Origin of the sequence: uncultured Flavobacterium sp., from assembly GCF_963975515.1 — a bacterium.
Lineage (GTDB): Bacteria > Bacteroidota > Bacteroidia > Flavobacteriales > Flavobacteriaceae > Flavobacterium.
This window is the reverse complement of record NZ_CAXBGY010000001.1, coordinates 461,372-519,042: the sequence shown is the minus strand read 5'-3', so window position 1 is coordinate 519,042 and position 57,671 is coordinate 461,372. Positions and strand designations below refer to the sequence as shown.

The window sequence follows — 57,671 nt, the reverse complement described above, 5'->3', positions numbered from 1 at the left end:
CTCAACTATTCGAATCGGTAAAAATGAAATTGAAAAATTGGAAAGTTTCAGATGCTACTATTAATAGTATTATTTCTTCAGGGAAAACACAAGATAGATTTCCTATTTATGCTGATGTTTCAGGCTATATTATTAAGAAAAATGTGGAGTTAGGTGATTATCTTCAAAAAGGACAAACATTATATGATGTTGCTGATTTGTCAACCGTTTGGGTACTTTTTGAAATTTACGAATCGGATATGAGTTGGGTTAAAAAAGGAGATAAAATCAATTATACAGTGGCATCTTTTCCAGGAGAAACATTTTCAGGAACAATTGCATTTATTGACCCATTTATAAACCCAATGACTCGAATTGCTAAAGCAAGAGTTGAAGTAGCTAATTCTGGATTAAAATTCAAACCAGAAATGTTTACAACAGGTACTTTAAAAACTAAAATTACAAGTAATAAATCAACATTAAGTGTTCCTAAATCGGCTGTGATGTGGACAGGAAAACGTTCCATTGTTTATATTAAAAATGAAACCGATAAGGGAATAACATTTAAACTACGTGAAGTTACATTAGGACCACTTTTGGGGAATGATTACATAATTGAAGAAGGTTTAGAAGTTGGTGAAGAAATAGTAGCAAATGGTACTTTTAATGTAGACGCTGCAGCACAATTAGCAGGAAAACCAAGCATGATGAATTTGGAAGGTGGAAAAGTAAATACAGGTCACAATCATGGAGATTCTTCTATGCCAATGAATGAAGATAAAAAAGTAGTATTAAAAGCAGAAAAAACAACGATAAGTGCTGAAGCTAAAAAGAGTTTACAACCAATATATAAAGATTATTTTGAATTTAAAGATGCCTTAACAAAAGATGATTTTAATTCGGCTAAAAAAGCTTTGTTAGCATTTGAAAAATCTTTCAATAAAATAAATATGAGTGTGTTTAAAGGAGAATCTCATAAAGCATGGATGAATTATCAAACAGAACTGAAAAAGCAGACACTTCATGCTACACATATTAAAAATATTAAAGAATTAAGAATGACTTTTGAACCAATATCAAATGTAATGATAGCCATGACAAAAGCTTTTAATCCTTTAAATGAGAGTGCATACGTACAGTTTTGTCCTATGGCTAATAGCGATAAAGGTGCCAATTGGTTAAGTAAAGAAAATAAAGTAGTTAACCCCTATTTTGGTGCATCGATGCTAAAATGTGGAGAAGTAAAAGAAACAATTAAATAAATTAATAATTAATAAATTTTAAAATCATGAAAAAAGTAATCGGAATTTTAGCAGTAGCTTTATTAAGCGTAACTATCTCTTGTAAAGACAACAAAGAAGCAGAACAAAAAGAAGAAATGCATAATGAAATGAGTGACCACGAAACGGTGTATGCTTGTCCAATGCATCCAGAAATTACAGGAAAAGAAGGTGATAAATGTTCAAAATGTGGAATGGATTTAGAAGCGGTTGAAGCACATGACCATTCAGAAATGAATCATCAAGACGGACATGACCATGGTAATAGCGAAAGTACAGAAAGAGAAATCACTCAAAACAACACAAAAAATAGTGCTACTTCAGCTATACTTGATGCTTATTTTGAAATCAAAAATGGATTAGTAGCAGACAGTAAAGAAAAAGCTGCAAAAGGTGGGAATTCTCTTTTAGCTGCTATTTCTAAATTTGATATGTCAAAATTATCAGATGAAACACATAAAGAGTATATGGAAATTGCAGAAAGTGCAAAAGAACATGCAGAGCATATTGTAAAAAGCCCTATGGATCATCAAAGAGAACACTTCGAAGCATTAAGCATAGACATTACTGACTTGGTTGCAATTCTTGGAACAGATAAAGTAGTGTACCAAGATTACTGTCCAATGGCAAATAACAATAAAGGAGCAAATTGGTTAAGTGAAGTCAAAGAAATTAAAAACCCATATTTTGGTTCAAAAATGCTAAAATGTGGAAGTATAAAAAAGCAGATTAATTAAATGAAATTTTCTAAAATCATATTATTGATTTTACTGATTGTGTTTGTGGGAATTCAATTCTTTCCCACAAAACGCAATCAAAGCGAAAGTGTACCCAATACAGATTTTATGGTTGTAAATAATGTACCACAAAATATTTACAATTCATTGCAAACGTCTTGTTACGATTGCCACAGCAATAACACATCATATCCTTGGTACAATAAAGTACAACCAGTTGCATGGATTTTAGAAAATCATATTGAAGAAGGTAAATCAGAATTAAACTTTAGCGAATGGGAAAGCTATTCTGACCGAAGAAAAAGAAGCAAATTAAAATCAATCATTAGTCAAATTGAGGACGATAAAATGCCTCTTACCTCATATACATTAATCCATAGAGACGCTGTTCTTTCAAAAGAACAAAAAACAGAAATCATAGATTGGATAACCAAAATACAAGTGGAAAATGAATAAACTTAACCAAATAATAAATCAATACAAAACCGATACCGAAAGTGTTTACAATACTTGGTTTATAGAGAATGACCAACGATTAAAAGCATTTAGAACAATACGTCGTGGTGTTATTCAAGTTGTGGAAGATATTAAAAACAAGACATTCCCAAACGATTTTAAAGGCAGTAGTTTAGAATTTGTATTGAGTTGTATTGCAGAGCAAAAACAAATATTTGTAGGTGTAGCTCATCCGTTCTATTGGAAACCAAAATTGCGTATCCCAGATATTTATGAAAACCTAAATAATAAAATCGCTTTTGGTCAATTTTTAGAAAACTGTATTAATGCAAAATCAGAAGAACAAGTTATAAAAGAAATAGTAAAGCTAGATGAACTCAAAATAAAAGGACTTGGTCCAGCTGTTGCTAGCATTTTATACTTTTTGCATCCAACTTGGTTTCCTCCTTTTAACACAGCAATTCTCAATGGATTTAACTTTTTATTCAAAGACAAAAAAAAATTAGGTAGTTGGTCAGAATACCTAAAAATAAGAGAAACAGTAGTTGAAACAAATAATAAACATAAAGCTGATTTGTCTAATGATTTAGGAGCAATTGCAGGATTATGTTTTGAAATTGGCACTCAAAAAATGCTAATTGGTAACGATGAATATTTAAGTGAAGCAGAACGCACAAAATTTGAAAAGAATATTTTAAAACGTCAAAAAGAAATTCAGGAAGAAAAATTAGCAGAAAATCTTCATGATGAAATGCAATACCATCTACTAAAAATAGGAGTTTCATTAGGTTATGATGTAACTCCAGCAAGTAACGATAAAAGTAAATCATTTGGCGGACAAAGTTTCTCGTTTATTTCACTTTCCAAATTTCCAGAACTTCCTTGCGATAAAGAAACACATAATACGATTAAACTAATTGATGTCCTTTGGTTTAGAAAAGGAACTAATACTATTATTGGAGCATTTGAAGTAGAAAAAAGCACGAGTATTTATTCAGGAATTTTAAGATTGTCTGATTTATATTTCAGTATCTCAAATGGTAAAGAAGTATTTTATATAATTATCCCAAACAGTCGCGAAAAAGATGTTATACAGCAATTAAATCGACCTGTAATCAAAAATTCAAAAATGCTAATCAAATACATTTTGTTTTCAGAATTAAGAGAAAATTGCGATGCCATTTGCAAGTTTGGCACTGACCTTTCCATAATGGATAAAATTGCAAAATCAATTTAAAAATAAAAAAAGCATGAAATTATACATCAAAAATATGGTCTGTAGTCGCTGTTTAAAAGTGATCAAACAGGAACTTGAAGAACTAGAAATAAAAGTCACATCCATTGAACTTGGTGAATTAGTTGTTGATGATACAAATAGTAATCATGAAGAAATTATCTTTCAAATTGAAAAAGTATTGCATTCCAATAATTTTGAAATAATTCATAGTTCAGATGAAATTCTTGTCGAAAAAATCAAACATTTTCTATTTAATAAAATAGAAGAACTTCCCTTAGACTCTACAATTAATTTATCACAAGCTTTAAGTGCAGAACTAAACCATGAATATAAATCATTAAGTAAACTATTCTCGCACACAGAACAAATTACAATTGAAAAATATTTTATTAAATTAAAAATTGAAAAAGTAAAAGAGTTAATTCAATTGAAACAATATACATTTTCTGAAATAGGTTATTTATTAGATTATAACAATGTAAACCATTTATCTAGACAATTTAAAGAAATTGTTGGTGAGAGCATGACAGAATATAAAAATTCAGAAGAATCAAAACGCAGCCACTATGACGAAATTATGTAGTTATTAACGAAAATTGTGAAGATGATTTAAACCTACATAATATACCTTTAGTATTATTAAATATCATCACATGAAAACAATGAAAAATAATCACTGGATATGGATGGTTATAGGTTGTGTTTTACCTTTACTATTCATCTTTTTAGCACCTGCTTTTGGTATAGAAGGCAGTTCATCTCTCTTCCTATTCATTCTTTTTATGTTTGCCTGTCATCTATTTATGCCTCATGGTTCCCACGGACATGGAGGACATAATCATGGGGAACAAAATCAAGATAATACTCAAAGCAATAAAGAAGAACATCATAACCATTAATAACCATTAAATGAAAAAGAAGTATCAAATAAACGGAATTAGCTGTGGTGGATGCATCGCAAGTGTTAAGAAAACCTTGGAAGAGCATCCTAATATTGAGAAAGCCCAAATTTTCCTAGATCCTAAAGGAGCAGCAATCATAACAATGAGTGAAAGTCTTACGGTTGATGAATTACAAAAACAACTCAATACGCTAAAAGGATATACAATTACTGAATTTAAACAAACAACTTAAAAACAATTATTATGCATTTAAACGAAGCACATTATGGCGGTATGCACCTTATTTGGTGGATTATATGGATGGTATTTCTTATATGGATTTTTGCAACACCTTGGAGTATTCCTGGGCAGAGAGCAAAAAAAGATTCACCACTGGATATTTTAAAAAAACGCTTTGCTAAAGGTGAAATATCAAAAGAAGAATATGAAGAATCTAAAAAGTTATTAAAATCAGAAAACTAATTTAAAACCAAAATACTATGTTTCAAATAAACGTAAAAAAACTCGGTTTTGCCTTCGGTTTAACAGGCGCTTTAATTTATTTAGGGTGCATGATTGTAATGATTACAGCAGGAAAAGAAGGCAGTATTACATTTTTCAACAGCTTATTACACGGATTAGATACTACAACTATTATTCGAATGGATGTTCCTCTTACAGAAGCATTACTTGGTATTGTTCAAACATTTATTTTAGGTTGGCTTATTGGAGCTTGTATTGGAGTATTTTATAATGTTCAAATTAAAGTTAAAAAATAATTCATTATTAAAACAGGTTTCCTATCTGATTTAAAATATAAAAAGAGGAAGCTCATACAAATATTTTAAATAATTAAACATGAAAAATATAGCAGTTATAGGATACGGAGTAATTGGGAAAAGAGTGGCTGATGCCATAAATAAACAAGACGACATGAAGCTTTCAGGAGTTTGTGATATCATTAGCGATTGGCGTATTCAAAATGCAGTAAGAAAAGAATATGATATATATGCAGCAACTCCAGAAGCAGCAGATAACATGAAAGCAGAAGGAATTACTGTAAAAGGAGATATGCAATTGCTTTTAGAAAAGTCAGATCTCGTTGTAGATTGTACACCAAAAAAAATCGCAGCTCAAAATGTAATAAAATACAAAGCACAAAACATAAAATTTATTTTACAAGGTGGAGAAAAGCATGAAACTACTGGTCATTCCTTTAGTGCCGAAAATAATTATCAATCAGCATTAAATTTAGAGGCAACAAGAGTTGTTTCCTGCAATACTACTTCCATTTTAAGAACATTAACAACCTTAAAAAAAGCAGGTTTATTAGAGTATGCAAGAGGTACATTATTAAGAAGAGCTACAGACCCATGGGAAAGTCATTTAGGAGGTATAATGAATACAATGGTACCCGAAAGAGAAATTCCAAGTCACCAAGGTCCTGATGCAAAAAGTGTAGACCCAGATTTAGATGTGATTACTTCTGCTGTAAAAGTTCCAGAAACTTTAAGCCACATGCACTATTGGAATGTAAAGTTAAAAAAACATACTTCTAAAGAAGAAGTGCTAAAAGCTTTTAAGACATCCAGTCGTATTAAACTAATCCAATATGACCAAGGTTTAGTATCAAATAACACCATTAAAGAAATGTTCTTGGATATAGGAAGACCATGGGGAGATATGTATGAAGTGGCTCTTTGGGAAGATATGCTAAAGGTACAAGGAGACGAACTTTTTTATGCCTATGTAGTCGATAACCAAGCTATTGTTATTCCTGAAACTATCGATGCAATTCGTGCACTTACGGGAATTGAAACGGATGCATTAAAATCCATTACTAAAACCAATATAAGTTTGGGAATAATTTAAACGCTATTGAGATGAAAACAAATGAAAATATAGCAGAAATTTTAGAAGAAAAAGCATCTTTTTATTTAGACCATGTTTGCGAAAAGATAACCAAGGATGAAATACAAACACCTTCTAAAACAAGTCTTGATAAAATATTTATTCAAAGTAATAGAAATCCTCAAGTACTTCGCAGTCTTTCGCAATTATATAATCATGGAAATTTAGGCAAAACAGGTTATTTAAGTATTCTACCAGTGGATCAAGGTATTGAGCATAGTGCAGCTTTTTCATTTTATAAAAATCCAGATTATTTTGATCCAGAAAACATTATAAAACTAGCTATTGAAGCGGGTTGTAATGGTGTGGCTTCAACATTTGGGGTTTTGGGTCTAAACGCTCGAAAATATGCACATAAAATTCCTTTTATTGTAAAAATAAACCACAATGAATTACTGACTTATCCTAACAAATATGACCAAACACTATTTGGAAAGGTCAAATCAGCTTGGGATATGGGTGCAGTTGCAGTTGGTGCAACTATCTATTTTGGTTCAGAAGAAAGCAACAGACAACTCAAAGAAATAGCCGAAGCTTTTGAAGAAGCACATAATTTAGGAATGGCAACTATCTTATGGTGCTATCTGCGTAATGATGCCTTTAAAACAGATAAAGAAGATTATCATGCATCAGCTGATTTAACTGGGCAAGCAAACCATTTGGGAGTAACCATTCAGGCTGATATTATCAAACAAAAGTTACCAATAAATAATTTTGGATTTAAAAATATCGGTTTTGGTAAATATGATGATGAAATGTACAAAACACTCACTACAGATCATCCTATAGACCTTTGCAGATTACAAGTTGCCAATTGCTATATGGGCAAAATAGGATTAATTAATTCGGGTGGTGGTTCTAAAGGAAAATCAGATTTAATGGAAGCAGTAACAACCGCAGTAATAAATAAAAGAGCAGGTGGTTCAGGTTTAATATTAGGTAGAAAAGCGTTTCAAAAACCATTCAGTGAAGGAGTAAAAGTATTACAATCCGTCCAGAGTGTATATCTAGATGATAGTATCACAGTTGCATAATAACTTTAAATAGTAATGAATTGCATCAAAAATTAGAATTATCTAAAAATGAAAAAAGAAAATGAAAACAACCATATTTAGTACGCATAAATTTGAAGAACCATATCTTATAAAAGCCAATAATGGAAAGCATGAACTCAAAATGCTTGAGACTCGCTTAACTAAAGAAACGGCTATACTTGCAAAAGGTTCTATAACAGTGAGTATATTTACTGGTGATGATGCTTCAGCAGAGGTACTAAAGCAATTAAGTGTTTTTGGAATTAAAAATATTGCTTTACGTTCAGCTGGTTTTAATCACGTTAATTTAGAACAAGCTGCAAAATTAGGTATCAAAGTTGCTCGCGTTCCGGCATATTCTCCTTATGCTATTGCTGAACATGCCATTGCTCTAATATTAGCTTTAAACAGGAAATTAATTAAAGCTAATAATAGAGTTCACGAACAAAATTTTTCATTAAATGGACTAACAGGTTTTGACCTTAATGGAAAAACGGTTGGTATAATAGGAACTGGTAAAATTGGGGCAGTTATGGTTAAAATCCTTCATGGTTTTGGTTGTAAAATACTGGCTCAGGACATAGTCGAAGATAAGAATTTGATACATTTATATGGAGTTCAATATACAGATTGTGAAACCCTTTGTAAGCAATCTGATATTATTAGTCTGCATTTACCATTAACACCTTCAAGCAAATATTTGATTAACAAACACCATATTTCGCTAATGAAACATGGTGTAATGCTTATAAACACCAGCCGTGGTGGATTAATTGACACAAAAGCAGTTATTGAAGGACTTAAAACAAAAAAAATAGGGCATTTTGGAATAGATGTATATGAAGAGGAAGAAGGATTATTCTTTGAAGACCATTCTGAAGACATTTTACAAGATGATGTAATTGCTCGTTTGATGACCTTCAGCAATGTGTTAATCACAAGTCATCAAGCATTCCTAACAGAAACTGCACTAACCAATATCGCTGAAACCACCATATATAATCTAGACTGTTTTGAAAAGGAAATAAATTCAGGAAATGAAGTAAATATAAATGGTTCAAAATAATAAATAAAATGAAAAATATATTAGTACCCACCAATTTCACCGAAAACTGCCAAAAAGCAGCAGAACTTGCCATTGAACTTGCCAAATTATATAATTCGGAAATTCATTTTTTACACTATATAAAAACACCTGTAGATTGGGTAAAATTAGATAAGCTAAAAGAAGAAAGATATCCTGAAACTTTGAAACAAATAGGAAGTGCTAAAGCAAATCTGAGAGAATTAGAAAGAAATGCAGAAAATCAAGGACTTAAATGTCGAACTTTTCTTCAATATGATGTAGATGATAAAAGTATTTTAGACCATTCTGGTCATTTTCAACACGATTTTATAATAACAGGAAGTAGTGGAACAAAGGGAGTAATTAGAGAAATATCAGGTAGTAATGTTGAAGATATTGTACGTAAAGCTAAAGTTCCAGTAATAGTCGTTAAAGATGAAGAAATAAAATTTCCATTTAAAAGTATTGTTTTTGTTTCAAATTTTGAAGAAGATTTAACTAATGCCTTTCAACAAGTAATTTCAATAGCTAAAAAATGCAGTGCAAAAATTCATTTATTACAAATAAATACAAAAACAGATTTTAACAGTATTGAAAGTAGTTTAACAAATATCGATTTACTATTGAAAAAAATTCCAGATTTTGAAAATTATTCAAAAGCAGTTTATAATGAAGATTCTGTAGAAATTGGTATTAATAAATTTAGCGAGCAGCAACCAGTAGATTTAATCGCGATGGTAACACATGGTAACACCGGTTTTTTAAGTTTATTCACTAAAAGCATAGCTGAAGGTGTAACAAATCATTCAAGTTTACCAGTAATGACTATCCATATTTAAGTAATTATGATATCAAATAGTTTAAATAAAGTTAGTGAAAAACCTTTTTTTAAATTGCTTTTTGGAAAAACGGCACTACCAATTATTATCATTCTTGGTATTGCATTAATATATATTATGCTTATGACAAGGATAGATCACAGTGCATTACCTTTTCATGTAGTAGTTGCAGTAGCAGCATTAATAAAAACCGTCGTAATTACTCTAACTACGTTAAAGAAACTTTCAAAACTTATAAAAATTTGCCATTCATTAGAGCGTTTACTGTGGGTTTTTGGACTAATTATTGTAATAATTGTTTTCTCATTCGCTACAGATTACACTTGCTTATATCAATTCGACCATGCTGCATTTGAAGGCATACCTGACTTTTCAAATACATACCTATATAATCTATACCATTTCTTTTATTTCAGCGTAATCACATTTTCAACAGTAGGTTTTGGTGATATTACTCCAGTATCAGATGTTGCTAAATTTGTTATCATGCTTGAAATATTTTTAAGTTTTTTTATTATAGTTTTTGCATTAACAAATATCAAAAAAATACATCTAAATGAATAATATAAACATCATAAAAGCAAACGGAGATAAAGCTCTTTTTCAAGTTGAAAAACTTATCAATTCCTTAAGACGTTCTCAAGCTAACGAAACACTTATTCAACAAATTGTAGAGCAAGTTGAAGCTGTACTTTATGATGGTATGACAACCAAACAAATTTACAAGATGGCTTTTAAAATGCTTAAAGGCAAATCTTCTGTGAGTGCCTCTCGTTATAAACTTAAAAAAGCACTTATGGAATTAGGTCCTACTGGTTTTCCTTTTGAAAAATTAGTTGGTAAACTAATGGAACATGAAGGTTTTGCTACAGAGGTTGGGGTAATTGTTCAAGGAAATTGTGTGCAGCATGAGATAGATGTCATAGCCCAAAAAGAGAACAACCATTATATGATTGAATGCAAATACCATAGTGACCAAGGTAGATTTTGTAATGTAAAAATTCCTTTATACATCCATTCGAGATTTTTAGATGTAGAAAAACAATGGGAACGTCAAAAAGGTCATGAAGCAAAACTTCATAAAGGAGGAGTTTATACCAATACTCGATTTACTACAGATGCCATACAATATGGCAAATGTGTTGGTTTACTAATGACAAGTTGGGATTACCCGTATGGTAATGGTTTAAAAGACAGAATAGACACCTCTGGTTTGCATCCACTAACCGCTTTAACATCCATAACAAAAAGCGAAAAAACAAAATTATTAGACAAAGGAATAGTGCTTTGTAAAGAAATTCACGAAAACCCAACTATTTTAGACCAAATCGGAATCCCAAAATCAAGGCATAAAAACATTTTAGACGATTCAAATGATCTATGTAGTAACCATTAAATACTATTGAAGAAATATAATGTTGAAACAAATTTAATAGCATGAACAGTATAACAAATAATGCAATACAGACCAATTGGTATGTCATCACAGGTGGTCCAAGCACAGGTAAAACTACAATAATTGATTTACTTCAAAAGCAAGGATACAATACTACTATAGAGCATGCCAGACATTACATTGATACAATGCATGATGAAGGACAGTCAGTTGAAGAAATTAGGAGTAATAAAAGAAAATTTCAATTAGGTGTTTTAGACATGCAAATTAAACAAGAAGCCTCACTTAAACATGAAGACATGGTCTTTTTAGATAGAGCAATTCCAGATGCACAAGCATATTATCAATTTTTGAAATTAGATTATGATGAGAAATTAATAAATGCAATAAAAGAAGTTTCGTATAAAAAAATCTTCATTTTAGACAGATTACCTTTTACAAAAGACTATGCAAGAACAGAAAATGAAGAAGACCAAAAAAACATTCATCAGTTAATAATTGACGTGTATAAAAATCTAGGTTTTCCAATTGTTTTTGTTCCTGTTTTACCTCCTTTAGAAAGGGTAGAATATCTATTAAATAATTTATAAAACAAATCAATAACAATGGCAAAAAGCAACAATAAACAAACCTCTTTTATTAAAGCAAAAGTATCACTTTTAGTACTGTTTATAATTGGTGTATGTTCAAATGTACAATCACAGGACACTATGTTTATTGATCAAATTGAAGGTAGAACAATTACAAGAGAAAACTTCAATGAAAAAGGTGACTTACTAAATAAGCAAATCTTTGAAGCGGGAAAAATCATCAATAAAAATGGTAATTATGAAATAAAAGTCACAACAGAATTATTTGATAAAAATAAAATAGCAACAGATAAATATGAAACAAGCTACAAATGCAAACCAGACAAGTTTAGTGTTGTAGTATTTGTTTTTCCTTTTGCAAATCCAAAATCTAAAGACACTGAAATAAGTTCTAAATCTGTAAATTTTAAAGATTTATATAATTTAAAAAAGCTAAATAATGTTGAAATAGATTTAAGTTTTGATTCTGGCTTGATGAACTTTTTTGGTTCAAAGAGTACCATAAAAATTTACGACAGAAAAAAAGAAGTAAATGGCAATAATTTAAGCATAAAGTCAAAAATTAATATTAAAGCTTACACTTTGGGTATAAGAGTAAAACAATTGAATTATACATTAACTGAAAAGTTAAATTCAGATGGTTTGCTCTCCTATCAAAAATTTGTCGAAAAGGATGGCAGCTACTTCACAATGGACTATAAATAAAAAAAAAAATGAGAAATTACGATACTCTTTCAGAAGCAATAAACGATTTAATAAGTAAAGGATATACCTATGACTTCAATTTGGATCCTGATTGCATAAAATGTGCTTCACTTAAAATTAAAATACATCCAGAAGATTTTGAAGTGGATGAGTTTTTTCGATTTGAGGGAATGAGCAGTACAGATGATAACAGTATATTATATGCAATATCATCTAAAGAAGGAATAAAAGGTTTATTGGTTGATGCTTACGGTGTATATAGCGAAAACTTAAATGAAAAAATGATACAAAAACTTACTATAAAATATCCAAATAACTAAAGAATTTATTAACATGGAAAATAACAAACAACACCAAAAAATGGACCATTCTAAAATGAATCATAAAACAGAAGACCACTCCAAAATGGATCATTCAAAAATGGAACACGACCATGGTAGCGTTCCTATGGGAATGGCTGGTCATGACCACCACCAAATGATGATAAATGATTTTAAAAAACGCTTTTGGGTAACTTTATTCTTAACCATTCTAATATTATTTTTGTCTCCAATGATACAAGATTTTTTTGGGTATGAATTTTTATTACCCGGTAATCCTTATGTATTATTTGGTTTAGGAACAATCGTATATTTTTATGGTGGTTGGCCTTTTCTAAAAGGATTTTGGTCAGAAATAAAAAGCGGTGCTCCAGGTATGATGACACTAATATCAATGGCTATTAGTGTTGCTTATTTTTATAGCTCGGCAACCGTATTTGGACTTAAAGGAGTTGACTTCTTTTGGGAGTTGGCTACTCTTATAGCCATCATGCTAATTGGACATTGGATAGAAATGAAAAGTGTTTTAGGTGCATCTAAAGCATTGCAGCTTTTGGTAAGCATGATGCCTGCAGAAGCACATAAAGTTATTGGAGATAAAATTGAAGATATAGCTCTTGATAAATTATTAAAAGATGATATAATACTTATAAAACCAGGTGAAAAAGTTCCAGCTGATGGAATAATCACTGAAGGCACAAGTTACTTAAATGAATCAATGCTAACTGGAGAATCAAAACCAGTTAAAAAAGAAGTAAATGATAAAGTCATTGGTGGTTCTGTAAACGGAAATAGTACTATAAATGTTAAAGTAGAACATACTGGTAAAGACAGCTATCTTAATAAAGTGATTAAGATGGTAGAAGACGCTCAAAAGACCAAATCAAAAATGCAAAATTTGTCCGATAGAGCAGCAAAATGGCTTACTTATATCGCTTTAGCTATTGGTTTTGGAACTTTAGCTACATGGTTGCTTTTAGGATTTCCTTTTGTTTTTGCTTTAGAAAGAATGGTAACGGTAATGGTAATTGCTTGTCCACACGCACTTGGTCTTGCCATACCATTAGTTGTAGCTATTTCAACAGCAGTTTCTGCTCAAAATGGTTTATTAATTAGAAATAGAACCGCATTTGAAGAATCTCGTAAAATCTCGGCATTATTATTTGATAAAACAGGAACATTAACCAAAGGAGATTTTGGTGTTACAAGAATTGAAACGGTAGATAAAAATTTCACTACAGAGGAAGTTTTAAGACTAGCTAGTGCTTTAGAACAAAGTTCAGAACATCCAATTGCAGTTGGAATTATTAAAAAAGTAAAAGAAAACAAAGTAGTAATTCCTAATCTAGAAAAATTTAAAGCAATTACGGGTAAAGGTGTAGAAGCAATAGTTGAAGGAAAAGAAGTAAAAGTAGTAAGTCCTGGATATTTACGTGAAAATAATATTTCAATTCCAGAAGATGCTTACAGTGATGCAGCAGAAACAGTAGTTTTTATTGTAATCGACAATAAGTTAGTAGGTTTTATTGCATTAGCAGATGAAATCAGACCAGAATCAGCAGAAGCAATTAGAATTTTTAAGAAGAATAATATTAAAGTACTAATGGCTACTGGAGATAACGAAATCACAGCAAAAGCAGTAAGTGATAAATTAGGTTTAGATGGCTATTATGCAGAAGTATTACCACATCAAAAAGTTGAAATAATAAAAGACCTTCAAGCCAAAGGTGAGTTTGTAGCAATGACAGGTGATGGTGTTAATGATGCACCTGCCCTAGCACAAGCTAATGTAGGTATTGCAGTAGGTTCAGGAACAGATGTTGCTGCAGAAACCGCAGATATTATTTTAGTTAATAGCAATCCTCAAGATATAGCAAATTTAATCCTTTTTGGTAAAGCCACATACAATAAAATGATTCAAAACCTTATTTGGGCAACAGGATATAATGTTATTGCAATTCCATTAGCAGCTGGGGTTTTATATTCATCTGGTTTTGTTTTAGGACCAGCAATTGGAGCAGTGTTTATGAGTTTAAGCACAATTATCGTGGCAATTAACGCTCAACTTTTAAAAAGAAAAATAAGTAAAAAATAAAATTATATTATTATAACATATTATAGAATTCATACTATGGACAAACTTCCGTTTACTTAATTTAGTTGTTATTTATAGTAACAATGTTATTGAATTATTATATAAATCATTTCTAATCTTAAAATTAAAAAATAATTTTACTATATTTACAACTGTGAAATTTTTAAACTACATATTATCACTGTTTTTAGTAGTACTTTCATGTTTGCCTTGTGCAGATGTGGAAACAACTAGTTTTACGCACACTTCTAGTAAAATAGACACAAACCACGAAAATCATTCACACGATCAGGAAAATGATGCTTGTTCTCCTTTTTGTGTTTGTAACTGTTGCGGACAAAGTGTTTTATCTTATGTTCCTGCAATAGTTTTTAATTTTCAAACTCTAACAGTAGAAATTCAAACGCTAAACTCCATTTACAAATCTAATTTGTATTCCAATTTCTTTGGGAGTATTTGGCAACCACCTCAAATAGTATAATGAAGCCCGAGTAATTTCGGGTTAGAATCTTGTGTTTTTATCACAAATTATGGCAGATTTTTAATTTGCTAATTTCTAATTCATTATAATATTTTCAATGTTAGACAAAATCATACAATTCAGTATAAAGAACAAATTCGTTATACTACTATTTACCCTAGTTTTAATTGCCTGGGGAAGTTATTCTATAAAGCAATTACCACTTGATGCATTACCAGATGTTACTAATAATCAAGTGCAAATTATTACAAATGCACCTACTTTAGCCAGTCAAGAAATTGAGCAACTCATCACATATCCATTAGAACAATCGTTAAAAACAATTCCAAAAGTTATAGAACTGCGAAGCATTTCTCGTTTTGGACTATCTGTAGTTACAGTAGTTTTTAAAGACGATGTAGATATTTATTGGGCAAGGAATCAAATTTTTCAACGAATAAGCCAAGCCAAAGAAAATATACCAGCTTATGCAGGTTCTCCTGAAATGGCTCCAATTACAACTGGTTTAGGAGAAATATATCAATATGATGTATATGCTAAAAAAGGATATGAAGAAAAATACGATGCAATCAAATTAAGAACCATCCAAGATTGGATTATCATTCCACAATTACAAGGGATTGAAGGTGTTGCAGAAGTTGCTACTTGGGGTGGTAAATTAAAACAATATGAAATAGCCGTTAAACCAAATACTTTAAAGAGTTTAGATGTAACCATAACTGAAATTTTTGAAGCTTTAGAAAAAAACAACCAAAATACGGGTGGTGCGTATATAGAAAAAGACCAAATGACCTACTTTATTCGTGGTGTAGGTATGGCTACCGGAAGTAAGGATTTAGAAAATGTTGTTGTAAAAAACAGAAACGGTGCACCTGTTTTAATTCGTGATGTAGCTTCAGTTAATGAAGGATATGCTATGCGATATGGAGCAGCTACAAAAGATGGGAAAGGTGAAATAGTGGCAGGTATGGCATTAATGCTTAAAGGAGAAAATTCTAAAGCAGTTGTCGATAGAGTTAAAGAAAAAATGGCTCAAATCAACAAAACGCTTCCTGAAGGAGTCGTTGCAGAAGCTTTTATCGATCGTGGAAAATTAGTAGAGAGTGCAATTGGTACTGTTACTAAAAATTTATTAGAAGGTGCATTAATCGTAATTTTTGTATTGATTTTATTTCTAGGAAACCTTCGTGCAGGTCTAATCGTAGCTTCGGTAATTCCGTTGTCAATGCTATTTGCTGTTATTCTAATGAATCATTTTGGTGTTAGTGGAAACTTAATGAGTTTAGGTGCTATCGATTTTGGAATTATTGTCGATGGTGCAGTAATTATTGTGGAAGCCACCATGCATCATTTACAAAAACTCAAGAGACAAAAGAATTTAACTCAATTAGAAATGGATAGCGAAGTGTATAAATCTGCTTCCAAAATTCGTAATAGTGCAGCATTTGGAGAAATAATAATTTTAATTGTGTATTTGCCAATATTAGCATTAGTTGGAACCGAAGGTAAAATGTTTAAACCAATGGCAATGACTGTAGGGTTTGCAGTAATTGGAGCTTTCGTACTTTCTTTAACTTATGTACCTATGATGAGTGCAATGTTCTTATCTAAAAACACAGAGCATAAAGAAAACTTTAGCGATAAAATGATGGCATGGTTTGAAAAAATATACACTCCATTTTTAGACAAAGCTTTACAAATCAAAAAAGTAGTTTTAGGAATTGCTGTCGGATTATTTGTAATGGCATTAGTTGTTTTCCAAAATATGGGAGGTGAATTTATACCTACAATCGAAGAAGGAGATTTAGCCATTAATGCAACGATAATGACAGGAAGTTCATTAACGCAGATGATTGAAACAACTACTAAATACGAAAAAATTCTAAAAGCAAAATTTCCAGAAATTAAAACCATTGTTACAAAAATTGGTAGTGGTGAAATTCCAACTGATCCTATGCCTATTGAAAGTGGTGATTTAATTATTGTTTTAAAAGATAAATCAGAATGGACATCAGCAGATAATTGGGAAGATTTAGCCAATCTAATGAAAGAAGAAATGGAAGTTATTCCTGGTGCTAATATTGAAGTTTCGCAACCCATACAAATGCGTTTTAACGAATTAATGACGGGTAGTAGAAGTGATATTGCTATAAAGATTTTTGGGGATGATTTAGAAATACTAGATGTAAAAGCTAAAGAATTAATTTCAAAAGTCAATAAAATTGAAGGTGTAGGTGACTTAAAAGCAGATAAAGTAACAGGTTTACCACAAATTACGATTAAATATGATTATGATAAAATAGCTTTATATGGACTTAATATCACAGATGTAAATAAGATAGTCAGAGCGTCTTTTGCTGGGGAAAGTGCAGGTAAAATTTATGAAGAAAGCAAACGTTTTGATGTTGTAGTTAGAATGAATGCCGAAAACCGTACAGATATTTCAGATGTTGCTAATTTATTTATACCATTACCTAGCGGTCAGCAAGTTCCACTGTATCAAGTAGCTTCTGTGGAATATGAACAAGGACCAGTTCAAGTTTCTCGAGAAAATGGAAAACGTAGAATAACAGTTGGTTTAAATGTTCGTGGTCGTGATGTAAAAAGTGTAGTCGAAGAAATCCAACAAAAATTAGAAAACAATTATAAACTTCCAGCAGGATATTATATAACCTATGGTGGTCAATTTGAAAATTTAGTAGAAGCAAACAAAAGACTTTCTGTTGCTTTACCAATAGCATTAGCATTAATTATGGTATTGTTGTTTTTTACATTCCATAGTATAAAACAAGCCTTATTAATTTTTACAGCTATTCCATTATCAGCAATTGGTGGCGTTTTTGCTTTATGGATGAGAGGAATGCCTTTTAGTATTTCAGCAGGTATTGGTTTCATTGCTTTATTCGGTATTGCAGTACTAAATGGAATTGTACTAATCTCCTATTTCAACCAATTAAAATCAGAAGGAATTACAGACCCATTACAAAGAGTTTTAATCGGAACAAAAACGAGACTTAGACCTGTATTAATGACAGCTGCGGTTGCTTCTTTAGGATTTTTGCCAATGGCTTTATCAACCAGTGGTGGTGCGGAAGTACAAAAACCTCTAGCAACGGTTGTTATTGGTGGCTTATTTTCTGCAACCTTACTAACCTTAATCGTATTACCAATTTTATATTTACTTTTTGAGAAGAGTATTAAAAAAAGAAAAAAAATGCCAAATTCAATCATTACCCTAATCGTATTATTTATAAGTACGCTTTCATTTGCTCAAAACAGCAAACCCATAACTTTAGAACAAGCTATAACAATGGCTAAAAAGAATAATATGGATTTAAAAATTGCCGATAAGGAAATTGAAAAACAAACAGTTCTTAAGAAAACAGCTTTTCAAGCAGATCCTTTGCAAATTGAATACATGGGTGGACAATTCAATAGTGTTGATTATGATAATAATGTAAGCATTCAACAATATTTTCCAATTGGTGGAAGTACAAAAGCAAACAGACAGCTTCAGGAAGAATTAGCAAAACTGGCTGAAAAACGGAAAGCATTATCGGAATATGAAATTGAAAAAGCGGTAACTATTGCTTACTATCAATATTTATATGGTATATCAATCCAAAAGCTAAATGACGAATTGTATGATGTGTATTCAAAATTTCTAAAAAATGCAGAGCTTCGATTTAAAACTGGTGAGAGTGGTAGTATTGAAGCTATTAGTGCTAAAGCTAAAGTAAAGGAGATAGAAACCTTAAAAGCACAAATGCTTCTTGATTTAGTAATCTATCAAAAGCAGTTGCAGTATTTTATTCAGACAAATGAAGATATACTTCCAGAAGCTTCAACTTCTTTAAAATATGCTAGTTCATCGGTTTTAGAAGAATCCAAAGTAGAAACATTAGTAAGTGATTATTATAGCCAACAAGCTATGGTTTATGAAAAAGAAGCAAATACTTTCAAAAAAATGCGAGCACCAAAATTAGGCTTGGGTTACTTTGGTCAAACGTTAAACAAAGAATCTTATTTTCAAGGATTTACGGTTGGTTTGCAAATTCCATTGTTTAGTGGAGCTAATACAGCTCGTGCTAAAGCTTCTGAAATAAGTAAGTCACAATCGCAATTAGAATTCGATAAAACAAAATTGACTCTAAAATTGCAAAAAGAAGAATTAGTAAACCAATTTGCAAAACAACAAAAAGCAATACAATATTTTGAAAACGAAGGTTTAAAATATGCAGAACAGATCATCTCTACAGCACAAAAAAGTTATGCCAATGGCGATATGAGTTACTGGTCTTACATCAGTTTTCTTAATCAAGCCATTGACATTAAAAAGCAAAACATCGAAGCAGTAAACGCTTACAATCAAAGTGCTATTCAAATGCAATTTCCATCTTTCAATAACAATTAATACTCACGATAATGATAAATATATTTTTAAAATCAAATTATAAAATAAGCTCATTTTTTAAAATCTTTCTTCTTTCTTCTTTGCTCTTGATTCTAAATTCATGTGGAGAAAAGAAAACAGAAGAAGCTCACGAAGAAGAAAAATCGGAAACAGAAGTAGCATTGACTAAAACGCAATTTGAAACAGTTGGAATTGAAACAGGTAGTATTGAAATGAAAAACCTAAATACAATCATCAAAGCTAATGGTTACACAACTGTTCCTCCACAAAGTATGGCAAATGTTTCTACATTAATTGGTGGAGTTGTTAAAGAGATATATGTGTTAGAAGGGACTTATGTAGCAAAAGGGAAAACATTGGCTACACTTCAAAACCTTGAAGTTGCTGAAATGCAAGAAGATTACAATTCTGCTGTAGCGAATATTGAATACTTGCAACTGGAATACAACCGTCAAAAAACATTAAGTGAAGAAGATGTAAATCCTCGTAAAGTATTTCAAGAAGTAAAAGCAAAATTGGCAGTGGAAAGAGCAAGAGCACAAGCCGCTAAAAACAAATTACAAGCATTAAATGTAAGTTTATCAGGAAACTCATCTTTAATTCCAATTATTGCTCCAATAAGTGGTTACGTTGGTAAAATAGGCATTACAAAAGGAACTTTTGCAGATACAGGAATAAGTCTTTTTGAAGTAATTGACAACACACAAATGCATCTTGATTTAAATGTTTTTGAAAAAGATTTAGGTAAAATTTCTATTGGTCAAGAAGTTGATTTCGTGTTAACCAATCAATCTAATAAATCTATTAAAGGAAAAATATTTGGTATTAATAAATCCTTTTCAAACGAAAGTAAATCGGTTACAGTACATGCCAAGATTAATGAAAGTGATACAAAAGATTTAATTTCTGGAATGTATGTTGCAGCTAATATTAATATTACTAATCAAACGGTTCAAGCATTGCCTAAAGACGCCATTGTGAGAAACGGAGATAAATATTATATTTATATACAAGAAGAACATGTAGAAGAAACTACAAAAGTTAAGAAAGAAGCACACGTTCATAAAGAAGGAGAATCACATAATCATGATGAAGAAACTGCCGAAAAAGAACACGACGAAGTACACTTTAAAGCAATTGAAGTAGTTCCAGGAACAACCGATTTAGGTTATACGGAAATTAAATTAGTAGAAGAAATTCCAGCCAATGCAAAAATTGTAGTCAAAGGAGCATTCTATTTATTAGCAGCTTCAAAAGGTGGTGGAGAACACGTTCATTAATAATTTAAAACAAAAAATAGAGATGAAAGTAAATACCAATATGCCTACAAAATTGAAACCTTTTTATAATGCTGAACTAGAATTAGCAAAGAATAATTTTAAGGAAAACAATTTACAAAAGTCTTGGTTTCATTTAGAAAGAGCACATATAATCGGACAAAAATATCCGTATGAACATACATTTGTTCATTGGAAAATGTTACAATTTGGAATTAAAATAAAAAGCACTAAAGAAATAGTGGGTCAAATACCAAGATTACTAGTAGGTGGTGTAAAATCATTTGTTGGACACATTCCTGTCGGAAATACAGGTGGTGCAAATGTTCCACCATTAAGAGCAATGGAAATTCCAGAAGACATTCAAAAAATACTAAACGTAAACACATAGATTATTATGACAGATAAAAAATCACAAAAAATAGTAGACGATGCAGAATGCTGTAGAATAGAAGATAAAATCAATAAAGCGGAAGAAAAACATTCAGAAGATGACGGACATGATCATGACCATTCAATAAAAGAAAAATCCACCTTCCAATTATTTTTACCGGCAATAATAAGTTTCGTATTATTATTGTTGGCTATTGGTTTTGATAATTATTTTACCCAATCTTGGTTTACGGATTGGGTTAGAATAATTTGGTATGTTGCAGCCTATATACCAGTCGGACTTCCAGTAGTAAAAGAAGCCATACAAAGCATTCGTAAAAGTGATGTATTCTCTGAATTTTTACTAATGTCTATTGCTACAATTGGGGCTTTTGCTATTGGTGAATATCCTGAAGGTGTAGCGGTAATGTTATTTTATGCCATTGGAGAAATTTTTCAATCATTGGCAGTACAAAGAGCCAAAAGAAATATAAAATCATTATTAGACCAAAGACCTGATGAAGTTACTATTATAGAGAATAATGTAGCTAAAACTATTAAAGCTTCAAAGGCTAAAATCGGAGATATTATCCAACTTAAAGCAGGAGAAAAGTTAGGGTTAGATGGAGAATTACTATCAGATAAAGCTTCCTTCAATACAGCAGCACTTACTGGAGAAAGTAAACCAGATTCAAAACTAAAAGGAGAAACAGTTTTAGCAGGAATGATTAATTTGAATTCGGTTTCGCAAGTTAAAGTAACAACTGCTTATACAGATAGTAAATTATCAAAAATTCTGGAAATGGTGCAAGAAGCAACATCTAAAAAAGCTCCAACCGAATTATTCATTAGAAAATTTGCTAAAATCTACACACCTATTGTGGTATTTTTGGCAATTGCAATATGTTTAGTGCCAATGTTTTTTGTGGAAAATTATGTATTTAACGATTGGTTGTATAGAGCTTTAATCTTTTTGGTAATTTCATGTCCTTGTGCATTAGTTATTAGTATTCCTTTAGGATATTTTGGTGGAATCGGAGCAGCTTCTAAAAACGGAATCCTTTTCAAAGGAAGTAATTTTTTAGATGTAATGGCTTCTATTCAAAACGTAGTGATGGACAAAACAGGAACCATGACAGAAGGTGTTTTTAAAGTTCAAGAAGTAGTTTTTAAATCGGAATTTGACCAAAAAGAAATACTTCAATTAGTAAATGCTATTGAAAGCCAAAGTACACATCCAGTAGCTACAGCTATTCATGATTTTGTTGGAAAAATTGATAGCACAATTGAACTTAAAAATGTGGAAGAAATAGCTGGGCATGGTTTAAAAGCTCGTGCAAATGGTAAAGAACTTTTAGTTGGAAACTTTAAATTAATGGATAAGTTTTCTATTAAATATGATATTGATCCATCAAGTATTGTCTATACTTTAATTGCAGTAGCGTATGATAATAATTTTGTGGGTTATTTAACCATTGCAGATAGTATAAAAGAAGATGCACAACAAACTATCGATAAACTAAAAGCATTAGGAATCAAAACTACTATGTTAAGTGGAGATAAAAATAACGTGGTACAATTTGTGGCTCAAAAATTAGGAATTACAAATGCGTTTGGTGATTTATTACCAGAAGATAAAGTAAATAAAGTAAAAGAAATTATAGCTAAAAACCAAACAGTAGCTTTTGTAGGTGATGGTTTTAATGATGCTCCAGTAGTTGCTTTAAGCAATGTGGGTATAGCAATGGGCGGTTTAGGTAGTGATGCAACAATTGAAACGGCTGATGTAGTAATTCAAGATGATAGACCTTCAAAAATTCCAATGGCAATAAACATTGGTAAACAAACCAAAAAAATTGTTTGGCAAAATATCACTTTAGCGTTTGTTGTAAAAGCAATTGTTCTTGTACTTGGTGCTGGTGGTTTAGCAACTATGTGGGAAGCCGTTTTTGCTGATGTTGGTGTAGCTTTATTAGCTATATTAAATGCTGTTAGAATACAACGAATGAAGTTTTAATAAAAAGAAGGAGTGTTAACACTCCTTCTTTCTAAATATTTAAAACCTAAATTTCTGCCGAAACAAACTTCATTAATAAACTAGGCAAAACAATCAACAACAAAGCTAACGCAATTAAAAATCCTCCAATAACTGCAAGGGCTGGAGATGGAATAAATGATGCTCCAGCATTAGCACAGTCTGATATTGGAATAGCAATGGGAACAGGAACCGATGTTGCCATTGAAAGTGCAAAAAATACTTTGGTAAAAGGAGATTTAAAAGGAATTGTAAAAGCAAAAAATTTAAGTCATGCTGTAATGAAAAATATCAAACAAAACTTATTTTTTGCTTTTATATATAATACTTTGGGAATCCCAATTACTGCTGGTGTTTTATTTCCAGTTTTTGGTTTATTACTTTCTCCAATGATTGCAGCTTTAGCAATGAGCTTTAGTTCTGTATCAGTTATTGCTAATACATTACGATTAAGAACTATAAAAATTTAACTAATAATAACTAATTAAATTTGATATATATATATTATCTGTAAAAAAATAATCTTGAACCTCTATTGTAATTTTGTTTTTAATTTCTAAAGATAAGATTATTAACAACTGAATCTCATTCAAAATATTAATAAAAAAAAACAAAATACCTCTTTTAAATTAACTTACCAATACGTATAAATACCTATTTTTCAATTTCCTATAAAATAAAAAAGATGCCTATGTATCTCTGCTGTTTCTTTATTTTCTTTCTTCATCCCAATTGTCAAGAATATTTAGAATAATGTGTAAGTTGTTAACGCAGGTGAACAACATTTGATACCCTTGCATGATGCTTGGTGAATTTCTATCAATTCCAATCAAATTAAAGGCGTTTTCAATTTCGCTACTTGGTAAATGAGCATCACATAGTCTTAATTCGTAAATACCAACAAGGGGAGCTGTAATTTGTCTTGCAGTATCTTTAGGAATTTTTATGGCTAAGAGATTTTCAATAGTTTTTATTGAACCCCACTTCGTGCCTTTGGGAGGTACTGCAATTTTCTGAAGTGCTTCAACGTCAATATTGTCTGCAATTATTCTTGCAATATCTTTAGCAAGTGAGAATAATCCTTTTTCGTCAACGGCTCTAAATCTGTGTATTGAATTTAATATATCTGTAACAGATTGATGATCTCTAAAAAACTGAGTTTTCAACTGTTTTTTTGATGATTCGTTTATTTCTTCAATAACTCTTTCAAAAAATGCTTCTGGAGCTTTTGTTGATGATGGTTCAGCTTTGACTTGTGAGGCGTGTAACTCTTTTGAAATGCCACCTTCTGGAGCAATATTATAGCCTGACCAGATTTGTTGTTGCCACAAAGGTAATTTCGCAATATCCTTTGCATACACAGTAATTAAACCTAAGTCATTTACACCAAAGTGAATTCCCCATGCAGGAGAACAGGAAATACTTCCAGTATCACGTGTATACCAAATTAAAGAACTGCCACGCATGGATAGAAAGCTTGAAACTAATTCAGGTTTAAACCAAAGCCATTTGCCACCTTTAGTTAGTTCTTTTCCACTTTCCTTATTTCCAGTTGCATCAACAATGTAAAATAGGTCAATATTTTGCTTATGGCCTAACGTTATTGGGCTAGATTTAGAGGGATTAATCCACTCATATTTCCAAAGTTCAGCAATAATTCTATATAATTTTTTTCCTTCAAAGCTTTTTTCGTAGAAGTTAGATTTTACATTATTATCAGCTGGAAAGGACGTCATATCAGGTACATCTTCGTTTTCATCAACGTCAATCCTACCTACGTGTGAAACTGCAATTTTTTCTCCAAAAGAAAAGCCTCCCTCATGTATTTCTGTAACTCTACATTCCCATATATCTTTTGCATCCTCAGAATACATTTCATCTTCACTCCAAGATAGGAGAGATTTATTGTCAAATATTTTATCCCTACTGAAATACGAAGTTATATAAATACCGCAATCTTTTGCATTTAAATAGTCTTTTAGAAATTGATTTTTTATCTCAAGAAGCACCGGACTACCTTCTTTATTTCGTTCAAGTCTTGCCACTTCAACATAGCCTTGTCTTGGGCAAACCCAAATATCTCCTTCTCTTTTCAGTCCTAAATTGATAACCAAATCTTGATGTAAATGCCACTCATTGTTATCAACAGTATTATCAAAGGTTTGGTCAAGTACTAAATATGTTCCGCAAAAAAAATCTGTTTCAAAAATATCTGACTGTGAATATTCACCGAACACAAAGTTTAAACCTTGAGGTCGGCCTCCTCCTAAGTCACTCCAATTTATTTTTTCTGTTTCACCTTTGTTATCAATTGGAATCATTAAAGAACCATGACCAATATATTCTTCTTGATAATCCAAATACCCGTAATCGATATTGTTTTGTATTGATTTTTGAGAACGTAAAGGAACCCAAACTGAATTATCCAATTTTCGTTTCTTTAAATCTTGCATTTCAAACCAGGATTGATTCATTTTCGTTTTGTAAAATTTTAGTGAATATTGCAGATGATAGTAACATGATAACTTCAAAGATATAAAAGATTCTGGTTTTGTGTAAGAAAAAAAGATGCCTAAGCATCTCTATTTCTTTCTTTTCTATCGTTTATACCCATTCCTCTCCTCATAAATCCTACCCCGTAGATGAAAAGCCACAACAAAACCTAAAATTTCATACCATTCCATACATCAAAAATAGAAAAGAATCAAAAAGTTAAGTAGTGCTAAAAGGCTTTAATCCTGAATTGACAAGAGGTTATCCCAATTTGACAAGAAAAAAGAACTTCAAAGGTTATTAAAATTATTCTCGAATTTTATAACATCACTAAACCTGAAGTACAGGAGTTCCGTTCAACACGGACTTCATTGTTCGTGCTACGCACGCAACGAAGCATCCCTTAGCTGTTACCACCAATTTTTTTCTTCTATTTTTTCCAATTTTTCAAAAAGAATTTCTATTTGTTCCTTTTGTAAAAATGGTTCAAAATTATTCAACCATAAATCGTCTTCGAGAATAATATCAACTTTGGATTCTATTAACTTTTTTAGCTCAATATATTTAAAAGTTTTTTCCATTTTTCTTTTAAAATAATTCTCAACTCCAATTCTGTTTTTTTCTAATTCTCCATTGATTAGGTGATAGTTTTCTTCATCTCCTCTGTATGATTCTATAATTAAATTCTCATTTCTTCCTTCAGTCCACGATTTTATCATTTCCTTTTTTATTGGAATTTGAAACTCAGAATTTTCGGGTTTTTCAAAACCTATTTTTGAAACACAAGGATTAAATATTAATCCAGGATAATATTTAATTTCGTCATAGATACCGTTTTCGTGCGTAAAACAATCTCCAATTTCAATTTTGTCCTTATATTTTCGGTATTCGATTTTATTAAATGAGTAATAAGTAGATAATATTTCTTGAGTGAATTTTGGAAATTCGTATAGTAATTTTATGTTTTCATCAATATAATTACTGTCAGTAATAAAATTGAAAATTCTTAAATGATTAGAACTGAAATCAGGACATTTAATAACTCCAATGTGTTCTAAATTTATGTTAGCTTTCTTTGAATAATTATAAGAACCGATTACAGTAGTTTTTCCATCAATTACCAAGAATTTACTGTGTAAAAACCTTTTCGTTGCTTTATCCATAATTTCAATTCCGACGTTTTCAAATTTTTCTTTATAATTCAAAAAAAAATTGTCATTTATTGAGTTGTCATCTACGACTATCTGGATTTGAATCTTTGGATTATTAGTCTTTACGTTTATTAGACAATCCTTAATATCATTGTTGGTAAACCAAGCCATTGCAATTTTTATTGAATGGTTCGATTCATTAATCAATTCGATTATTTTTTTTTCTATTCCTCTGAAATATGCTTTTGTTTCGGACGGCATTTTTTTAAATTGGTGTTAACGGTCTTGTGTATGATTTCGTTGCGTGTTTCATCACTAAAGTTAGTAAATAAATCACAGATAGAAAGTCCGTGAGGACTTTCGTAAGTAGGCTATAACTAGCAATGAATTATACACGTTGTTACCTGTAGTACTTATGCGTGTGATTTCATTTTCCAGTCTATTATATTCCGTTGATTTTTATCTACTGCAACTCCTACTAATATCAATATTTTATTCTTTGAGAAATACTTTTGATAGTATTCCTTTTCTAATATTTGTTCTAAAGCAATTTCCGAATCGTTTTGTTTAAACTCAATAATATGAATGTAATTTTTAGTTTCAATTACTGAATCAATTCTACCTTTATTAGTTTCTACTTCGGAATGAATTTCGAAATCAAGTAAAGTCAATAAAAAATGGATATGGCTATGAAAATATCCTTCAGTTATTTTCATATCGTATGGTAGGGAGGCAAATACTCCTTGTAAGATTTTAAAAAATTCAAACAAGTCATTTTTGGTTATACACTCTTTTAAATTACTTAAAGTTTGAAATTTTACAGGTAGAATTTCCTCTCCATTATTTTCGTCAATTTCTGTTAATCCACCATTTTCAATGAATTTTACTTTTATTTGTTCACGAAGGTCAACTATAGCTCTTTGTTTTCCAAGATGCTCTGCAATCTCACTTTTCTTTATTAAATGTTCGAAATTTGAGCTTATAGTTCCTTGAATAACTGCATTTATTCGTTCAATTTTGTATGGTATTCCAAAAAGTTTTTTCCAAACTATTGTTACTTCGTTTTTATTGTCCTTGGTTTTTAATTCTTCTTCTTGGTTATGGAAATTTACAGTTTCTGGGATTGCATTAATTACATTAATTATATTTCCTCCGAGTTTCAATGAATGGTCAAATAAATCGATGATTTTTTTATCTAATTCGCTGTTGACCATAAGTCCTCCAACAAGGTTGATTATTCCTAATTGGAATTTAGTAGCATATTGTTTGTCGACAGCATTTATATAAATTTTGTCTAAAGACTCAAATAAATCATCATATTGTTCTTTATAAGATTTGTCAAAAATCTTGATTAATTCTTCGTCTTTCATTTATTGCACGATGTTTTTTTCGTATTACAGGTAACTAGTATATAGGTCTAATAAAAGCGGAACTATCACTCCAATTTTAGATGGACAGCTCTGCCAGCGGTCAAACTATATTACTTATCAAATATATTTATTTTTTCTTACAAATCATCCTGAATTGACAAGTTCATAAACAAAAATAGATGCCCAAGCATCTATTTCTTCCTTTTCCACTTATCATTTCGTTTATACCCATTCTTCTCCTCATAAATCCTACCCCTCAAATAAAGACCCAAAAACCAAGCAACAACAAAACCAATTATTTCCCACCATTCCATAACTAAATTTTAAAATTTAGCTCAAAATAATAAGCGAAATTTTATTCTTGTATGCATTTCCAAAGTTTAACTATGCAAAAACGAAACGAACAATAAATTAGTATTAATTATAAAAAAAGATGCTTTACAGCATCTTCATGAGTTATCATTTCTTCTTCGGCACAGGTGGCTTTAATGACGGCGTATTGCCTGGTGTGTCTTTATTATCGCGTTGTCTTCTATCTGGTTGTCCTGTTGAGTCTGCTATTCTTTTAGGTCCTGGTTTAAGTGCCATAATTTTAAGTTTTAATTGGTTATATATTCAAATGTATTAAAAATTTTGTAACTAACACATAATCTGTAAGATATATATTAAACTGTTAAACGAAATTTCGTCTTATCTAAATAATATTTAATTTAAACTCTAACTTCATTTTCTTTAAATAACTCCCTCATATCGCTTTCAAGAAATTTATATACCCAATTTCTAATCACGCAATATTCATCAACTTTCGCAGTGTTTAATCGATCAACCGTTTTTACAGGATATCCATAATCGTTGCGTATTCGCAAAATAAAATCTAGTGTAAATGCCCTAAGACTTTGAAGTCCTATACTCGTAAACGCTTCATCAGACTCGCTACTATCCTTAAAATGAATTTCATATTCACCAGTTTGAGAAGGGCGATATCCAAAAGTACCCCATTTAAGAATATCAGAGTCCTTCATATAAAAGAAATACTCATGTGGAATGGTTGCATAAAAATCAAATTCGTCTTTATAAGTGGGGAAACAATAATCAACAAATTCTTTATAAGCCAGTTCTAAATATCTAAAGAACTCTGAAACATAATGTTTTGCCTGAATTTCACTAAACTGTGCTATTCTAACATAATTCCAATTGTCTTTTCGGTTTTGCTCATAGAACTCTTTAGCTTGATTTATTAATACATCTGGTAACGGTAAATAATGTTCAACAATTTGATCATAGCCTTTTTCAAGCAATATTTGTGTAGCCTTGAATAATTCTTCAAAAGGAGCAACATCTCCCATTCCTTTAATTTTTGGAATATTAATATTTTCTTGTAATGCTTTTTCAATTGTTTCTTCCATTACTGCACGACCCAAATTTTTGTATCTGTAAAATTCAGTCAGTCGAAATCTATTTATCCTATGCTGTAAGTCTCTTAAATCTATTGGATAAATCTCTTTGAATCTTGGCATATAAAATTCTTCAATTTTATTATCAAAATATAACCTTTTATAATAATGATAAAGAATTACAGCAACTTCTTCCATTAATAAAACATCAGAATTGTAAGCCGTAAATCCACCTTTTTTAAGTATTTTCTTCAGCTCTTCGAATATATTTTTCTTAACGATTCTGTCCTGATCTTTGACAAGTAAAGATGTATTGCTACCATGTAAAGTTTTAATTCCTTTTTCCCACCATAAATCGTAACCACTGTTTGAAAAATCTTTGAAATTTGAATAAGAAATCTTTTGAGTTGAATTCGGAGCCATACGAAAAAGTGCATAACCATCATTTTTGATTAAATCATTGGGTAGCATTATTCCAATTTCGCAATCCGTGTTAGGATCAAACTTATGTTTAAACTTTCTAAAATTTTCATCCAGGTAGGAGTTATGACTTATAACGTATTCCAATGATTTATCTTGTTTAAATTTTACTAAGGTTCTCAGATGAGAAGTACTAGCATTTTCGATATAAAAATCCAATGCACTTTTACCGATGTGGTTTTGATAGAAATCAAAAAGTACATTGTAAAATTCGTCATCAGAAAGTTTATCCAGTTTATAAGAATGAAAACAAATTATATAATCACGAATTTTTGAATAGTAGAACGAAACATTATATGAATCGTCCTTATTAGACTTGATAAGAATGTTTTTGGTAAATAAATCTTCAGGAATATTGTTATCAAGGGAGAAATCTAATTTTTCAAGTAAATGGTTCACATCTAAACCTTCGTCTTTATATGCTGCCCACGAATCGTATTTATAATTAAGAATTATTTTGCCAATAGCTGAAAGTATTCTCAAACCGGATATATAACCAATATTTGTTTCATTTAGTGATTGGTTTAAATATTTGTTTATTAGGTTTTTATCACTAATGTTTTCTGGTATATTTTTATTGCAATATACCTCACTGAAAATTTTCAAAAAAAATCCATTTTTTAATTCCTTAAGTAAAGAGTTTGATATGACCCCTTTAAAGCCAAATGCTTTTTGATATAATGGAATTATCTCTGCTAGTTCTTTATCTGAAAAATCCTTTAGTTCAAAACCTGGATTATTATCCAAATCACTTATTGTATCATGGTATTTACTTAACTCTTCATAAAGATGAGTTGGATTATTTTTTATTTTTAAAATTGTGTTCCAAACATTTGATTTGCAGCTAACAATAATTTTTATTTTATCAAGATTTTTAGTAATCAAAGCAATTTCACTTAGTTCAACTGCGATATTAGAATTTGTACTTTCATCTATTGCATCAATAAAAACGAGAACATCTTTGTTAGCAAATCTTCCAATCTCATCCAGTTTTTTTAGAACCACATCCGATTCACTTCTACCAGAGAAAGCAATATTCAAATCTTGTGAAATACATTCTAAAGGAGAGTTTATTATAGCAGCATTATAGAATAAAACAAACTTATCTTCTAAGTTTCGAACAGCTAATGAACAAATAGTATTTGTTTTGCCAACCCCAGCATTACCCACTAGCCCAAATATTGACTCCGGCGAATCTAAAAAGTTATCAAATGCAGCTTGTAATTCATTACGTTGAACATAAAGTTCTTTGACAAATTTGGAGTAGGAGCTATTTATATCTCCTATAATTGAACCCATTCTATCATACACTTGGGATTCGCAAAATACTTTTAAATTTTCTGTTGATAGCGAAATAAAATTCTTTAGGGCTTCATATCTAATCCTAAGATCTTCTTCTGTAGATAAACTATAACCATTTGTCAAAAAAACAGACTGGTCAGAGATGTTTCCTTTTAGTTCTTTTCTAGTAATCGAATCAAAAATCCTAGTTTGTTTTCCATTACTAACGATTGTAAATGGAGCTATATCATCTAACAATAATCTAGCATATGAAATTCCTTGGTCTATATCATTCTGTGTTATTTTAATTGAATCATTTTTTAGTTCAATTACAAATAGATTTTTACCATTCTTTTTACAAAGTATATCTGATCTTCCTGTAACATGCTTTCTCTTTCCAAGTCGTATAATAAAAGTATACTCTAAAAATATCTCTGAAATATCAAATCCTAAATCTTGTAAGTATGGTAATAATATTTTACCTCTAATATCTTCTTCATTCATAAATGTTATTTAACAAGAAAAATGTTTTAATTACTGAAATAGTAACTAGTCAAAGATATTTAAATTTTGAGTATAAGCAAGTTTTAAAAATAATATAAAAAAGACAATCAAGTATATAATTTCTTCCACTTTCTTGTATTTTACCATCCCATTCACCAAAAATAGAACAGAATCAAAAAGTGAAGTAGTGCTAAAAGGCTTTAATCTCGAATTGACAAGTTGTTATCCCAATTTGACAAGTAAAAAAGAACATCAAAAATTATTGAATTACTCGTCAAATTTTGCAACATCATTAAACTGAAGGTATAGCAGTTCCGTTCAACACGAGTTTCATTGTTGGCTCTTCTACGAGCTCAACGAAATTCTAGATGTTAGCAGTAGTTTTTATTGTTCTTTCCACCAATCGAAAGATAATTCGGCTGGCACATCATTTAAATGATCAAGTTTTCGGGCTAATAACCTTCTCAAACTTTGTCCTTCAGCATCTTCAATTGACAATTTGATAATATACGAACTAAAATATTTTTCAAGTTGTTTCTGCAAAATTGTTCTATTAATTTTTTTTGTTTTGTCGGATTCATTGTAAAACAAAAATTTTGTAACGTCATCTTTTTCAGGTTCTGCTGCAGAAATTAACCAATCTTCTTTTGTTCTGGCTTCATGCATAAGCCCACAACGAACTTTTCCATAAAATTCCTTTGCATCAAAAATTGGATGAGAAGTAATAATATTTGTTTCTTTATCTTTCATAAAAAATTGATTTTCAAAGACATCTTCACTTTCTAAAAATTCCACAAAGCATTTATCACTATCATAATATTCGTAGGTTGGTCTTTTCTCACCTTTCTTCGGACGTTTGTGTGTGTGTATTTTTCCTTGTTTAAATGCTGCAAACATTTCAATTAGTGCACATTGTAATGTCAATACAGAGAATCCTTCTCCTTTTCTATTATTTGGTCTTAAAATATCATTTATGGGCACAAAATAAAAATCCTTAATTCTATTTTCAAAAAGTTTTATTATAGTTTTCCAGTCTTCTGAATAACCATATGAACCATTTAATTCTATTCTATGTTTCAACCAAGTTTGTTTGTCCAAAATCTGTCTTCCCATTTTTATCATGAATTTTTTAATATTACTGCTAATGTTTTGCTAATAAAGCGGGTTTGGGTGTAAATTAAGCACATTATTTGGATTTGCCAATCATCCCAAATACAAAACCAACTTTCTGTTAAGCCTAATGTCCAAATCCTTTGTAATAGCTGTGTGTGCCCTGCATCCGCAGGACACACCCCGAAAGCTTTTCAAATAGTTCAAAAATACAAATTTGGATTACAAAAACTAATCTTCGGGGTGTTATTTTTCCAGAGGGTGTGAGTCCCTTAACCGCGAGGGTAACGTCTCGAAGGTTTAGTAAGCTGCAAGGTGGTTTATCGTGAGGTATGCACTGAAGGAAGCAGGACTACAAAATCCGGTACTGACGAACAGAAATGTCATAAGAGGCAATTTAAAGCGGATAAGCGTCCACAGCAACGCAACGTCCAAAGAATACCAAAACTTTAATTTGTAGATGACGCAGGCATTGGAGGAAGGAAAAAGCGGTTACCAGGGGAGGTCTCTTAGATTACGAGTTAATCACAAAGAGAAGTCAGCAGAGGTCATAGTACTTGAAAGCAACGAGGTGCGAATAGATACCGCATAGGACTCACAAACAAGGAAGGACTGAACGTAAAGAGGTTTTCAATAAGTAACGGAATTCGCCACGGCGAATAGCCCTACTTAACGAAAACAGGTTAAAACAAAACTAAAATGATTGAAAAAGTAGTACATCCTTACAACTTCCAAAAAGCACTGGAACACGTCATTGCCAACAAAGGTAGTGCAGGTGTTGATGGCGTTTCTATCAAAGAACTCCGCAAGGTATTCTCAGAAAAGAAAGACCAGCTAATAACGGAAATCAAACAAGGAAACTACCAAGCTCAACCCATTTTAGGAATCGAAATCCCAAAGGGAAACGGAAAAACCCGACTATTGGGTGTTCCCACAACAAGCGAACGAGCACTGCAACAAGCGGTTTCACAGAGCATCGCACCATTATTTGAACCCGAATTCAAACCCAACAGTTTTGGATTTAGACCCAACAAAAATGCCCGACAAGCCGTTGGACAAGCACGGGACTACATCCATTCAGGACTCAACCACATTGTGGATATTGACCTGAAAAACTTCTTTGATGAAGTGAACCATTGTTTAGTTCTGAATTTGGTATTCCGAAAAGTGAAATGCAAAACCACGATGCAACTCATTCGCAAGTGGCTTCGAGCACCGATTAAAATCAACGGAAAACTATGTAAACGAAGAAAAGGCGTACCGCAAGGCTCCCCTTTAAGTCCACTGTTGTCAAACATCCTACTCCATCAATTGGATAAAGAAATGACCCGACGCGGACATAAATTCGTACGTTACGCTGATGATTTTAGTATCTACTGCAAGAGCCACAATCAAGCGAAAGCTACGAGTGTAGTGATTGAAAAGTTCCTTAAGAACAAGCTCAAACTAACCATCAACAAGGAAAAGAGTGGGATTAGAAAACCCTCTAACTTTACGTTACTTGGCTTTGGTTTTGTACCTGTTTACAATAAAGGAAGCAAGAATCAATACCAACTTGTAGTAGCAGAAAAGGCATGGAAAAACCTAAAGATGCGTCTCAAAAGCATCACCCGTAAAACCACCCCAGCCAAATTTGAAGAACGCATCACCAAGATAAAAGAAGTCCAACGAGGATGGTTAAACTATTTTCGTGGAACGAACATCATGGGAAAACTGCGAGACATTGATGGTTGGCTTAGAAATCGACTTCGCTACTGCATTTGGACTGATTGGAAGAAACCTGAAAGAAAGAGGAAAAACCTGATTCGATTAGGTGTAGACCAAGACCACGCCTACATGTGGAGCAGAACTCGAAAAGGCGGTTGGGCAATTGCACAAAGTCCTATTTTAGGCACGACCATTACCTTGAAACGCTTGAAACAAAAAGGATACGAATCCTTAACGGAAATCTACATTCAACTCAACCCATCTCTTTGCGAACCGCCGAGTACGTGACCCGTATGCTCGGTGGTGTGAGAGGTTCTCCCTGTCAGTTTCTGGCAGGGCAGTCTACTCGATTATGTGACGCTTTTAGTTGTCAAATAGGTGATGTTTTTGCATAACTAAGTTCTCTCTTTTTATTGCTTCATCGAACAAGTAACCTGTATAAAAATTTATGCTTTCTAAATTTTCGTCAAGTAAATCTAAGCAATTCTTAACGAATGAATTTGAATTAAAAAAGATCGCACTTATAAGAAAAGTTTCCTTTAGTAAATCTCCAATCTCTATTACTATTCCGTTTTCTAGAGCAACATTTTGGTAATGTTGTATAATGTAAGATATTCTAATTAATGAATGTGGATGAGTCTTTTGGTCCAAATAAAAGTTATCAATATACTTGTCATTTTTATCAAACTCTCTATTGTAGAAAAGTAGAAAAGTAATTAAAATTGATGATAGACCTACGGATAATAAATTTTTTAAATTTTTAGAGTTTTTATTATCATGATTTAGATTTTCAAAATAATCTAATAAATGATATAGAACAAATTGACAACCATTCAAATCAGAATCATATTCCAAAATATGTTGTTCAGGAATAAAAAGTTGTGGATTTTCTGGTATTTCATTTAAAGAGAAATTACCATCTTTTTTTTGAACTAAATGAGCAAATTCGTGGTAATAGGTAAAAAGGATGGAACTTTGAAACATTATGTATTCTAAACTTACATTAAATCTTTTTGATAATTCTATATAATCTGTTAGTCTTTCATTTTCAAAAATTGATTTTTTTAAATTCAATCTATCATTAAGTTTAATGACAAGCTCACTTGATATATACATTATGTACTTACCATCGTTGAGAGTTGCACCAGCGTTTACTAAATTTTCTTTGTCATAAAAGAACAAGTAAGAAGGTTCAATATCAAATTTTGGGCTGTTGATTGCTAAATTTTCATAACAAAACTTGAAGAGATTAAGGTATAACTCTTTATTCACATTTTTCTCTAAATCTAGAATATCAGAAGTTAATACTTTAGTATTTTCAACTATTCTTGTAGAGTTTTCTTGATAAAGATTCATCTTAATTTATGGTTAGTTGTTAAAAATTTCGCATAACTTGTATATGTACGAGACAAACCTTCGTAAATACATCCACATATATCTAGGTTGGCGAAAGTTTGTTTTACAATATTTGTATTTAAAAAAGATGCCTAAGAATCTTTTTTAAATTTAGATAATAAATCATAATTTTTTACAACTGTTTTCTTTAAAAATTCATAGTAGTCTCTTTTCTCCTGATTTAGTTTAACTTCAAGCTTGAGCGATTCTTCTATAATTTTTAATAATTCATCTTTGGTTTTCAAAATAAATAACTCATGAAAATTTACTTCTAATTTCTCCGCTATATAGTAGATTTTATCCCAACCGCTAATATTTTCAAAACGTTCAACTCTACCAATCATTACTGATGTATATCCAAGAGACGATCCTAAATCTTGCTGAGACAATTTCGAAAACAATCGAGCATATCTAAGAACACATCCAATCTGGATATTTAATATTTCTAATTCAATTTTTTTATATTCTCTCATGAAGTAAAATTTGAAAAAAAGAGAGAAATTATTCGATACATATTTGTATCGTATAACTTTTTTATTATATTTGTCAAAATAATTATGTCTTAAAGATGTAATTTTGCGATTCTTCATATGAATACTTGAAGCATTCGCTTTGAATCTCGACTTTGAAAACTGGTAATTTTTGCAACGAGATGATAAGTATGATGCTCACGTCAATACCGGCGTGGGCTCTCTTATTGTTGCAGGGTATACCAGTACCTCAAAGTCAGTAAGTTGAGTTCCACGCTTTTTGTTTTCCCACGTAGGTGGGAATCTTGAAATCCCTATAAATAAGGGAACCTCATCCAAAAGAATCAAGAACTCCTCAAAAAAAATAGCCAGCATTGGCTATTCCTCAGATTCTCAGCACTGCTTTTTTTTCAAAAAGTGTCGCGTAATGATCATATCATTTAATTTTTTTTAGTTAGTTGGAAAGATGTCGCTCAACCTTGCCTACAACAAGTACGGGCGGCATATTTTCCTTAACCTTTAAAACCAATGCCTATGCAATAAAAAAAATGGAATACTCCAAAGTTGAAAACAAAACCAAAAAAATCGGCACCAATCATTCCAATCTGTGGCAAAAAAAAGCGAAGCGTAAAAAATCCGTGGAAATCTGCCAAATCAGCGTCATCTGCGTGCCAAAACCTAGAGCAAAGCGAACAAAACCAATTGCCTATGCAATAAAAAAACATGGTTCGACTTTCGAACTTTTGACTTTTGACTTTCAACTTTCGACTCAAAAAAAAGCCCTCTAGCCTGCGACCAAACATTCTAGAGAGCAAGTACTAACAAAACCAAAGTTTCATTAAAACCATTTCAAAAGTATGAATAAAAATCAACTTTTCAAGTTTGGGGCAGCCACACTTTTGCCCAAACTAGTCGTAATCTTCTCCCTGCTGTTCATAACAGCCAGTTATGCCCAAACCAATACGATAAAAGGAAACGTAACGGATACTAGCGGCAGTTTACCAGGGGTCAACGTAATAATAAAAGGAGGAGAAAAAGGAACCCTAACCGATTTCAACGGTCAGTATCAAATAACAGTAAGATCCACAGACACACTAGTGTTTTCATATATGGGCTACAAAACAAAGGAGGTACCCATTGCCAATCGTACAGTAATAAATGTAGCCTTGCAAGAAGACACCACACAACTCAAAGAAATAGTCCTCAATGCAGGGTATTACTCGGTAAAAGACAAAGAACGCACTGGTAGCATAGCAAGAATCTCCGCAAAAGACATAGAAACACAACCCGTACCAAACGTTTTAGCAACCATGCAAGGACGAATGGCAGGCGTAAACATAGTCCAAGAAACAGGTATTGCCGGTGGTGGATTCAAAATAAATATTAGAGGAGTCAATAGTTTAAGAGAAGATGCTAACAATCCACTCTACATTATAGATGGTGTTCCCTACAGCACAGATGCCATTAGCGATCCACAAACCTCAACCTCAACAATCGGAAACGGCAATCCTCTGGCAAGCATCAACCCAAATGATATCGAAAGCATTGAAGTGCTAAAAGATGCCGATGCCACAGCCATTTATGGTTCCCGAGGGGCTAACGGAGTAGTGTTAATCACCACCAAGAAAGGAAAGTCCGGCAAAACAAGCTTCACAGTCACTACCAGTTCAGCTGTGGGTTCTGTAAGCAAAATGCTGGACTTAATGAATACCGAACAATACCTGCAAATGAGAAAGAAAGCATTTGCCAATGACGGCATAACAAACTTTCCCGCAAATGCCCATGATGTCAACGGCAACTGGGATCAAAACCGCTACACCAATTGGCAAAAAGTCTTAATCGGTGGCACGGCAGAAATCAACACCATACAAGCAACTCTAAGCGGTGGAAACCAACAAACCAGTTTTCTAGTGAGCGGAAATTACAGAACCGAAAGCAGTGTATTTCCCGGAGATTTTTTGTACAAACGAGGAGGAGCGCGTCTAAATATGAATCACCGCTCGGAAGACAATAAATTTACAGTCCAATTTTCAGGCAGCTACACAGCACAAAACAACGATTTGCCTTGGATAGACTATGTAACCTTATCCCGCCAATTAGCACCCAATGCACCGGAACTTTATGATGCAGAAGGAAATTTAAATTGGGAAAATAACACTTGGACAAACCCACTCTCAAACAACGTAAGAAAGTGCCTAACCTTCACAACCGATTTAATCGCAAACACAGTACTTTCGTATAAACTGGCAGATAATTTAGTCCTAAAATCAAGCTTTGGAATCTCCGACCTAAACAACGAGGATAGTCGGGCAACACCTTCTTCCACCTACAATCCTTCATACAATTTAAGCAGTCAATATTCATCCATTTACCTAAACAGTTTGCGAAGACGTTCCTGGATCATGGAACCCCAAGTAACATGGAATAAAGAATTTGAAAAGGCAACACTAGACATCTTGGTGGGAGCAACGTTCCAAAAGCAATCCAGTGCCAAACAACTGGCGTTAGCAACAGGTTTTTCAAGCAACAGCCTCTTATATGATTTGTCGGCCGCTTCACAAGTCTTAATCAGAAACAACGAGCAAATAGAATACAAGTACCAAGCCTTCTTTGGAAGAGCAAATTATACCTACGAAAAAAAATACATACTGAACCTTACAGCCAGAAGAGACGGTTCAAGCCGTTTCAGCACCGGTAATCAGTTTTCTACCTTCGGGGCAATTGGTACTGCTTGGCTTTTCCATAAAGAAGATTTTTTAAAAGGTACAGAAGCGTTTCTTAGTTTTGGAAAACTGAGAGCCAGCTACGGAACAACAGGTAGTGACCAAATTGGAGATTACCAATACCTAAACACCTATTCATCTTCCGGAATTAGTTACGGAGGAAGCATCGGTCTGCAACCTTCTAGATTGTACAATCCCAACTTTGGATGGGAGTCTAATAAAAAAATTGAAGCGGCATTAGAACTGGGTTTTTTAAACGACCGCATACTGCTCACTGCGGCAACGTACAGAAACCGTTCTTCCAATCAATTGGTGGGCTTACCACTACCTGGAACCACAGGTTTCACCTCCATTCAAACCAATTTAAACGCTACGGTGGAGAATCGTGGAATAGAGTTCACCCTAAGAACAGAAAACATCCAAAACGATAATTTTTCATGGATTTCAAATTTCAACATCACCAAAGCAGGCAATAAATTACTCGCATTTCCGGGATTAGAAACCTCAGCATACCGCAATCAATATGTAGTCGGTCAACCAACAACGATTCAAAAATTATTTCAATTTACAGGCGTTGACCCGCAAACAGGACTATATCAGTTCACCGATTTTAATGGGGATGGAATAATTTCATACGAATACGATCGCCAAGTAGTCAAAGATGTCAATCCTGATTTCTATGGTGGACTGCAAAATGTACTAACCTACAAAGGATTCCAACTGGATTTCTTGTTTCAGTTTGTCAAACAGCAGAACTTCAATTTTGCCAATACCCAAAAGTTTGCAGGACACTTCATCAACCAACCAATCGAGTACCTAAACAGTTGGCAAGAACCAGGCGATACAGCTTCATATCAATTATTTGCCACCAACGCAAACCAACAAGCAACCCAGCGAAGTGATTTCTTTGGTTTAAGCAATGCGGCGGTTAGTGATGCCTCATTCATCAGATTAAAAAATATTTCGTTAGCCTATACACTACCAAAAAGTATACTGCCTAACATAGGGTGTCGCTTGGCATTGGAAGGACAAAACCTGCTAACCTTTACCAAATATAAAGGAGCTGATCCTGAATTCACACAAGGAGGCTTACTACCACCTTTAAAGATATATGCATTGAATGTTCAACTTACTTTTTAATGAAAAATACCATGAAAAATCAAATCAAAAAATACACTTTACAGCTAATAATGGTAATACTAGCAGTAACGATACAGGCATGTGACGATTTTGTTACAGTAGACGCACCAAATTCACAATTAACAACACCGGCAGTTTTTGAAGATGCCTTAACAGCAACGGTAGCATTAACAGATATCTATGCAAAAATGCGTGAAAATGGCTTTCTTTCCGGCAGACCCAATGGCTTCACTTGCTTAGCAGGTACATATAGCGATGAGCTGATTTCGTTTGAAATGGGAAACAATACCTCAGAAAGCTTTTTCAACAATGCGTTATTGTCAACCAATGCAAGTATCAATACACTTTGGCGAAACAGTTACAACCAAATCTATGCGGCTAATGCCGTAATAGAAGGGGTCGATAATGCAACGGCTCTGTCAGAAGCGGTAAAAAATCAAATCAAAGGAGAAGCGTTGTTCATTAGAGCCTTGCTACACTTTCAGTTAATGTCCGTTTTTGGCGATGTACCATATATCACAACTACAGACTACAATCAAAACAGTACAGTGGAACGCATGGACACAGAACAGGTATTTCAACAACTAATTTCCGATTTAGAAAATGCAATCACTAGAGTAAATATAACATATCTCGATTCGGGAAGAATCCGTCCCAATAAGGCGGCCATTCAGGCATTATTAGCAAGAGTATATTTATACCATGGCGACTATGCAGAAGCGTCTAATATGGCTTCCGCTGTGCTAAATGAAACTGCATTATACCAATTAGAACAGAACCTAAACGAAGAGTTTTTAAAACAATCCAGTGCAACAATTTGGCAATTATCTCCAGGGGCAACAGGTGCCAACACCTATGAAGGAAATTCTTTTATATTCTTCACGGGGCCACCAAGTAAGTTTGCATTATCAGCAGAGCTAGTGGCTCAATTCGAAAACAATGATTTGCGAAAGCTGCATTGGGTGAAACAAATAACAAATGGCAGCCAGGTTTGGTATCATGCATACAAGTACAAAAAAGATATGGCAACACCTTCCTCTGTGGAAAACTCCATTGTCTTGCGATTGGCAGAGCAGTATTTAATTCGTGCCGAGGCAAGAGCCAAACAAGGAGAGCTCATTGGTGCCAAAGAAGACCTAAATACAATCAGACAGCGAGCAGGACTTCCCAACACGTTTGCTATAACGGCAGAAGAAATCCTAACGGCCATACAGCAAGAACGTAGGTTAGAATTATTCACCGAGTTAGGACATCGCTTTTTAGACTTAAAACGATTAGGGCAACTAGATACAGTTTTAGGAAGTAAACCGGGTTGGTCAAACACAGATCAATTATGGCCATTGCCACAAGCAGAAATGGATGCAAATCCTTTTTTAGTACCTCAAAATCCAGGCTACTAATATGAAAGTACAAGAGATAAAAAAGATAAAACGAACGGGCTACAAGCTTATGCTTATAATGCTCCTAACAGGCTACGCTTACAGTCAAGCACAACACAAAAAGCCAATAACAGAAGCCGATTATAAAACATGGGGAACCATGTTCAAGCACACCGTTTCAGATAAGGGGTCTTGGGCAACAGCCTACATGCATTATGAAGATAGTCCCGACACATTGCACATTGTCCAAACAAATGGGAAGAAAACGTATAAAGTGGCCCATCCAAGAGAAGGACATTTTTTTGGGGAAAACAAATATGCAGTAGTAGATGAAACAAATACCTTATGCTTGTTAGACTTAATAACAGGTTTTCAACAAAGAATTCCAGACGTAAAGGCATTTGCTGTGACAGCCCAACACAACTATTTAATCACACTCGAAAACAAACCCAATCAAAAAGAAATGTGCATCCGAAATGACAAAGGGCAAGTAATAGAAACTGTAAAGGGAATAACAGCCTTTAAAATGAGTCCATCTACTAAGGCAATGGTAGGTATGGGTAGTTCTGAAGGGGAAAGCCAACTCTATTGGATTAATCTGGATAAGACCATAACAAAAACGGTGATAGAAAAAGAACCTTCACAGCAATGGTCAAATGCTACATGGAGTGCAAGCAGTCGTTCATTTGCTTATCTAAAAAAAGAAAAGGACAACGCAGAGGCAAGCATTTGTTTTTATGACGTATCAACTAAACAAAAAAGACAATTCAATAAGGAATCGTTGAACTTTCCTAAAGACTATTCTTTGGAGATAGACAACATAAACCTATCGATTTCACCGGATGACAAACGTGTGGTTCTGGCAGTCCGCAAACAACAAAGCAGCGATCCTTCGTCAAAAATTGTAGAGATATGGTACGGAACGGATGGCATGGTCTATCCCAAAAGAAAAAAAATAGCAGCAATTGAACAAACCATTCGATATGGCGTTTGGTGGCCACAAGAGGATAAATATCAATTCATAACAAGTGATAGTAAGCCTTTTTACCTCCTAAATCCCACTATGGATTATGCAATTAACTACAGTAGTTCAGATAAAGAACCACACTACACCATGAAACCACTAGTGGACTATTATGTAAAAAATCTGGAAACTGGAGAAGAAAAACTAGTAGTTGAAAATCAATCCAGTGCCGAGGGATTCATAAGTTTTTCTCCCAACGGCCACTATATAGCCTATTGCAAGGAAACAAGTTGGCAATTGTTCGATCTAAAAAATCAAAAAAACATACCGCTCCCAAACACCGTTTCAATAAACTGGAATAGTTTGGATTACGGCAAAAAAAGTGCGTACCGTTTTGGAGGTTGGGGAGCAAACCACGATGGCCTATTGCTATATGATCAATACGATGTTTGGAAAATACCGTTCAATGGAACAAAACCTATTCGTTTAACAAACGGTAGAGAAAAAGAAATCACGTTTAGGATAATACATTTTACAAGAAACAACGTAGAAAAGTTTTCAGGAAGCGTAGAAGTCGATACAACAAAAGACATGGTACTTTCAGCTACTGGTGAAAATGCTACGGGCTATTTTATTAGAAAACCAAATGGAACAATCAAACCGATGGTTTACAACGATTACTTAAACAAAGAGATACAAAAAGCTTCGGATGCACCATGCTATGTGTATCAATCCCAACATTTTTCTCAGCCACAAGCATTAAATAAGTATGATGCAAAAACAGAGGAATCAAACAAGGTCTACCAAAGCAACCCACACTACCAGAACTATTTGTGGGGCAAACAGGAACAGATACAGTACAAAAATGCCAAAAGCGAAACACTGAAAGGCATTTTATATTATCCAATTGAGTACGATGTAAACAAAAAATACCCAATGGTGGTTTCTATTTACGAAGAACTCAATTATTTAAAGCACTATTATTTTAGTCCAACGAAGTACAATACATCAGGTTTTAATGTTACAAATTTAACCAATCAAGGCTATTTTGTATTACTACCAGACATTGAGTATGAATTAGGGAGTCCGGGCATATCGGCAACGGATTGTGTAGTAGCAGCAACCAATGAAGTACTTCGCAAAGACATCGTATCACCAGATAAAATAGCTTTAATAGGACATTCCTTTGGAGGGTATGAAACGAATTTCATTAGTACACAAACCGTCCTTTTCAAGACGGCGATATCGGGAGCATCTGTTTTCGACTTACCAAGTTGGTACCTGTCAATAAGCAATAGTACTGGAGATCCCGAAATGTGGCGTTTTGAAAGTCAACAATGGCGAATGGGAAATTCCTTATATAACGACAGAGAAGGGTATGAGCGTAATTCACCCTCAACGTGGGTTGAAAATATAAATACTCCTATACTACTTTGGACAGGAGAAAAAGACCCACAAATAAATCCGAATCAAACCATCGCATTTTATCTTGCACTACGAAGGCTCAATAAAGATGTCATTTTACTCAATTATGCCAATGAATCACATTCATTGCTAAAAAAAGAAAGTCAAGTAGATTTGTACTACCGTTTTAATGATTGGTTAAACTACCATCTAAAAGACCAGTCACCTGCTGAATGGATAATAAAGGGTACTAAATAATAAATGCAGGCTATATAGAATACAGCCTGCATAAATTTAACGCATCCTTACTATGGTCTATGCGTCAATACTTCTCCACAAAAAGAAGCTGGTGTAGGTTTACCAAACAATTGGTCAGACCCACTCATACAAATCACAGATCCTTCATTATTACAATCTGCAATATACTCACACTCTATCGGTGAAACTTGTTTCCAACCTTGAACGGCCAAAGTAGCCGAACTAGAGTTTGAATTACTGGTACTCACAGCACCAGCAGAAGCCAAGGCAAAAGCAAATACAGGTAGTATTGCTTTTAAAAATACATTTTTCATATGTGTTAAATTTTGGTTTATAATAGTGATCTACTCTTTTCTACAGGTTTTCGATCTTATCCCTGTAACCGGCCGGTTAATCTTTAGTAAGTTTGATAATGTTTCCGAATTTCGTTCCCTAAGGAATAAGAAACAATATGGGTTCCTATAAGGGCATAAAAATGGGTATCTGTAACGACAATATCATTTAGTGTAACTCCATCAATGTTTTTAATGTAAAAACTAATCAAATACCTTTGACTACTGATATCATAAACATCGATAACACTAGATTGATCCCAAACTTTTTTCACATCAAATCGTCCAGGCAATGTTGAGTTTACAAATAATAAATTGTTGTGCAAAGCACTGATTCGGTTAACCATCTGTGGTGGTGCCGAAAACTTTTTTTGATTACGATGCTTAACATAGGTCACTTTAATTTTTGCTTGACTCGTGGTATCAATAGTATTGCCTTTATAAAGTAATGTAAGATTCTTATCAGCAACCACATATTGATTTCGGTAATAGTAGAGATAAACAAATTTTTGTTGGGCTGCACTATAGTGCAAGGTACCATCGGTATCAAATAGACCATCGATTTGCTTTTCCAATAAAGCAGGAGCAAACTTTTGTATCGTACCATTTTGCAACGAAAGTATAGCTAACACATTTTCTCCCGAATTATTGATGGTTCGTATAACTAAACGGGTAGAATCGATTACTTCAGCTTTAGTAAAACCATAAGCTTTGTCTGAAAGTAATCGTGCTTGGGTAGTAGCCAAATCTCCTTGAAACAAACACGGCACAGTGCCATCCCACAAATAAAAATACGGAGGATGCACCCGCAATTGTATAGAGCGAAACGGATATAAAGTGTCCGAAATAGCAATGTGATAACTTTGAGTACTCTTTAAATCAGCAGATAATTCAGTAATAAGTGCAGGGGCAGTTCTATTCCCCAAATAAATTTTAGCGGTACTTTTTCCTGCAAAATAATAGCTATTAAAAGCTAAATCTTTCGTAGTAGCAAGCTGTACGGTTTTAGGAATATAGTTTCTAACAAAATTATTATGCTTGTGAATAATATAATCCGAAGTAAGAAACAAAAGCACTACCAGAAAAAAACCAACCAAAACAATAAGTAAGCTTCGAATGACATACGACCTTTTAGTATTTTGCAGCAAAAACAAGGCAAATAAGGATAGTAAAGTAAAAAATAGATTAAAATACAAATGCTCATGCCAGTTCATCTTTTCAAGGATGCCTCCACAAGAACACGGCACATAGGAACTATAGTTTAAAATTAAGTAAATATAACTGCTAAACAGGACCATCAGACCCAAAGAAGCATACAGTCCTATCACTCTAAATTGTTTTACAGCCAGCAAAACAGCAATCACAAGTTCCAAAAGAGGAATCATCCAAACAACAAAACCAGCATAAGCACTCAACAAAGGCGATTGACCCAACTGCACCTGGAAATTATCATAATCCAAAAACTTACTAACCGCAGCATAAACAAATAGCAAAATAAATAAGTAGCTAACGAACAAAACAGTACCATTTTTTAGTTTATCTGTATTCATAATTCCTAATTTTCATATTGATATAAGTATTCCAAATTAATCCGTTAAATCAGCGTAATCTGTGACTAAAAAAAAATTAACTACTGTAAAATTCCAAAAAATATACTCATAACACTATGCAAATCAAGCATTTCGTTATCCCATTCCAAAACAGAAAACAGACAACCGACAACCAACAACTCACCCCCTCAAAAGTTCACTCGGCGAAAACCCATACTTTTTTCGAAAAGCCTTATAAAAATTCAAATACACCCCAAAACCACACTGAAACGCAATCTCCTTTAAAGGTAAATCAGTTTGCAAAATGAGTAAATACGCTTTCTTCAACCGTTCATCTTGATAAAACTGATACACACTGGTATGATAATGCTCCCGGAATCCATGACGTATTTTGTGCTCCTCACTACCAAACAGTAAGGCAAGCGACTTTAATGAAGGCAACTGAACATCTAAATGCTCCAAAATATAAGCATGAACTTGGGCAATCACAGCAGCTTCAGCTTTAGCTTTCTCAGTCGCTACCGAAGGAATCTGCTTCAAAAAAGGAGTGTCTTTTAAAATAACTTCAGCAGATAATACAAACACGAACGGATTGACAAGGCTACTACTAACCGAACAAAACAAAGGCAACTTAAATCCATCCACAGTTAAAAATAGCAATTCAATGGTAAAAAAAAAAGGAGCATCACTTCCTACTTGTTGAAGTAAATCGTTCCAAACCAACTTAGAAGAATCATCCAACAAGCTTTCAAATTGCAGACTCTGAATCGCTTCTGATTCATACTTTAACCGATTTGCAACAGTAAAATTAAATTCGACTATTCTATAATGGGTATCCAATACAAATACAAACTGGGACAAATGCAGAAAATTTGAATAAGGGATAACCATACCTTGCTCCAAAACCAACGAGCGAATTCGCTCACCTTGCTCTGATAAAGACAATAAAATGGAGTCATATTCATCATCCAAACTGCCAATATCCAAAGCAACAGTTTTTCTACCGGTTGCTAAGTCAAACAACAACTGATAAATAATCTTGAGTTTTTCCTTTTGATTTGGCATGGACATACAATAGAATTTGATAGATTTTGTGACGCTAGAAGTAGTAAAAAGTGAAACAAACCTATCAAATTATACCAATTTAAACTAAAACTTAGGTATTGGATTCTAGAATCAAACACCCAAATTTCAAGAAAAATGCAAAAATAAATACAGCTAAAAAAGAGAGAGTTTTTCAACAAATACAATGCTTCAATAAGAAAATGAAACCGTTATGAACAGTGAAAAAAGCTCAATTCAAAAAATTGAAAAGCTCTCAGTTCAAAAATGAAAAGTACTATGCATTTCTTAAATACTAACTATGCAATTCCAGAATTGCACACCCAAACAATTGCTTCAAACAAAAAACAAACTTAGTTTTACCAACGCCAAAAGCAACCAAAATTGAATAAAGTCCAAGGGAAAGTAAAATAAAATTTTAACACAGTTCCAAAGTCCCTCTCTTAAGGAGATGGATTTAGGATGAGGGAAACAACCATGAAAAACTACGCAAACCAACTCCTCAATCAACTCGATCAACAACTCACTAAAATCATCCCATTAGTGGAAGAAGACCCTATTCAAAATTGCTCGCTAGCAATCAATATACTGATGGAAGGTTACGAAAACCTAAGAACCACTTATATCGGCCGTAAAACTAGTCAAGAAGAAGAAATGGACTTCTTCAAAAAGGATAAACCTAAATTAACAAGCCAAATAATCTACTTCAACGAAATATATACTATTGAATCCAACAAACCGGTAGCTTCAGAAAAAACCATTCGAAAGTACTACGCCAACCAACTAAAAAAACAAGAACAATTTTTTATCGATAACGCTGAATTTTACAGATATTATCGAAATGGAAATCAATACTTAGATGATAAATATTTTTTAAGAAATCAAATGGATAACAAATGGATGATGGATACCTTCTACTTTCAAATAGACAAATCATTTGCAACATCACACGATTACAAAGTAGCTCAGATTTTAGCCTACGAAAAACTGCAAATCTACCTGATTGAAAAATTAAAAAGATCAACAGTATCAAAAAATAGCAGTCAAGAAAAAGTATTAAAATGGACAGGCTCCAAGGTGGGAATAATTGAATTAATTTATGCCTTACACACAGAAGCTGTATTCAATCACGGAGCAGCAGATATTAAAGAAATTGTGCAAGGGTTCAGCAAAGCATTTGACATAGATCTTGGTCAGTTCCACCGAACATTTTACGAAATCACTAACAGAAAATACGAGCGTACTAAATTCATAAGTGTACTAAAAGAAAACCTGATAAAAAGAATGAATCAAGTAGATGAACACCAAAGGCTACCCTAGCGGATAGCCTTTTTTTAAAATAAGAATGGTTGCTTACTTGTTTTCTATAATTCCAGCTTTCAAAGCAGTAAGTATCGCATGAGATTTTCCGTACTGAGCACCTTCAACAGCTCCGGTAAATTTCGCATTCAACCAATACCAGTCAAGATCAGTATTTTTCTTAGGTCTTTTCTTTTTAGCATAAACACTATGTCGAATGATTGATGTTACCGTCAACAGATACTCCTTCTCGCTAGCTGAAAGCTCACCAGAATCCTGTATTGTCGATTCGTAATGGACAATGTAGTTATGAATGTCGATATAATCCTCATCATTGTCCACTTTAGACAAGACAGTCTCTACAAAAAGGCGAAAGTCTTTTTTAGCTGTAGTATTTAGTGTTAAATCATCAACAATGGAATCAAACGCACCATGGCTATCAGAAACCAAATAAACAATTCGGCTTTGTGAAACTAAATTGTAATTGGCAGATAAAAAATCATCAAAAAATGGATGAATACTAGCTTTCAAGTTAACTTGACTAACAATACTGTCTACTGTTTTGGGTAAATTGGAATCTGCAAAATAAGAAGTAGAAATATCATAATGAACTTGACCTACAAAATCATACGAGTTAGTAGGATTCAACGGAAGTAAGTCTTCTGATTTCTTGCCAAGAGTATTGTTTTCAGAACTAGTTAGTTCAGATTTTGTTGTTTCACAAGAAACAAAGAGCAAAGCTACGAGTAAAATAAGGAAATAATTTTTCATGTTGGTTTAAGTGTTAAATATTACTGATTTATTTTTAATCAGTTCATTTCTCCCGGGGTAATCTGAACAGTATTTTGCTTGGTTCTACCAAAGTAAAACCGGTTGAATTCGAGAACAAAACTATCGGCTCAAATCCACCCCCACAACACAACTACTAACGAATTTCCGAATTCAAACTAGTGTATTCTAGAATCCAATACAATTAAAAACACTAGTCTTTATCAATAAAATAGGACAAGATTGAATATGCCACTAAGTTTAAAAACATCGATTCATTTACAGATTAAAATGCTTATAATTTTGATGTACTTTCAATTAAAAAAAATTAATATTTTTACTGAACCAATTTCAACTTCCCAAACTTTTTAAATAGTAAGTTCAACTAAACCTTAACCAACTGAAATGAATAATTTTATATTTAGCGTAGCATTCACAATTTTCTCTTTAACAAATGTTCAAGCAAAACAGATTAATCCAGGTGACAGTCTGTCCAATAAAAACTACCAATATTTTGTAGAAAAAGTAATAGAATTTCGAACGGATAGCATCAAAGCACAGCAGTTAGCAAAATACTGGCTCAAAAAAGCAGATGAGGAAAAAAACCTAGTGCAGCAAACCAAAGCATATAAAGCATTAATCCATTTTGTAGATAAAAAATATAGAATGATTTATGCAGATAGCTTACTTGAAAAAGCGAAAGCAACTAAAAACAACGATATATTGGGGAGTGCTTACCTTACAATTGGTGCAGCACATTATGATAACAATGAATACACAAAGGCACTAGATCTATATATTCTAGCCAACAATTATATAGCGAAAACAAATGATCAATACTTAATCCACAAAGTAAAATATACCATTGCTCTAACAAAACATTTCTTAGGCTATTACGATGAAGCAATTGCATTGTTAAATCAATGCATGAACTATTTTAAAGAAGAAAATGATTTGGGCTATTTAAAATCAATGCACATAATCGCATTGTGTTACACACAAATTGAAAGATATGATCATTCTTCATATTTCAATAAACTGGGTATGGAACTATCCAGTGAATATGAAATGGATGATATGATTCCTTACTTCAAAAATGCGGAGGGTATTAACCTTTGCAAACAAAAAGACTATGAAAATGCAATCAAATTATTGAAAGAATCAAAACCTCATTTTGAAAAAGTAAACGACAATGCTACGCTGATTACAACCCAATTTTTTCTCGGAAAATGCTATTGGGAAATAAACGAAAAAAATAAAGCGGTTACATATTTTACAAAAGTACATGATGGGATTCAAACAAAAAAGTACAGTCGTCCATATCTTCGAGAAGGGTATGAAATGCTGATAGAATATTTTGGAGAAACCAATGAATTAAAAAAGGAGTTATTCTTCATCAAAAAGCTAATAGAATTTGATAAAGAAATAAACCAAGAATTCAAATACCTTACCTACAAAATGCATAAAGAGTATGATACTAAAACATTATTAGAAAAAAAGAGAAAAATCGAAAACGAATTAGCTTCAAACAGAAAGTTATATTTTATAGTAGTAACTCTGTTAACATTAACTTTATGCTTTCTATTGGGTTGGCATCTCTTCAGTAAAAAAAGAGAGAAAGAAAAATTCAATCAAATAATGGCCGATTTAGCAGAAAAAAAGAAGTCAGCAATACTACCATCAATCAACCAAAATACAAACCTTAGTCCGGAATTAACCAAATCACTATTGAAAAATTTGGAGAAATTTGAAAAACAAAAGAAATTCCTTGAAAAAGACATGAATTTGGCAAAGCTTGCCTCATTACTGGATACGAATACCAAATATGCCTCTTTAATAATTGCCGAACAAAGGGAAAAAAAGACCACAACCTACATAAACGACCTTAAAATTGATTACATAGTCGAGTTGTTAATTAGCAATAATAAATTCAGGAACTACACCAACAAAGCCCTGTCAGATGAAGCCGGTTTCGGCTCAACGCAAATCTTCACACTCTGTTTCAAAAACAGAATCGGAATGTCACCCACTTCCTTCATCCAACAGCTAAAATCGGCAAACCAAACCCAACAAAATAACCAACAGTAATTACGCAAAACTTATATGGACTTCCATCATAAGTAAAAAAAATGTGATTTATATGGTGAAATTTTAAAAAATTATTTTCACGTTAAATTATTGATTTTATTGGCAAAAATAAAAATACATTCATTAAAATTAAACTTTTTTGTTTTCCACTTCTGAATCACTTCTGAAACAAAAATTATCAAATCACAGAATTTTGCACCATAACCCAACAAAATTAAAGTTATGGCTATCGAAGTTATTACCCGTGAAGATTTAAACGAATTTAGAACACTATTACTAAAAGACCTGCAAGAGTTAATCCACTCCAAACCAGGTCAAACCAAAAAATGGCTCAAATCCATTGAGGTCCGCAATCTCCTAAACATCTCCCCTGGAACACTCCAAAACCTCCGAATCAACGGAACCTTAACCTACACCAAAATCGGCGGCACCCTCTACTACGACAATGCCGACATCGATAAACTCCTAAACACCAACAAAACAAACGCAATACCCACGCTTTTCAAGTAATTCCCCTCCTCTGGAGGGGTGGCCGAAGGACGGGGTGGTTTGCCATACTGAGCTTGTCGAAGTACCTCCTACGAAGCAGTTCAACTCTTGAACGCAGTTCAAGCAAGACTAATCACCATTCACCATTCACTACTCACTAATTACTAAGGACTAATTACTAAGGACTAATCACTAATCACTAAGGACTAATCACTAATCACTATTCACTAGCAAAATGAACTACATAAAACACCTAACCGGCTTCTTCGAAAAAGTAGTAATAGACAAAGCCCTAAATCCAACCCATGTCAGCCTCTATATGGCCTTATTTCAATTTTGGAACTGCAACCGCTTCATAAATCCAATAAGTATCAATCGCGATGAGGTAATGCGAATAAGCAAAATCAGTTCCAAAGCAACCTATCACAAATGCCTGAAGAACTTGCACAGTTTAGGTTACATCAACTACGAGCCATCCTACAATCCATTCAAAGGAAGTCACGTCATTTTATTCAATTTTTCCGAAGATCTCAAACCAGCCCCAAAAAGTGAGAGAAAACTAAAAAATGAACCAGTTATTGAACCTGTTTCAGAACAAGCTCTAAACAAGTCTTGTACTAGTGATGAAACAAGTAGTGAACAAGCACTAGTACCTTCTATAAACTATATAAACAATACAAACATTTTAAACAATGAAAACGTTTTAAACTTGAACGAGCAAGCAAAAAATGTCATTGCGAAGAATGAAGCAATCTCAAAAAATAATCATTCAGATAAAATTGTCATCCCGAGCGAAGTCGAGGGAACTCAAAAAGAAAAAAAGTTGCGCGAAAAAAAGAAAGGTTTCATTCAACCAAACTTGCAAGAAGTCAAATCCTACTTCCAAGAAAATAACTTTCCAGAACTAGAAGCACAAAAGTTTTTCAATTACTTCTCAAGCAACGGATGGTTAGTGGGTGGAAAAACACCAATGGTCGATTGGCAAGCAGCAGCACAAAATTGGATATTAAACAGCATTAATTTTAATCACAACACCGTCACTAATCCGACAAATCGTCCAAAACACCTCAACACAACAACCGATAAAGACTATTCAGAACCACTTTAGAATTCCCATCCTTTGGAGGGGTGCCCGAAGGGTGGGGTGGTTAATCCGTCAAATCTGTCACCCGAGGCTTTTGCCGAACTGGCGAAGCACATCAGTGTTCCAAAATCTTCGCTTTAGCGAACAAAAAAAAAGGCAAATGAATGATAATATAAAAACCCACTACAATTACCTAGAAATAATTAATAAGCTCGAAGCAAAAGGTTTGATATTAAGAGAAGGATTGCCAGTGGCAGTCAGGTATAAAAATTATAAGTTATGAATACGACATTAAGTTATACAGAAATCATTGCTTGGCTAGAAAAAAAAGGAGTTGAGTTATATGGTAAGAAGTTCAAAATCTTAGAAACAGACCATGAAATAATATATAAACTAATTGCATACTTTTTAAAGGATGAACAAGCTTGTTATCAATTCAACATCGATTTAGAAAAAGGCATCCTACTTTCTGGACCAATAGGCTGTGGAAAAACATCACTGATGAACCTAATGAAATACTTGGCCCAAACAGAAAATAAATTTTCAGTAAAACCATGTAGAGATATAAGCTTTGAATTCATCCAAGACGGCTACGAAGTCATACATCGCTACAGTAAAGGCAAATTATACCAAGCAGAACCAAGAACCTATTGCTTTGACGATTTAGGAACAGAAAACAACATAAAGTATTTTGGAAACGAATGCAATGTAATGGCAGAAATTCTATTAAGTCGATATGATCTATTCATTTCAAAAAAACTCCAAACACACATAACCACAAACCTATCAGCCACAGAAATTGAAAAACAGTACGGCAATCGTGTTCGCTCAAGGCTTAGGGAGATGGTGAATTTAATAGCATATGATAAATCAACACCAGATAAAAGATAAAAGATAAAAATCCGTATAAATCCGCGTTTCGCCTTGGCGAATCCGTTTCATCCGCGTTCCAATAACAAGTAACAACATGAAAACAATAACAACCTTCTGGAACTACTTCCAACAAAACAATTTCGTTTTCCTTCTCCTTGCAGAAATCCCAAAAGACGAACTAAAAGTTCAATTAGACAAACTATTATATTATTTGCATCAATACAACAAAGACCTAGACATCATTATAAAAAACAAAAAATCGGAAGCTGAAATAATCATTACAGCAAACGGAAACCCATACCTATTCAAAGAAGTGGAATTACTAATACATCATGCTCCAAAAATAGAAAGATGGAAAACTACCGCATTCCTCCAACCCGAAACCAACCTAACCAAATACGAAAACGGCACCGACAAACCACTAGAATATTACGGCATAACTTTACGAATAAGCGAAATGTATTTCATACCACTAGAAAACCCAAACAAACCAACCGATTTAGGAATTAGAGTTTTACTCAAAAACTACATAGTCCATAAAGACAACCCTAAACTTAGAGAAGCAGTTTATACACATTTAGAACACTTAATCGGAGAAAAAGCATTTGCCAATGATATTGCATTTATTCAAATAGCCCAATTAGAAGGTAACCAAGAGGATATAATCGAATTATACAATTTAAAATCATACATCGACATTGAAATGAAAAATTAACTTTCGGCAATTAACTCCATTTACTGCCAAAACTTAATAAATATTCTGTTCGCAAAACACTACACAATCTGTAGTAAATCGCAAATGAAATAAAGCAATTTTTGCAAAAAATAAATTGATAACTTGGTTAATAAGTCAAATCGAATCAATTAAAATCATTGGAAATTATTTTATATTTTGGTAAATAAAATTTATTAAAAATAAATTGAAATATTGTGTGAAAGCAATCTCCAATTCCAAAATAGATGACAGACAGAACAGCAACTGATACAATTAAAGGATATTTTTATCAATTTGACCTAGCAATACTCAAATTATTACAATTAGAAGATGATACGCACGAAATTATTATTGAAGGTATTGAGGATGTTGATGTAAAAAATGCTACTGAAGAAACAGCTATACAATGCAAATATCATTCTAAAACTGAATATAATCATTCCGTCATTGCCAAACCAATACGTTTAATGCTTAATCATTTCAAAGAGGTTTTAAATGGCAAAGAGAAAAAAATAAAGTATTTATATTTTGGTCACTTTAAATCGGGGCACGAAAAATTTCCTTCTACAATTACATTAGATTTCTTAAAGTCAAATTTGCTCACTTACAAAAAAGAAAAAGTTGAGTATAAACATTACGAAAAATTAAAATTAAGTGATGAAAACTTAATATTATTTTTAGAAACTTTGGAAATTGATATTAATGCAAAATCTTATGAGGATCAACTTAAAGAGATATTCACTTCTTTGAAAAATCAAAATAATTTTAATAGTGATGATTTTGAAGCTGAAAACTTCTACTATAACAACGCTTTGAAAATCATAAGCAATCTTGCCAAGGAGGATGACATAGCCAATCGAAAGATTACTAAAAAAGATTTTTTAACTCAAATCAATTCTAAACAATTACTTTTTCATAAATGGTTTATTCAATATAAAGGTAAAAAGAAACTACTATCTGATATTAGGTCTAAATATTTTAGTGATTACAATAGTTCTCCATTTGAAAGATTTTTTCTTGTAGAAGTGAATCAAAGTAATTATTTGCGAAGTGATTTAAAATCTATAATTCATTTAATTAGTAAAAAATACTCACAGCTTTCAAAATTAAATCCAGATTCTTTCTGTCCGTATATCCACATATTTGGATTGTCAAATTCAGATTTAATTGAATTGAAAACAGAACTTATAACAGAGAATTTTAAATTTAAAGATGGTTTTGATTTTAACGGCTCAAGTTTCAATCCAAAATCAATTACAGAAAAAGCTACTTATCATAATGGAATTAAAATTAAAATAGTTAATGATTTAAAAGATATTGAACCAATTTTTAATCAAATTTCAAAAACTAAAGAAATATATCATTTCTATTTCGAAACTCCATTTTTTTCGACATCAAATGCAAGTATCAAGCATCTACAAATTCAAATACAAGAAATTAACGACATCAAAAATATAATCTAATGGCAGAAGACAAATTAAATGCTGAAGTAATTGCGGTATTCCCAAACAAAGTAAAAATCAAGGTTGATAAACTTGAAGATTTCAGGATAGCAAACGAATCTTTGAGAGTTGGTTCCTATCTCAAAATTTATGGAAATGATAATGCTATTTTAATGGCAATAATTGAAAATTTCTCGATTGATGTTTCAGAAAAAAATAACGAAGCTGTTAGAACACATATTATAGAAGCAAGTCCGTTAGGAATAATAAAAAATGATAAATTTACAAGAGGTGGCGACGATTTAACCATTCCTCCCAAAAAAGTTGAACCAGCAACCGAAGAAGAAATCAAGAAAATCTATATCGAATCTGTTGAGGATAAAGAACAATTTACTTTTTGCTCATTATCTTCAAATGCAAGCATTAGAATTCCAGTAAATGGTAATAAATTTTTCAATAAGCATATTGCAATAGTCGGTTCTACAGGTTCTGGTAAATCTCATACATTATCTACTATTATACAAACGGCTGTAAATTCTAAAAGCGGAGATTTTACTTTAAATAATTCACACGTAATAATTTTTGATATCCATTCCGAATATAAATCAGCTTTTCCAGATGCTAATTTTATTGATATTGAGAATTTAAAATTGCCATATTGGTTACTAAATAGTGATGAACTAGAAGAAGTGCTTCTAGATACTGGAGAGAGAGATAATTATAATCAATCTTCAGTTTTTAGAAAATTGGTTACCGAAAACAAGAAAAAGCACAATCCTGATAAAACAAAGATATTTTACGATTCTCCTTTATTTTTTGACATAAATGAAGTTCAAAATGCTTTATATAACTTAAAGAATGAAACAAAAAATTCTAAAAGTTCAAATCGATATATGATAGTTGATGATTCTTATACTTGTAATGATAGTAGTACAACTGTTGATACTGGAATATTACTAAATGAAGAACAGAGAATAGATAAATATTTTAATGAAGAGTTTCAATTTCATCCAACTAAAAATCAGAATGTAACTAAAGGAGATTATGCGGAAGGTACTTTAGATAAGTTTTTTGTAAGATTTCAAGAAAAAATAAATCAAGACCGTTTAACTTTCTTATTTGGTGAAGAATCAAAAAAGATTTCTTTCGAAGATACATTGAAAAATATTTTAGGATATAATTCAAATTCCAATGTTACAGTAATTGATTTAAGCGGAGTTCCTTTTGAAGTATTAAGTATTACCGTTTCTTTAATTTCAAGAATTGTATTTGAATATGGTTATATATACAAAAGATTGAGAAACAACATTAATCCAAATGAAAAAATCAATAATGACATTCCAATACTTTTAGTTTATGAGGAAGCACATAAATATGTTCCCAATAGCGATTTAGTAAAATATAGATCTTCAAAAAAATCAATTGAAAGAATTGCCAAAGAAGGTAGAAAATATGGAGTTACTTTACTTTTAGCAAGTCAAAGACCATCTGAAATATCAGAAACTATATTTTCACAATGTAATAATTTCATTGCGATGAGATTGACTAATCCAGTTGACCAAGGTTATGTGAAAAAATTACTTCCTGATAGTTTAGGTTCGTTAATTGAAAAAATGCCATCGTTAAAACAAGGTGAAGCTT

General features: G+C 32.4%; 49 protein-coding genes and 1 pseudogene (2 of these 50 running past the window's edge). 38 read left to right on the top strand and 12 right to left on the bottom strand.

The annotated features are described in order from the left end of the window. The 24 genes from AAC008_RS02420 to AAC008_RS02305 all read left to right on the top strand — a co-directional run. The coding region annotated (locus AAC008_RS02420) for an efflux RND transporter periplasmic adaptor subunit (protein ID WP_339887197.1) crosses the window boundary (this coding region is incomplete at its 5' end): on the top strand, nucleotides 1–1,241 show 1,241 of its 1,460 nt. 219 nt of the annotated region lie to the left of the window's left edge. A gap of 26 nt (nucleotides 1,242–1,267) precedes the next feature. Next, on the top strand, nucleotides 1,268–1,996 hold the full coding sequence (locus tag AAC008_RS02415; RefSeq protein WP_339887196.1) for a DUF3347 domain-containing protein: 729 nt from the start codon (nucleotides 1,268–1,270) through the stop codon (nucleotides 1,994–1,996). Beyond that, nucleotides 1,997–2,452, top strand: coding sequence for a heme-binding domain-containing protein (locus tag AAC008_RS02410; protein WP_339887195.1), 456 nt, complete (start codon nucleotides 1,997–1,999; stop codon nucleotides 2,450–2,452). After that, entirely contained in the window at nucleotides 2,445–3,689 is a 1,245-nt protein-coding gene (locus AAC008_RS02405; RefSeq protein ID WP_339887194.1) for a hypothetical protein, read from the top strand. The genes AAC008_RS02410 and AAC008_RS02405 overlap by 8 nt, the downstream gene beginning before the upstream one ends. Before the next feature lie 13 nt (nucleotides 3,690–3,702). Then, the gene (locus AAC008_RS02400) at nucleotides 3,703–4,272 is read left to right on the top strand and encodes a helix-turn-helix domain-containing protein (RefSeq protein WP_339887192.1); all 570 of its coding nucleotides are present in this window, start codon (nucleotides 3,703–3,705) and stop codon (nucleotides 4,270–4,272) included. Nucleotides 4,273–4,342: 70 nt separating this feature from the next. Then, nucleotides 4,343–4,588: a hypothetical protein gene (locus AAC008_RS02395; RefSeq protein WP_339887191.1), complete on the top strand. Its 246-nt coding sequence runs from the start codon at nucleotides 4,343–4,345 to the stop codon at nucleotides 4,586–4,588. Between the two features lie 10 nt (nucleotides 4,589–4,598). Beyond that, nucleotides 4,599–4,823: a heavy-metal-associated domain-containing protein gene (locus AAC008_RS02390; RefSeq protein WP_339887190.1), complete on the top strand. Its 225-nt coding sequence runs from the start codon at nucleotides 4,599–4,601 to the stop codon at nucleotides 4,821–4,823. Nucleotides 4,824–4,834: 11 nt separating this feature from the next. After that, nucleotides 4,835–5,053, top strand: coding sequence for an SHOCT domain-containing protein (locus tag AAC008_RS02385; protein ID WP_339887188.1), 219 nt, complete (start codon nucleotides 4,835–4,837; stop codon nucleotides 5,051–5,053). A gap of 17 nt (nucleotides 5,054–5,070) precedes the next feature. Continuing rightward, nucleotides 5,071–5,349, top strand: coding sequence for a DUF5676 family membrane protein (locus AAC008_RS02380; RefSeq protein ID WP_339887187.1), 279 nt, complete (start codon nucleotides 5,071–5,073; stop codon nucleotides 5,347–5,349). 79 nt (nucleotides 5,350–5,428) lie between these two features. Continuing rightward, nucleotides 5,429–6,442: a type II glyceraldehyde-3-phosphate dehydrogenase gene (locus AAC008_RS02375; RefSeq protein WP_339887186.1), complete on the top strand. Its 1,014-nt coding sequence runs from the start codon at nucleotides 5,429–5,431 to the stop codon at nucleotides 6,440–6,442. Nucleotides 6,443–6,453: 11 nt separating this feature from the next. Further along, on the top strand, nucleotides 6,454–7,515 hold the full coding sequence (locus AAC008_RS02370) for a class I fructose-bisphosphate aldolase (protein ID WP_339887185.1): 1,062 nt from the start codon (nucleotides 6,454–6,456) through the stop codon (nucleotides 7,513–7,515). Between the two features lie 61 nt (nucleotides 7,516–7,576). Continuing rightward, the gene (locus AAC008_RS02365) at nucleotides 7,577–8,581 is read left to right on the top strand and encodes a 2-hydroxyacid dehydrogenase (protein ID WP_339887184.1); all 1,005 of its coding nucleotides are present in this window, start codon (nucleotides 7,577–7,579) and stop codon (nucleotides 8,579–8,581) included. A gap of 8 nt (nucleotides 8,582–8,589) precedes the next feature. After that, a complete protein-coding gene (locus AAC008_RS02360) occupies nucleotides 8,590–9,420 on the top strand; it encodes a universal stress protein (protein WP_339887183.1) in 831 nt (276 codons plus the stop codon). A 6-nt stretch (nucleotides 9,421–9,426) separates the two neighbouring features. Next, nucleotides 9,427–9,984 (top strand): ion channel, encoded by a 558-nt coding sequence (locus AAC008_RS02355; RefSeq protein ID WP_339887182.1) that lies wholly within the window; start codon nucleotides 9,427–9,429, stop codon nucleotides 9,982–9,984. Beyond that, nucleotides 9,977–10,816 carry an ATP cone domain-containing protein gene (locus AAC008_RS02350; RefSeq protein ID WP_339887181.1) on the top strand — a complete coding sequence of 280 codons (840 nt, stop codon included), beginning with the start codon at nucleotides 9,977–9,979 and terminating at the stop codon, nucleotides 10,814–10,816. Before AAC008_RS02355 ends, AAC008_RS02350 begins: the two co-directional genes overlap by 8 nt. Before the next feature lie 41 nt (nucleotides 10,817–10,857). Beyond that, complete coding sequence (locus AAC008_RS02345; RefSeq protein ID WP_339887180.1) at nucleotides 10,858–11,406, top strand: ATP-binding protein; 549 nt, start codon at nucleotides 10,858–10,860, stop codon at nucleotides 11,404–11,406. 15 nt (nucleotides 11,407–11,421) lie between these two features. Further along, entirely contained in the window at nucleotides 11,422–12,111 is a 690-nt protein-coding gene (locus AAC008_RS02340; protein ID WP_339887179.1) for a hypothetical protein, read from the top strand. Nucleotides 12,112–12,119: 8 nt separating this feature from the next. After that, nucleotides 12,120–12,431, top strand: a complete 312-nt coding sequence (locus AAC008_RS02335; RefSeq protein WP_339887178.1) for a phosphoribosylpyrophosphate synthetase — start codon at nucleotides 12,120–12,122, stop codon at nucleotides 12,429–12,431. A 13-nt stretch (nucleotides 12,432–12,444) separates the two neighbouring features. After that, on the top strand, nucleotides 12,445–14,526 hold the full coding sequence (locus tag AAC008_RS02330; protein WP_339887177.1) for a copper-translocating P-type ATPase: 2,082 nt from the start codon (nucleotides 12,445–12,447) through the stop codon (nucleotides 14,524–14,526). Nucleotides 14,527–14,680: 154 nt separating this feature from the next. Further along, nucleotides 14,681–15,007: a DUF6660 family protein gene (locus AAC008_RS02325; RefSeq protein WP_339887176.1), complete on the top strand. Its 327-nt coding sequence runs from the start codon at nucleotides 14,681–14,683 to the stop codon at nucleotides 15,005–15,007. Nucleotides 15,008–15,104: 97 nt separating this feature from the next. Next, nucleotides 15,105–19,421: a CusA/CzcA family heavy metal efflux RND transporter gene (locus tag AAC008_RS02320; RefSeq protein ID WP_339887174.1), complete on the top strand. Its 4,317-nt coding sequence runs from the start codon at nucleotides 15,105–15,107 to the stop codon at nucleotides 19,419–19,421. Between the two features lie 11 nt (nucleotides 19,422–19,432). After that, a complete protein-coding gene (locus tag AAC008_RS02315) occupies nucleotides 19,433–20,701 on the top strand; it encodes an efflux RND transporter periplasmic adaptor subunit (protein WP_339887173.1) in 1,269 nt (422 codons plus the stop codon). A 22-nt stretch (nucleotides 20,702–20,723) separates the two neighbouring features. Next, nucleotides 20,724–21,089, top strand: a complete 366-nt coding sequence (locus AAC008_RS02310) for a DUF3703 domain-containing protein (protein ID WP_339887172.1) — start codon at nucleotides 20,724–20,726, stop codon at nucleotides 21,087–21,089. 6 nt (nucleotides 21,090–21,095) lie between these two features. Next, entirely contained in the window at nucleotides 21,096–23,087 is a 1,992-nt protein-coding gene (locus tag AAC008_RS02305) for a heavy metal translocating P-type ATPase (protein ID WP_339887170.1), read from the top strand. A 46-nt stretch (nucleotides 23,088–23,133) separates the two neighbouring features. On the opposite strand, the gene AAC008_RS02300 is transcribed toward AAC008_RS02305, so the two are convergent. After that, complete coding sequence (locus AAC008_RS02300) at nucleotides 23,134–23,310, bottom strand: hypothetical protein (protein ID WP_339887169.1); 177 nt, start codon at nucleotides 23,308–23,310, stop codon at nucleotides 23,134–23,136. On the opposite strand from AAC008_RS02300, the pseudogene AAC008_RS02295 reads away from it, so the two are divergent. Further along, nucleotides 23,228–23,575, top strand: a pseudogene (locus AAC008_RS02295) (HAD hydrolase family protein); the annotation flags it as partial. The gene AAC008_RS02300 and the pseudogene AAC008_RS02295 sit on opposite strands and share 83 nt — an antisense overlap. 240 nt (nucleotides 23,576–23,815) lie before the next feature. Here the strand turns inward: AAC008_RS02295 and AAC008_RS02290 are convergent. The 5 genes from AAC008_RS02290 to AAC008_RS02270 form a co-directional block, all read right to left on the bottom strand. Then, on the bottom strand, nucleotides 23,816–25,579 hold the full coding sequence (locus AAC008_RS02290; protein ID WP_339887168.1) for a hypothetical protein: 1,764 nt from the start codon (nucleotides 25,577–25,579) through the stop codon (nucleotides 23,816–23,818). A 429-nt stretch (nucleotides 25,580–26,008) separates the two neighbouring features. Beyond that, entirely contained in the window at nucleotides 26,009–27,010 is a 1,002-nt protein-coding gene (locus AAC008_RS02285) for a phospholipase D-like domain-containing protein (RefSeq protein ID WP_339887167.1), read from the bottom strand. Nucleotides 27,011–27,162: 152 nt separating this feature from the next. Further along, nucleotides 27,163–28,119, bottom strand: coding sequence for a PD-(D/E)XK nuclease domain-containing protein (locus AAC008_RS02280; protein WP_339887165.1), 957 nt, complete (start codon nucleotides 28,117–28,119; stop codon nucleotides 27,163–27,165). 710 nt (nucleotides 28,120–28,829) lie between these two features. Continuing rightward, nucleotides 28,830–31,778 (bottom strand): type I restriction enzyme HsdR N-terminal domain-containing protein, encoded by a 2,949-nt coding sequence (locus AAC008_RS02275; protein WP_339887164.1) that lies wholly within the window; start codon nucleotides 31,776–31,778, stop codon nucleotides 28,830–28,832. A gap of 384 nt (nucleotides 31,779–32,162) precedes the next feature. Continuing rightward, nucleotides 32,163–32,891 (bottom strand): hypothetical protein, encoded by a 729-nt coding sequence (locus tag AAC008_RS02270; RefSeq protein WP_339887163.1) that lies wholly within the window; start codon nucleotides 32,889–32,891, stop codon nucleotides 32,163–32,165. A 696-nt stretch (nucleotides 32,892–33,587) separates the two neighbouring features. Between AAC008_RS02270 and ltrA the strand changes: the two genes are divergently transcribed. Next, nucleotides 33,588–34,883, top strand: coding sequence for a group II intron reverse transcriptase/maturase (gene ltrA, locus AAC008_RS02265; RefSeq protein WP_339887162.1), 1,296 nt, complete (start codon nucleotides 33,588–33,590; stop codon nucleotides 34,881–34,883). A 75-nt stretch (nucleotides 34,884–34,958) separates the two neighbouring features. Here ltrA and AAC008_RS02260 read toward each other — a convergent pair whose 3' ends face one another. Both AAC008_RS02260 and AAC008_RS02255 read right to left on the bottom strand, forming a co-directional pair. Then, nucleotides 34,959–35,951, bottom strand: coding sequence for a hypothetical protein (locus AAC008_RS02260; protein ID WP_339887160.1), 993 nt, complete (start codon nucleotides 35,949–35,951; stop codon nucleotides 34,959–34,961). Between the two features lie 131 nt (nucleotides 35,952–36,082). Further along, nucleotides 36,083–36,463, bottom strand: a complete 381-nt coding sequence (locus tag AAC008_RS02255) for a helix-turn-helix transcriptional regulator (RefSeq protein ID WP_339887159.1) — start codon at nucleotides 36,461–36,463, stop codon at nucleotides 36,083–36,085. Nucleotides 36,464–36,939: 476 nt separating this feature from the next. On the opposite strand from AAC008_RS02255, the gene AAC008_RS02250 reads away from it, so the two are divergent. From AAC008_RS02250 to AAC008_RS02235, 4 genes are all read left to right on the top strand, one after another. Beyond that, nucleotides 36,940–37,248, top strand: coding sequence for a hypothetical protein (locus AAC008_RS02250; protein WP_339887158.1), 309 nt, complete (start codon nucleotides 36,940–36,942; stop codon nucleotides 37,246–37,248). A 69-nt stretch (nucleotides 37,249–37,317) separates the two neighbouring features. Further along, nucleotides 37,318–40,323 (top strand): SusC/RagA family TonB-linked outer membrane protein, encoded by a 3,006-nt coding sequence (locus AAC008_RS02245; RefSeq protein WP_339887157.1) that lies wholly within the window; start codon nucleotides 37,318–37,320, stop codon nucleotides 40,321–40,323. 11 nt (nucleotides 40,324–40,334) lie between these two features. Then, nucleotides 40,335–41,723: a RagB/SusD family nutrient uptake outer membrane protein gene (locus AAC008_RS02240; protein WP_339887156.1), complete on the top strand. Its 1,389-nt coding sequence runs from the start codon at nucleotides 40,335–40,337 to the stop codon at nucleotides 41,721–41,723. 1 nt (nucleotide 41,724) lies between these two features. Next, nucleotides 41,725–44,328, top strand: coding sequence for a prolyl oligopeptidase family serine peptidase (locus tag AAC008_RS02235; protein ID WP_339887155.1), 2,604 nt, complete (start codon nucleotides 41,725–41,727; stop codon nucleotides 44,326–44,328). 50 nt (nucleotides 44,329–44,378) lie between these two features. Here the strand turns inward: AAC008_RS02235 and AAC008_RS02230 are convergent, their stop codons facing one another. The 3 genes from AAC008_RS02230 to AAC008_RS02220 form a co-directional block, all read right to left on the bottom strand. Further along, entirely contained in the window at nucleotides 44,379–44,642 is a 264-nt protein-coding gene (locus tag AAC008_RS02230) for a DUF6520 family protein (RefSeq protein ID WP_140996409.1), read from the bottom strand. Nucleotides 44,643–44,725: 83 nt separating this feature from the next. Continuing rightward, nucleotides 44,726–46,210: a MauE/DoxX family redox-associated membrane protein gene (locus tag AAC008_RS02225; RefSeq protein WP_339887152.1), complete on the bottom strand. Its 1,485-nt coding sequence runs from the start codon at nucleotides 46,208–46,210 to the stop codon at nucleotides 44,726–44,728. A 180-nt stretch (nucleotides 46,211–46,390) separates the two neighbouring features. Beyond that, nucleotides 46,391–47,275, bottom strand: a complete 885-nt coding sequence (locus AAC008_RS02220; protein ID WP_339887151.1) for an AraC family transcriptional regulator — start codon at nucleotides 47,273–47,275, stop codon at nucleotides 46,391–46,393. A 474-nt stretch (nucleotides 47,276–47,749) separates the two neighbouring features. Between AAC008_RS02220 and AAC008_RS02215 the strand changes: the two genes are divergently transcribed. After that, complete coding sequence (locus tag AAC008_RS02215; protein WP_339887150.1) at nucleotides 47,750–48,592, top strand: RteC domain-containing protein; 843 nt, start codon at nucleotides 47,750–47,752, stop codon at nucleotides 48,590–48,592. Between the two features lie 33 nt (nucleotides 48,593–48,625). On the opposite strand, the gene AAC008_RS02210 is transcribed toward AAC008_RS02215, so the two are convergent. Further along, a complete protein-coding gene (locus tag AAC008_RS02210; protein ID WP_339887149.1) occupies nucleotides 48,626–49,342 on the bottom strand; it encodes a hypothetical protein in 717 nt (238 codons plus the stop codon). Between the two features lie 402 nt (nucleotides 49,343–49,744). Between AAC008_RS02210 and AAC008_RS02205 the strand changes: the two genes are divergently transcribed. The 7 genes from AAC008_RS02205 to herA form a co-directional block, all read left to right on the top strand. After that, nucleotides 49,745–51,427 carry a tetratricopeptide repeat protein gene (locus AAC008_RS02205; RefSeq protein WP_339887147.1) on the top strand — a complete coding sequence of 561 codons (1,683 nt, stop codon included), beginning with the start codon at nucleotides 49,745–49,747 and terminating at the stop codon, nucleotides 51,425–51,427. Nucleotides 51,428–51,649: 222 nt separating this feature from the next. Then, nucleotides 51,650–51,937 (top strand): helix-turn-helix domain-containing protein, encoded by a 288-nt coding sequence (locus AAC008_RS02200; RefSeq protein WP_339887146.1) that lies wholly within the window; start codon nucleotides 51,650–51,652, stop codon nucleotides 51,935–51,937. 367 nt (nucleotides 51,938–52,304) lie between these two features. Next, on the top strand, nucleotides 52,305–53,024 hold the full coding sequence (locus AAC008_RS02195) for a transcriptional regulator (RefSeq protein ID WP_339887145.1): 720 nt from the start codon (nucleotides 52,305–52,307) through the stop codon (nucleotides 53,022–53,024). 255 nt (nucleotides 53,025–53,279) lie between these two features. Next, complete coding sequence (locus AAC008_RS02190) at nucleotides 53,280–53,891, top strand: ATPase (protein WP_339887143.1); 612 nt, start codon at nucleotides 53,280–53,282, stop codon at nucleotides 53,889–53,891. A 76-nt stretch (nucleotides 53,892–53,967) separates the two neighbouring features. After that, nucleotides 53,968–54,588, top strand: a complete 621-nt coding sequence (locus AAC008_RS02185) for a hypothetical protein (RefSeq protein ID WP_339887142.1) — start codon at nucleotides 53,968–53,970, stop codon at nucleotides 54,586–54,588. A gap of 245 nt (nucleotides 54,589–54,833) precedes the next feature. Then, nucleotides 54,834–56,051 carry a DUF4297 family anti-phage-associated protein gene (locus AAC008_RS02180; protein ID WP_339887141.1) on the top strand — a complete coding sequence of 406 codons (1,218 nt, stop codon included), beginning with the start codon at nucleotides 54,834–54,836 and terminating at the stop codon, nucleotides 56,049–56,051. Next, nucleotides 56,051–57,671, top strand: partial view of an anti-phage-associated helicase HerA gene (gene herA, locus AAC008_RS02175; protein WP_339887140.1) — the 5' portion only. Its footprint extends 155 nt past the window's final position; 1,621 of the gene's 1,776 nt are visible here — the first part of the coding sequence; the start codon lies at nucleotides 56,051–56,053; its stop codon lies beyond the right edge, outside the window. The genes AAC008_RS02180 and herA overlap by 1 nt, the downstream gene beginning before the upstream one ends.

Bases quoted from the DNA above. Each gene is read 5' to 3' on its own strand.
- AAC008_RS02350 (WP_339887181.1), top strand. From the start codon at position 9,977: ATGAATAATATAAACATCATAAAAGCAAACGGAGATAAAGCTCTTTTT.
- AAC008_RS02190 (WP_339887143.1), top strand. From the start codon at position 53,280: ATGAATACGACATTAAGTTATACAGAAATCATTGCTTGGCTAGAAAAA.
- AAC008_RS02355 (WP_339887182.1), top strand. From the start codon at position 9,427: ATGATATCAAATAGTTTAAATAAAGTTAGTGAAAAACCTTTTTTTAAA.
- AAC008_RS02340 (WP_339887179.1), top strand. From the start codon at position 11,422: ATGGCAAAAAGCAACAATAAACAAACCTCTTTTATTAAAGCAAAAGTA.
- AAC008_RS02345 (WP_339887180.1), top strand. From the start codon at position 10,858: ATGAACAGTATAACAAATAATGCAATACAGACCAATTGGTATGTCATC.
- AAC008_RS02220 (WP_339887151.1), bottom strand. From the start codon at position 47,275: ATGCCAAATCAAAAGGAAAAACTCAAGATTATTTATCAGTTGTTGTTT.
- AAC008_RS02395 (WP_339887191.1), top strand. From the start codon at position 4,343: ATGAAAACAATGAAAAATAATCACTGGATATGGATGGTTATAGGTTGT.
- AAC008_RS02360 (WP_339887183.1), top strand. From the start codon at position 8,590: ATGAAAAATATATTAGTACCCACCAATTTCACCGAAAACTGCCAAAAA.
- AAC008_RS02330 (WP_339887177.1), top strand. From the start codon at position 12,445: ATGGAAAATAACAAACAACACCAAAAAATGGACCATTCTAAAATGAAT.
- AAC008_RS02210 (WP_339887149.1), bottom strand. From the start codon at position 49,342: ATGAAAAATTATTTCCTTATTTTACTCGTAGCTTTGCTCTTTGTTTCT.
- AAC008_RS02230 (WP_140996409.1), bottom strand. From the start codon at position 44,642: ATGAAAAATGTATTTTTAAAAGCAATACTACCTGTATTTGCTTTTGCC.
- AAC008_RS02280 (WP_339887165.1), bottom strand. From the start codon at position 28,119: ATGAAAGACGAAGAATTAATCAAGATTTTTGACAAATCTTATAAAGAA.
- AAC008_RS02400 (WP_339887192.1), top strand. From the start codon at position 3,703: ATGAAATTATACATCAAAAATATGGTCTGTAGTCGCTGTTTAAAAGTG.
- AAC008_RS02270 (WP_339887163.1), bottom strand. From the start codon at position 32,891: ATGGGAAGACAGATTTTGGACAAACAAACTTGGTTGAAACATAGAATA.
- AAC008_RS02335 (WP_339887178.1), top strand. From the start codon at position 12,120: ATGAGAAATTACGATACTCTTTCAGAAGCAATAAACGATTTAATAAGT.
- AAC008_RS02205 (WP_339887147.1), top strand. From the start codon at position 49,745: ATGAATAATTTTATATTTAGCGTAGCATTCACAATTTTCTCTTTAACA.
- AAC008_RS02255 (WP_339887159.1), bottom strand. From the start codon at position 36,463: ATGAGAGAATATAAAAAAATTGAATTAGAAATATTAAATATCCAGATT.
- AAC008_RS02200 (WP_339887146.1), top strand. From the start codon at position 51,650: ATGGCTATCGAAGTTATTACCCGTGAAGATTTAAACGAATTTAGAACA.
- AAC008_RS02390 (WP_339887190.1), top strand. From the start codon at position 4,599: ATGAAAAAGAAGTATCAAATAAACGGAATTAGCTGTGGTGGATGCATC.
- AAC008_RS02225 (WP_339887152.1), bottom strand. From the start codon at position 46,210: ATGAATACAGATAAACTAAAAAATGGTACTGTTTTGTTCGTTAGCTAC.
- AAC008_RS02380 (WP_339887187.1), top strand. From the start codon at position 5,071: ATGTTTCAAATAAACGTAAAAAAACTCGGTTTTGCCTTCGGTTTAACA.
- AAC008_RS02195 (WP_339887145.1), top strand. From the start codon at position 52,305: ATGCGAATAAGCAAAATCAGTTCCAAAGCAACCTATCACAAATGCCTG.
- AAC008_RS02375 (WP_339887186.1), top strand. From the start codon at position 5,429: ATGAAAAATATAGCAGTTATAGGATACGGAGTAATTGGGAAAAGAGTG.
- AAC008_RS02410 (WP_339887195.1), top strand. From the start codon at position 1,997: ATGAAATTTTCTAAAATCATATTATTGATTTTACTGATTGTGTTTGTG.
- AAC008_RS02260 (WP_339887160.1), bottom strand. From the start codon at position 35,951: ATGAATCTTTATCAAGAAAACTCTACAAGAATAGTTGAAAATACTAAA.
- AAC008_RS02315 (WP_339887173.1), top strand. From the start codon at position 19,433: ATGATAAATATATTTTTAAAATCAAATTATAAAATAAGCTCATTTTTT.
- AAC008_RS02300 (WP_339887169.1), bottom strand. From the start codon at position 23,310: ATGGCAACATCGGTTCCTGTTCCCATTGCTATTCCAATATCAGACTGT.
- ltrA (WP_339887162.1), top strand. From the start codon at position 33,588: ATGATTGAAAAAGTAGTACATCCTTACAACTTCCAAAAAGCACTGGAA.
- AAC008_RS02240 (WP_339887156.1), top strand. From the start codon at position 40,335: ATGAAAAATCAAATCAAAAAATACACTTTACAGCTAATAATGGTAATA.
- AAC008_RS02370 (WP_339887185.1), top strand. From the start codon at position 6,454: ATGAAAACAAATGAAAATATAGCAGAAATTTTAGAAGAAAAAGCATCT.
- AAC008_RS02415 (WP_339887196.1), top strand. From the start codon at position 1,268: ATGAAAAAAGTAATCGGAATTTTAGCAGTAGCTTTATTAAGCGTAACT.
- AAC008_RS02385 (WP_339887188.1), top strand. From the start codon at position 4,835: ATGCATTTAAACGAAGCACATTATGGCGGTATGCACCTTATTTGGTGG.
- AAC008_RS02285 (WP_339887167.1), bottom strand. From the start codon at position 27,010: ATGCCGTCCGAAACAAAAGCATATTTCAGAGGAATAGAAAAAAAAATA.
- AAC008_RS02275 (WP_339887164.1), bottom strand. From the start codon at position 31,778: ATGAATGAAGAAGATATTAGAGGTAAAATATTATTACCATACTTACAA.
- AAC008_RS02215 (WP_339887150.1), top strand. From the start codon at position 47,750: ATGAAAAACTACGCAAACCAACTCCTCAATCAACTCGATCAACAACTC.
- AAC008_RS02310 (WP_339887172.1), top strand. From the start codon at position 20,724: ATGAAAGTAAATACCAATATGCCTACAAAATTGAAACCTTTTTATAAT.
- AAC008_RS02320 (WP_339887174.1), top strand. From the start codon at position 15,105: ATGTTAGACAAAATCATACAATTCAGTATAAAGAACAAATTCGTTATA.
- AAC008_RS02305 (WP_339887170.1), top strand. From the start codon at position 21,096: ATGACAGATAAAAAATCACAAAAAATAGTAGACGATGCAGAATGCTGT.
- AAC008_RS02185 (WP_339887142.1), top strand. From the start codon at position 53,968: ATGAAAACAATAACAACCTTCTGGAACTACTTCCAACAAAACAATTTC.
- AAC008_RS02365 (WP_339887184.1), top strand. From the start codon at position 7,577: ATGAAAACAACCATATTTAGTACGCATAAATTTGAAGAACCATATCTT.
- AAC008_RS02180 (WP_339887141.1), top strand. From the start codon at position 54,834: ATGACAGACAGAACAGCAACTGATACAATTAAAGGATATTTTTATCAA.
- AAC008_RS02235 (WP_339887155.1), top strand. From the start codon at position 41,725: ATGAAAGTACAAGAGATAAAAAAGATAAAACGAACGGGCTACAAGCTT.
- AAC008_RS02405 (WP_339887194.1), top strand. From the start codon at position 2,445: ATGAATAAACTTAACCAAATAATAAATCAATACAAAACCGATACCGAA.
- AAC008_RS02290 (WP_339887168.1), bottom strand. From the start codon at position 25,579: ATGAATCAATCCTGGTTTGAAATGCAAGATTTAAAGAAACGAAAATTG.
- AAC008_RS02245 (WP_339887157.1), top strand. From the start codon at position 37,318: ATGAATAAAAATCAACTTTTCAAGTTTGGGGCAGCCACACTTTTGCCC.